This window comes from Gordonia sp. (in: high G+C Gram-positive bacteria), from assembly GCF_047606305.1.
Taxonomy (GTDB): domain Bacteria; phylum Actinomycetota; class Actinomycetes; order Mycobacteriales; family Mycobacteriaceae; genus Gordonia.
This window is the reverse complement of sequence record NZ_JASGER010000025.1, coordinates 1-46,615: the sequence shown is the minus strand read 5'-3', so window position 1 is coordinate 46,615 and position 46,615 is coordinate 1. Positions and strand designations below refer to the sequence as shown.

Below are 46,615 nucleotides of genomic sequence, written 5' to 3'. Positions count from 1 at the left end.
GTTCGCCGACGGGTGTGCGTGGTGCGGCGCGGGCGTCGTTGGCCAATCCGCATATCGCCCAGCCGTGGGACAACAAGCCGAAGAAGGATCCCGACCGCCTCGACCTCAACCCGCTCGCGTGGCAGCTCGCGTGGCTGCTCGGCGTGCACCCGCGCTGAGCGCGGATCGTCAGTCGGCGGCGAGGAACGGCCGGACGAATTCGGGCGTCGACTCGACCATCACCGCCGCAGCTGCGTCGTCGGCCAGGTCCACCATCGGATAGGCCTCGGCACCGGCCGCGGTCGCCAGGATCAGCGTGGCGACCCGTTGCCGACGCTGGAACGGCGTCGCCCGCAGCTGCCAGCCGACGATGCCGTCCCGCTCGACGAGGAACCGGTGTCGGGCGATGCGCGGGGGCCCGATGATCAGCAGTCGGTCGGTGACGCGGGTGCCCAGGTGGCGATAGCGGACCGTGGCCACCGCGGTCATCGCCACGACGGCGACACCGGCCAGTGCGATCGAGGCCGCCGGCCCGATCCACCCGGCGACGCCGGCGGCGAGGGGCACGACGGCCAGGACCAGGCCGGCCAGCGCGGCCCGGGTGAACCGGCGACGGCGAGCGGGCCGACCGTGTCCGACCAGGGGTACCGAGAGCTCGTCGGCGCCACTGGCGACGGCACCCGCCACCGCCGCCGCTTCATCGCGCGGGGCCGGCGGAAGCAGGAGTGGGCTCTTCGACGACCCCGTGGCGATGGCCGACAGGCGCGCCCCGCCCAACGGTCGCATCAGCACCGGTTCGTGCAGGTGGACGCCGCGCACCCGAACCTCGTCCAGGCTGGTCGCAGAGGTGGTGAGCAGCCCCCGCGACACGCGCAGCGTCGCATCCGGGTGACGTGCGAGGGTGAACCCCCAGTAGTTGAGGACGTATCCGCCGACCGACAGCACCGCACCGCTCACCAGCACCGCCGCGGCGGCGATACCCGCCACCAGGCCGAGCGGAGCGTCGGCGAGCCGGGACAGCGCGGCGGTGCCGGTCCGCTCGAAGCGGTCGAGGAGATTGGCCTGCATGGCGAATTGCACGGCGAAACCGACGATGGCCGCCGCGGCCGCGAACCCGCCCAGCGAGAATGGCGCGAAGCGCAGCCAGTCGGTGCGGAACCGGGCCAGGACCTGCGGCGGGTCGGCGACCGCGACCGTCGTGGTCGGATCGGTCGATGCGGGTGAGCCGGTCGGCATCAGGTAGTCGTGCAGGGCGCGGGCGTACGGCGCGGGCACACAGTCGAGCTCGACCTTCCCCTCGTCGCTCCCGGTGCCGACGACGACCTTCTCCAGCCCCAGCACCCGGTGCAACGCGGGCGCGGTCAGGTCGACGCTGCGGATGCGGTCGCGGCGAGCGGTTGCGACCTTGCGGTTCAGCAACCCGGTCCGCAGCCGGACGTGCTCGTCGGTGACCTGGTACTCGGTGGTGAGCCACGGCAGCACCGACAGCACCACCAGCGCGAGCATCGTCGCGCCCAGCGTCATCAGCGGAGCCGCGCTGCCCGCGACGAACACGGCGATGGCCACCGGAATCAGCTGCGGCAGCTGCTTGATCGGGCGCAGCACCATCATCCAGGGGGACTGGTGGTGCCACTCGTCGGCGCGGTCGGCGCGCGGCGCGGGCTCAGGTCGCGTCACCGGCATGTGCCTGAGTCGCGGTGGTCAGGTCGGCGGCGATCTGTCGGGCCCCCTCGGCGTCGAGGCCGACGATGTGGATGGTCCCCGCCGACGACGCCGTCGTGACGGTCAGCGTCGCGAGTCGGAGGAGCTGCTCGAGCGGTCCGGCCTCGGTGTCGACGACCTGGATGCGGGCCACCGGGATGATCACCGACGTGCGGGTGAACCAGCCGGACTGGGTGTAGATCGCCTCGGGCGCAACTTCCCAGCGGTGGAACCGATAGCGCCACTCGGGCACCACGACGGCGAAGAACACCGTGACCAGCACCGCGACGACTGCGACGGCGGCCGCCTGCCAGCGGATGTCGGGGACGGCCAGCGCCACGACGGCCGCGACGATCGTGACCGGAACGCCGACCAGCAGCGGAGGGATCCGCCACAGCGTCTTGGCGCGCGCCTCGACGCGATTGACCGGCTCGCGCAGCGTCAGATTTCGGGTTTCGTGAGTCATCCCCGCCAGTATGGCAGTGGGCGGTTTGCGCGGTTCCCCTCGGACGGCGGGGCGCCGCCGCTGCCCATAGACTGAGCGCCATGGCGACAGAGAGCACCGACAACGTCCAACACTCCGAGGCGTTCGACGAGGACTACCAGATGGCCGACCCGGGCCAGATCGATGTGACGCCCGAGATCGACGAACTGGCCGAACTGCAGCGGGCCGCCAAGAAGCAGCCCGCCGACGACGGTCCCGACGCCCCCTGGCGCCAGGGCTACCCCTACGACAAGAAGATGTCGCGGCGCACCTACGAGCGGGAGAAGCGCCGCCTCCAGATCGAGCTGCTCAAGCTTCAGGCCTGGGTGAAGGAGTCGGGGGAGAAGATCGTCATCGTCTTCGAGGGTCGTGACGCGGCTGGGAAGGGCGGGTCGATCAAGCGCTTCACCGAACACCTCAACCCTCGTGGCGCGCGGGTCGTCGCGCTGGAGAAGCCGACCGACCGCGAGCAGACCCAGTGGTACTTCCAGCGCTACGTCCAGCACCTGCCCGCCGCCGGGGAGATCGTGCTGTTCGACCGGTCCTGGTACAACCGCGCCGGCGTCGAGCGCGTGATGGGCTATTGCACCCCGCAGCAGTACCTCGAGTTCACCCGGTCGGCGCCCGAGTTCGAGCAGATGCTGGTGAATTCCGGCATCCACCTGATCAAGTTCTGGTTCTCGGTTGGCCGCGCCGAGCAGCACGCCCGCTTCGTGTCGCGTTCCACCGACCGGGTCAAGCAGTGGAAGCTGTCGCCGACCGACCTCGCGTCGCTGGACAAGTGGGAGGCCTACACCGAGGCGAAGGAGGCGATGTTCTTCTACACGGACACGCCACACGCGCCGTGGACCGTCGTGAAGTCCAACGACAAGAAGCGCGCCCGTCTGGAGGCCATGCGTTGGGTGTTGTCGCAGTTCGACTACCCCAACAAGGACTTCAAGGTCGTCGGCAAGCCCGATCCGAAGATCATCGGCTCGCCGAAGGACGTCTACGACGAGGGGGAAACGCCGTCGGGCACCTTCCCGGTCGTCGATCCGGGCTAGGGTGCTCCCCATGAGCGAGCAGCCCGAAACCATCGTGCGCATCGAGCGCCGCGAGCACGTCACCGTCCTGACCCTCGACCGCCCGAAGGCCCGTAACGCCGTCAACCGCGACGTCACGGTCCAGCTCGGCAACGCCCTTGCCGAGTTCGCCGGCGACACCGATCAGTGGGTCTGCGTGATCACCGGGACCGGCGACGCGTTCTGCGCCGGCGCCGACCTCAAGGCGATCGCCACGGGACAGGGCATCGACGACCCGGATCATCCCGAGCGCGGCTTCGCCGGCGTCGTGCAGCACGTCATCGACAAGCCGATCATCGCGGCGGTCAACGGCTTCGCCCTCGGGGGCGGCACCGAGATCGTCCTGTCCTGCGACCTTGTCGTGGCCGCGGAGAGTGCGACCCTCGGACTGCCCGAGGTCAAGCGCGGCCTCATCGCGGGCGCCGGCGGTCTGCTGCGCCTGCACAAGCAGGTGCCGCCGAAGATTGCCGCCGAGATCGTCCTGACCGGTCGGCCGATCACGTCGGCACAGGCGCTGCAGTGGGGGATCGCCAACCGCGTCGTCCCCGACGACAAGGTCCTCGACGCGGCGATCGAACTCGCCGACGAGATCGCCAAGAACGCACCGCTGGCCGTGCAGGCCAGCAAGCGCCTGATGCGCGAGAGTGCGTCGGAATCGGACTGGGCCGACCCGATCTGGCAGCGCAACGCCGAGGAGTTCATCGGACTCGCCGGCACGGCCGACTTCCTCGAGGGCCCGATGGCCTTCGCTCAGAAGCGTGATCCGGTCTGGACCGGGCGCTGACCGCCGTAGTCTTGAGCCATGACCACCTCTGATCGTGTCGCCGAGGCGGGCGCCTGGCTGCTGGAGACCGGCCACCGGACACTGCTCACCGTCACCGGCGGCCGGTTCCCGAAGTCGGTGATGGGCATGCTGCCCGTCGAGCTGCACACCGTGGGCCGCAAATCGGGCAAGCCCTACGCCAACCTGCTCAGCAGTCCGATCCAGGAGGACGGGACGATCATCGTCGTCGCCTCCAAGGGCGGGCACAGCGATCACCCCGACTGGTACAAGAACGCGTTGGCGACCCCCGACGTGAGTGTCACCGTCGACGGGGAGACCAAGCCGTTCCACGCGCGGACCGCGACCGCCGACGAGCGGGCGACGCTGTGGCCGCGCGTGGTCAAGGTTTACCGCGGCTATGCCGGCTACCAGCGCAACACCGACCGACAGATCCCGCTGTTGATCTTGGAGCCGCGTTAGTCCGACGCGCCGAGGGCGTTGATCTCGGCGGCCAGTTTCGGCAGCAGGGTCCTGTCCCACGACCGCTCGATGCCGTTGCGGGCGAAGCGTTGGTATTTGTCCTCGATGTCGAAACCGCTCATATGCCACATCAACCGCGTACCGCGGCCGTGCGGGTGGAGCTGGTAGTCGATCAGCCACCGTCGGGGCGGGTCGCCGCGCAGGTCGGTCCAACTGTAGGTGAGCTGATTGGGCTCGTCCGCCGCGAGGATCTGGCAGGCCATCTCGGCGGCCGGTTTGTCCGGCACCTCGACCTGCACGATGAACGTGGTCCCGACGACGGGCTCGAAACCGATGGTCGGCGAGAGCCACCGCGCGAGCGACTCCGGCTGCGTCAGGGCCCGCCAGGCGACCTCCGGCGGCTGCTCGACGAAGATCCCCAGATCGATCACCGACGGGTCGTGCTCGGGCTCAAGCATGGCCCCACCGTAGCGAAAAAGGCCCCTCACCGGGCGTGTGCCTGGTGAGGGGCCTTTCCTCGTAGCGGGGACAGGATTTGAACCTGCGACCTCTGGGTTATGAGCCCAGCGAGCTACCGAGCTGCTCCACCCCGCGTCGGTGAACACCACGTTACCGGCGAGTCGCACGGGCGTGCAAATCGGTTACCGGTGAAGGAAGTCACAAGCCCTCGGCGCGCGCCGTCAACCGCTCGAGCGTCGCGCGCATGTGCTCGGCATTGGCGGTCTCCCGGTCGCGGATCCCGGTGAGCAGGTGGGCGGTGTGCGTCAGGAATCCCGGTCGTCGGTCCCACATGCTCTCCACGACCGTGCAGCCGCCGGAGGTGGGGGTGATGTCGTAGCGCCAGCGGGCGATCGGCAGCCCCAGGCTGGTGACGTCCCAGGCGAACACGCTGGTCGGAGCCGCGTCGGTGACGGTGCACGTCGTGCTCCACCGGTGTCGGCCGTTGCGGTTGCGGCCGCGGAACACGTTGCCCACCGCCGCCGAGTCGCCGCGGATCCAGCGCATCTCGTCGATCTCCTCACCGAGTTCGGCGAGCGTGGGCAAATCGGTCAGGAGGGCGTACACGGTGTCGGCGGACGCGTCGATCGACGTCTCCACGGATACGGTGGGTGCAGTGCTCGACATGGCCGCAGGTTATCAATCCTGAAGATTCCTTGAGGGATTAGTGCACTTCGCCGGATTTGCGGGCATTGTGGAAATTGCACTTCAGTGAGAGGAAGCGTCTATGACCGACAAGCCCACCAAGAAGACGGCCAAGAAGGCCGCCGACAAGGCTGCCGCAGCTGCGGACACCGCCGCCACCGAGGCCACGCAGGCGGCCACCACGGCCACCACGACCCCGCCCGCCGCGGCCGCGCCGACCGCGGAGATCCCGCAGCCGGTCACGGCCCCGCTCGCCGGGCACCAGGTGCCGCCGGTCGCTGGAGCGGCTGAGCCCAAGGGCAACTGGTGGAAAGAGCACCTCGCGTCGACGGTGATCGCGGCCTCGCTCCTCAGCCTCGTGATCGGTCTGGGCGGGGGCTTCGCGCTCGGCTACTTCGGCACGTCCGGATCGGACGACGGCGGCTACCGCCCCGGCCACCACAAGCGGTGGGACGACGGAGACCGCAAGTGGAACCGCGACCGGTACGGCGATCGCTATGGCGACCGGTACGACCGTGACGACCAGTGGTGGGGCCCGCGACGCGGTCCCGGCGGCGACGACGGCGACTGGGGTCGCGGCTACTGGAACGACCGTGGTCCGCGCAGTGGCGGTGGCAGTGGCAACGACGGCGTCGTGCCGCCGTGGCTGCGCACCCCGCGCCCGACCACGCCGGGCCTGCAGACCCCGGGTGTTCCGACGCCCGGTCAGCAGGCACCGGGACAGCAGGCGCCCGGTCAGCCGACCGGCGGCGACCTGCCCGCCTGACGCACCGACCACGACGAGGGGCCGGGAGATTGTTCTCCCGGCCCCTCGTCGTTTGTCGCTAGCTCACTTGAGTTCGGCGCTGCTCTTGTCGAGCAGGCGGCGCGAGATGATCAGCTGCTGGATCTGCTGGGTGCCCTCGAAGATGTCCAGGATCTTCGAGTCGCGGGCCCACTTCTCCAGCAGGGTCCGCTCGGAGTAGCCGAACGTGCCGGCCAGCTCGACCGCCTTGTTGGTGATGTCGTTGACGCTGCGGCCGGCCTTGGCCTTCGACATCGACGCCTCCATCGAGTTCGGCTGCTTGTTGTCGGCCATCCAGCCGGCCCGCAGGGTGAGCAGGTACGACGACTCGTACTCGGCCTCGAGCCGGATGAACTCGGCGGCCGCGGCGGGCTGGTCGATCGCGGGACGGTCGTAGTCGATCTCGATCCCGTTCTCCTCCAGGATCTTGCGCAGCTCCTCCAACGCGGCGCGGGCGACGCCGACGGCCATGCCGGCGACCAGCGGACGGGTGTTGTCGAAGGTCTGCATGACCCCGCCGAAGCCCTTCTTGACGTCGACCTCGGGGGAGCCCAGCAGGTTGTCCTTGGGGATGCGGCAGTTCTCGAAACGGATCACCGCGGTGTCCGACGCACGGATGCCGAGCTTCTCCTCCAGGCGCTCGATGGTGACGCCGGGGTGCTCGCGCGGCACGACGAACGACTTGATCGCGGCGCGGCCGAGGCTCTTGTCGACGCTCGCCCACACGACGATGTGGGTGGCGCGCGAGCCCGCGGTCACGAAGATCTTCTCGCCGTTGATCACGTACTCGTCACCGTCGAGGGTGGCGGTCGTGGTGACGGCGGAGGAGTCCGAGCCGAAGCTGGGCTCGGTGATGGCCATGGCGGCCCACACCTTGCCGAAGCGCTCGAGCTGTTCGTCGGTGGCGACCGCGGCGATCGCCGAATTGCCCAGACCCTGGTACGGGATGGACAGCATCAGGCCGACGTCGCCGTACGAGGCCCAGATCGAGTTGAGGACCGCCGACATGTTGCCGCCGTTGACGACGGCGCCCTCGGGCACCTGCTTCTTCTCGTCACCGCGACCGCCCGCGGCACCGGCACCGGCCTGGCCGGCGGCGGCGAGGCCGTCGTACAGGGCCGCGATGGTGTCGAGTTCGACCGGGTAGGAGTGCTCTGCGCGGTCGTACTTGCGCGAGATCGGTCGGAAGACCTCCAACGACGCCTGCTTGGCCTGGTCGATGTTGGCGGCGAACTTCTTGGGGAGTTCGAGACTGATAGCCATGGGTTGTTCCCTCTGTCCTGATCGTCGTCCTTAGAGGACGACGATCCCCTCGCCGAGGCCGGCGCCGCGCAGGTCGCGGTACCAGCGCTCCACCGGGTGCTCCTTGGTGAAGCCGTGGCCGCCGAGCAGCTGGATCCCGTCGAGGCCGATCTGCAGGCCCTTGTCGATGGTCAGCTTGCGGGCCAGGGCGGATTCGCGCGCGAAGGACAGGCCCTGCTCGGCGCGGGAGGCGCCGCGCAGGGTGACCAGGCGCAGACCGTCGAGCTCGGTGGCGATGGTGGCGACCATGAAGGCGACCGCCTGGCGGTTGGAGATCGGCTCGCCGAACGCCTCGCGCTCGTTCACGTAGGGGATCACGTAGTCGAGGACCGCGCGGCCGGTGCCGGCGGCCAGTGCGGCCCAGCCCAGGCGCGAGAGGCGCACGACGTCGCGGTAGGCGGCGAAGGCCTCGTCGCCCTCGGTGCCGCCGATGATGGCGCTCGACGGGACGGCGACGTCCTTGAGCAGCAGGCGGCCCATGCCGGCGGCACGCAGGCCCATGCCCGGGTCGGCCTCGACGGAGAGGCCCTTGGTGTCGGACTCGACGACGAACAGGGCCGGACGACCGTCGAGCTCGGCGCCGACGATGAACAGCTCGGAGGAACCGGCGGCCGGCACGAAGGACTTCACGCCGTTGAGCTGGTAGCCGCTGGGCACCCGGGTGGCCTTGGTCGAGAGGCTGAACGCGTCGAAGAGCGGCTTGGGCTCGGCGATGACCACGGCCGACTGCGGCACGTTGTCGCCGGCGAAGTCGGGCAGATAGGTGGCCTGCTGCTCGTCGGAGCCGAAGTTGGTCAGCGTGGTGGCGACGCCGCTGGGGGCCAGCAGTGGCACGGCCAGACCCATGTCGCCGTAGGCCATCGCCTCGGCGACGAGCGCGTTGGTCACGACGCCGCGCTCGGCGGCCGCACCGTCGTACTCCTCGGGGACGTTGATCATCGTGATGCCGAGCTCGGCCGAGCGCTCGAGGATCTCGGCGGGTGCCTCGGCCTTCGCGTCGGCCTCGTAGGCGGCCGGCCGCACGACCGAGGAGGCGAAGTCCTTCACCGTGTCCGCGATCATCTGCTGCTCGTCGTCGGGGGTCAGGTTGAACAGGCCCTTGCCGGCGACCGCGGGGCGCTTCGCCTTGCCGTCGCCGGTGGCCTTGGTGAACGCGCGGTTGGCGGCGCCGAGGGTGCGGAATCCGGTCTTGGTGCCCTCGTAGGCGACGCGGTTGAGCGGTTCACGGAGGCCGAACTTCTCGGCGATCTCAGATCCGGTGACCTTGGTGAGCGCACCCATGGCCACGCCGATGGGGGTGCGCTTGTGCTTGCCCTTGCCGACGGAGGAGGTGTCGCGGGGTTCAGTGTTCGTCATGAATCGCTGCTACCTGTTCTGGAGGAACTGTGAACGACCCCCGTCGGACGTACCGGGGCGGCGGCCGCTTAGCGGGCTTCTTACTCGCTAGTAAGAACAGACCTTACTCCAGGGTAAGGAGTGTTGTCGACAGGGGGCGGTACCCTGGTCGCATGACCGCTCCCAGTGCCCCGGCGCACGTGCACGCGCATGCCGTGCCGGCACCGTCCGGCCTGCGCCGACGGCTCCCGGCGATCGGCGTCGCGGTCGGTGGATCGGCCGTCTTGGGCCTCGCCGCGGCGTGGTCGACGACGGGCGTCACCAGCGGTTCGGGCACGTGTCTCTTCCGCCATCTGACCGGCCTGCCGTGCCCCGGCTGCGGCCTGACGCGCAGCTTCGTGATGCTGGCGCACGGCGACGTGTCGCAGGCCTTCGGCTACAACCTGGTCGGACCCGTGCTCTTCACGGCGCTGGTCGCGACGGTCGCGATCGCCCTGTGGGTCATCGCGACCGGTCGAAGTCAGGCGTTGAGTAGATGGTCCGACATGCTCACCAGCAAGCCGGTGCTCGTCTTCGTCTTCGCCTGGGTGGCCTACGGCATCGCGCGGATGATCTCCGCCGGCGCCGACCTGGGCTGGTTCCCGACCATCACCTGACCCATGAAGATCACCTCCTTCGGGCACTCCTGCTTCCTCGCCGACCTCGACGGGACGCGCATCCTGTTCGACCCGGGCAACCTCTCGTCCGGTTTCGAATCACTCACCGGACTCGACGCCGTCTTGATCACCCACCAGCACCCCGACCACGCAGATGTCGCCCGGTTGCCCGACCTCGTCGCGGCCAACCCCGACGCCCAGCGCTGGTGCGATCCACAGACGGCCGCGCAGCTGGGCGCCGACCCGCGGTTCGGGAGCTGGCAGGACGCGCACGCCGGGCAGCGCTTCACGGTCGGTCCGCTGACCGTGCGGGCCACCGGCGGGCGACACGCGGTCATCCACCCGGAGCTGCCGGTGATCGACAACATCGCCTACCTGGTGGGGACGCAGGACCGGCCGGGGATGCTGCTGCACCCGGGTGACTCCTTCTACCTCCCGTTCACGAAGGTCGAGGTGCTGGCGCTGCCCGCGGCCGCGCCCTGGATGAAGCTGTCCGAGTCCGTCGACTACCTGCGCGGCGTCGAACCAGCCGCGGCGTTCCCGATCCACCAGGGCGTGCTGTCGCCGGCGGGGGCCGGGATCCACAACGCGCGACTGGCCGAGATGCGCAAACCCGGCACCGAGTTCACCGTCGTCGAGCCGGGGGCGACGGTCGAGTTCTAGAACCAGGCGGCTAGAGGGCGTCGGCGATCGCGGGCAGGGCGACGGCCGCGGTCGACCGGATCGAGTGTGACGCCAGGGCGCTCAGCCCGGACGGCTCCGGATTGACCTCGATGATCGGCACGCCGCGCCGGGCGGCCTCCTCGGGCAATCCGGCCGCCGGATAGACGATCCCGCTGGTCCCCACGACCAGCACCAGGTCGCACCGGTCGAAGGAGTCGAGCGCCGTACGCCACTGGTCCTGCGGGAGCATCTCGCCGAACCACACGACGCCCGGTCGCACCGCACCCCCGCAGACGGCACAGGTCGGGGGCGACAGGCGCAGCGAGTCCGGGGAGTCGTCGAACGGCTCGCCCTGCGGGCGCGCGACGGCCCCGTCGTAGGGCGCCCGGCACACCGAACAACGCAGCGCGTCGATCCGTCCGTGCAGGTGGCTGACGACCGTGGATCCGGCGCGTTCGTGCAGGTCGTCGACGTTCTGCGTCACGACTTCGACGGTGCGCTCGGCGGTGGCGAGGTCGGCCAGTGCACGGTGACCGTCATTCGGCTCGACGTCGCCGAGCTGCCCGATCCGCCAGGCGTACCAGCCCCACACCAGGTCGCGGTCGGCCTCCCAGCCGTCGATCGAGGCCAGCATCATCGGGTCGAAGCGCCCCCACAGGCTGTCGTCGGAACCGCGGAAGGTCGCGATCCCACTCTCGGCGGAGACGCCGGCGCCGGTGAACACGGTGATGTGCGCGGCGTCGCGGATGAGCTCGGCGACGTCGGCGGGGATCTCCGGCCGGTCGGTCATGGTGCCGAGTCTGCCCGACGCGCACGCTACGGTGGGCGCGTGACCGAGAACGACGTGACCACCGCCCAACCGCTGACCGTGCCGATGTGGCGCTATCTCTGGTGGTTCCTGGGCGCGTCGATCGTCATGAACATCGTCGTCGGAATCCTCGGTGCGGTGATCGGCGGCAGCGGTCTGGGCAGCGTCAGCATGTTGGTGCCCTACTTTGCCGCGATGCTCACCGCCGACCGCTTCATCGGTGACCACCTGCGGGTGCCGACGCGCGACGAGAAGTGGTGGCTGATCTGGTGGTCGTTCGGGGTCACGGTGGCCTGGGCGGTCGTCGCCGGCGGCATCCTGCTGCTCGCATCCGGCGGGGACCCGGGAGGGTTCCTCGACGAGATCGGAGTGGGTGCGCTCGCCGCCATCGCGGCCGTCACGCTGATCGTGTCCTTCGTGCTGCTCCTGGCCGCCTACTCGTTCTGGCCGAAGCGCTCACTGCGCAACCGCCTTCGTCAGCAGGAACGTCTCGCGGCCAAAGAAGCCGAGAAGGCCCGCCGACAGGACTAGTCGAGGTCGAGCTCCTCGGCGTCGATCGGCTCGATCAGGTCGGCGACCTCCACCGGGTCGAAGGTCTCCGGTGAGGCCGTCACCCAATCCCGGTGCCATGCCGCCGGCGGGTGGGTGATCAACTCGCGGTGCTCGAGCCACTCGTACAGATCCTCGTAGCGCATGGTGACCTGCGGGTCGACGCGGCGGAACAGGCGGCGCGGGGTGAGCTGGTCGAAGGAGTCCAGGCCCATCGACGCCACGAGTTGCATCGCGGAGTTCACCGTCCGGTCCTGGTACTGGTAGACGCGCTGGATCTTGTCCTCGACGACGAGCGCGCGGGCCCGCGCCGGGTCCTGCGTCGCGACGCCGACCGGGCACGTGTTGGTGTGGCACTTCTGGGCCTGGATGCAGCCGATCGCGAACATCATCGCCCGCGCCGACATGGTGAAGTCTGCGCCCTGGCAGATGCGCTTGACGATGTCGATGCCGGTGGCGACCTTGCCGCTCGCGCCGATCCGGATCTGCTCGCGCAGGCCGACTCCGACCAGCGAGTTGTGCACGAACATCAGCGCCTCGGTCAGCGGCATGCCCACGTGGTCCTCGAACTCGACCGGTCCGGCGCCGGTGCCGCCCTCGGAACCGTCGACGATGATGAAGTCCGGTGTGATGTCCGTGGCGAGCATGCCCTTGCAGAGCGCCAGGAACTCGCGCTTGGAGCCGATGCACAGCTTGAAGCCGACGGGCTTGCCGCCCGACAGTCCGCGGAGCTGCTCGATGAACTCCATCAACTCGATCGGGGTGTGAAACGCGTTGTGTGCCGGCGGGGACACGACCGTCGTCCCCACCTCGACGCCGCGGGCGGCGGCGACCTCGGCATTGACCTTGGAGCCGGGGAGGAGCCCGCCCAGCCCCGGCTTCGCGCCCTGCGAGAGCTTGATGTTGATCGCCTTGACCTGGTCCAGTCGCGCGCGCTCGGCGAACTTCTCGGGATCGAAATGCCCGTCGGGGGTGCGGCAGCCGAAGTAGCCCGAGGCGACCTCCATGATCAGGTCGCCGCCGTGTTTGCGGTGGTAGACGCTGATCGACCCCTCGCCGGTGTCGTGGGCGAACCCGCCGAGCGCCGCGCCGCCGTTCAGGGCCTCGATCGCGTTGCCCGACAACGAGCCGAAACTCATCGCCGACACGTTCATCAGCGCGATGTCGTAGGGCTTGGTGCAGCGCGGCCCGCCGAGCCGGACCCGCGGCTGTGGTCCGTCCGGCTTGGGCTTGGCGCGCAGCGAGTGGACGACGAATTCGTAGCCGACGGCGTTGACGTCGCGCTGCGTCCCGAAGGGCTCCTCGCCGTGGTTGCCCTTGGCGCGGTCGTAGACCAGGTCGCGCAGCTCGCGGTCGAAGGGCCGGCCCTCGATGTTGGACTCGATGAAGTACTGCCGGACCTCCGGACGGATCTCCTCCAGGAGGAACCGCATGTGTCCCAGGATCGGGTAGTTGCGGGTCACCGAGTGGGCCGTCTGGAGCAGGTCGTAGACCCCGAGCCCGCCGAGTGCGGCCACCCCGCCGGATACCACCCACCACGGCCATCCGTGGGTCAGCCAGCCGAGCACGGCCAGCCCGACGGCGACGACGAAAACAGCGAAGACGGCGAGCCACCTCATGAAGCCCAATCGTGGCACCGCCGATGGGCCGCGTCAGCCGAACACGCAGATCAGCGCAGTTTGTTCAGCACCTCGTCGTGCAGAATTCCATTGCTCGCCACGGCACTGCCGCCGCGCGGGCCGGGCGTGCCGTCGAGGTTGGTGAACCGCCCACCGGCCTCGCGCACCAGCACGTCGACGGCGGCCAGGTCCCACAGGGAGACCTCGGGCTCGGCGGCGATGTCCACCGCGCCCTCGGCGACGAGGCAGTAGTTCCAGAAGTCGCCGTAGCCGCGCACGCGCCAGACGTCGTCGGTGAGGCCGACGAACTGCTCGCGCAGGCCGCGGTCGGCCCAGCCGGAGAGGCTGGAGAACGCCAGGCTCGCATCGGTCAGCGAGGCCACCGACGACACCGTGATGCGGCGCGGCTCGTCGTCGCCGGGACCCTGGGTGAAGGCCCCCGCCCCGGCCGAAGCCCACCACCGGCGACCCAGGGCGGGTGCCGAGACGACGCCGACGATCGGGACGCCGTCGTCGAGCAGCGCGATGAGTGTCGCCCACACGGGCACGCCGCGGACAAAGTTCTTGGTGCCGTCGATCGGGTCGATCACCCACTGGCGGCCGACGGCCATCGCGTCGCCGCCGAACTCCTCGCCCATGATCCGGTCGTCGGGAAGGGCGGTGCTGATCCGCTCGCGCAGCATCGTCTCGCAGGCGAGGTCGGCGTCGGAGACGGGTGTGAGGTCGGGTTTGGTGCTCACCGACAGGTCGACGGCGCCGAAGCGGGGGAGCGTGAGGGCATCGGCGGCGTCGGCGAGTTCCAAGGCGGTGGCTAGGTCGGCCATGAGGACCTAGGGTATCGGTCATGGTGTTCGCCTTGCTCGCTGCGGCCGTGATGGCGGCGACTGTTGTCGCCCTGGTGATCGGAATGCGGGGGCGCGGACCCTCTGCGGCCAAGCTGGCCGAGATGAGCAGCGGCACGATCACCGTGACCGGGGTGAGCGAGCGCCCCGCCCAGGCCGACGGCGCCGGAAACGTGTTCATGACGCTCTCGGGCACCATCATGGGCGCCGATATCGCGCCGACCGAGGTGTACGGCCAGTTCACCCAGCAGTTCAGCGCGCCCTGGCCGCAGATCGGCCAGGACCTGCCGGTGCGGTACAACCCGCGCAAGCCCGCCGAATCCTGGGTCCTGCTCGCCGAGGGCCGATAAACCCGGGGCGGTAGGCTGGTTTCCCGTGCAGCCCGATGTAACCGCCGACCTGGAATCCCTCGACGCGACGTTGACGACGGTCGAGAAGGTCCTCGACCTCGACGAGCTGCGCAGCCGGATCGACGAGCTGGAGCAGAAGGCCTCCGATCCCGAGCTGTGGAACGACCAGGACCACGCCCAACAGGTCACCAGCGCCCTCTCGCACGCCCAGGCAGAGCTGCGCCGGGTCAGTGAGCTGCGCCAGCGCCTGGACGACCTGCCCGTCCACTACGAGCTGGCCGACGCCGAAGAGGGTGACGACAAGACCGCCGCCCTGGCCGACGCGGACGCCGAGCGCGCGTCGCTGCGGGCCGACATCGAGGCGATGGAAGTCAAGACGATGCTCGCCGGGGAGTACGACCAGCGCGACGCCCTGGTGAACATCCGCTCGGGCGCCGGTGGTGTCGACGCGGCCGACTGGGCGCAGATGCTGATGCGCATGTACACCCGCTGGGCCGACGCGCACGGCTACGGCGTCGAGGTCTACGACACGTCCTACGCCGAAGAGGCGGGCATCAAGAGCGCGACCTTCGCGGTCAAGGCGCCCTACATGTACGGCACGCTGTCGGTCGAGCAGGGCACCCACCGCCTGGTGCGCATCAGCCCCTTCGACAACCAGGGCCGCCGTCAGACCTCCTTTGCCGAGGTCGAGGTGCTGCCGGTGGTGGAGACGACCGACCACATCGACATCGACGAGAACGACCTGAAGGTCGACGTCTACCGTTCGTCGGGTCCGGGCGGCCAGTCGGTGAACACCACCGACTCGGCGGTCCGCCTGACCCACCTGCCGACCGGGATCGTCGTCACCTGTCAGAACGAGAAGAGCCAGCTGCAGAACAAGGCGTCGGCGATGCGCGTCCTGCAGGCCAAGCTGCTCGAGCGCAAGCGCGCCGAGGAGCGCGCCGAGATGGACGCGCTCAAGGGCGACGGTGGGTCGAGCTGGGGCAATCAGATGCGGTCGTATGTCCTGCACCCGTACCAAATGGTGAAGGACCTGCGCACCAACGTCGAGAACAACAACCCCGCCGCCGTCCTCGACGGCGACCTCGACTCGTTCATCGAGGCCGGGATCCGCTGGCGCATGGCCGGCGGGGACAACGCCGATGAGCAGTGATCGGCTCTCCCACACCGCGTCGCGGTCGCTCGAGCGCGTCTGGCACTGGCTGACCGACAGCGGCGTGCCGATCGCACTCTGGGTGATCGGCGGAATCCTCGTCGCGCAAGCCGTGAACTGGGTCCTCGGCCGGATCGAGCACCGGGTCGCGACCAAGGCCAAGGGCGGCGACGCCATCGTGCTGGCCGAAGAGGCCAAGCACCTGCGTGCGGTGCTGCAGGTCGTCCGGTGGGCCGTGATCTCGGCCATCGCCTTCATCGTCGGCCTGCGGATCCTCGCCCTGCTCGGCGTTCCCGTGGCCGGGCTCGTGGGGCCCGGCGCCGTGATCGGCGCGGCCGTCGGCTTCGGTGCACAGCGCGTCGTGCAGGACCTGCTGGCCGGCTTCTTCGTCGTCACCGAGAAGCAGTACGGCTACGGGGACCTGGTCCGTCTCACCCTGACCGGGGGAGTCGTCGCCGAGGGGCACGTCGAGGACATCACGCTGCGCGCCACGCGCCTGCGCACCACCGACGGCGAGCTCGTCACCGTGCCCAACGGGCAGGTGATCTCCGCCACCAACCAGTCGCGCGACTGGGCGCGCGCCGTCGTCGACATCGCCTTCGCACAGAACGCCGACCTGACCGTCGTCAACGAGAAGCTCGCCGCGGCGGGCGAGGCCTTCCGTGCGGACAAGCGCTACGGGAAGCTGCTGTTGGACGCGCCCACGCCCCTCGGGGTGACCGCGATGGCCGACGACACCTACACGGTCCGCGTCGTGGCGCGCACGCTGCCGGGCAAACAGTTCGAAGTGACCCGCGATCTGCGGGTTTACCTCATCGAGGCGTTGCGCAAGGATGACATCGGGGTGCGGGCCGGTTACCGCCCGGACGCCCCGGAAGGGGAGGACGCCTGATGTCGCCGCGCTACGCCAAACGGCTGACGACCGTTCTGCTGGTCGTCGCGTTCGTGGTCCTGCTCTTCGTCTACCTCTCCGGCGGCGTCGACGACGAGAGCGACGCCCCGCCGAACCCCACGGTCACCGTCGAACCGGCGCCTTCCGCACCCGCCCGATAGGGCGGCGCGCCTGAGAGGCGCACTCAGTTCCGCTGGCTACACTGGCATCCCGTGATCAAGCTGGAGAACGTCACCAAGCAGTACAAGGCCTCGACCAGGCCTGCGCTGTCCAATGTGAGCCTGGAAGTCGAGAAGGGCGAGTTCGCCTTTCTGATCGGCCCCTCCGGCTCGGGCAAGTCGACTTTCTTCCGGATGCTCCTCAAAGAGGACAAGCCGACCTCCGGCGACATCTGGGTCGGTGACTTCCACGTCAACTCCCTGCGCGCCCGCCAGGTGCCCAAGCTGCGCCAGTCGATCGGCTGCGTGTTCCAGGACTTCCGGCTGCTGCAGCAGAAGTCGGTGGCCGAGAACGTGGCGTTCGCGCTCGAGGTGATCGGCAAGTCGCAGGAGACCATCAACCAGGTCGTGCCCGACGTGCTCGAGTACGTGGGTCTCGGCGGCAAGGCCGACCGCATGCCCGACGAGCTGTCCGGCGGCGAGATGCAGCGCGTGGCGATCGCTCGCGCCATCGTGAACCGGCCGCTGGTGCTGCTGGCCGACGAGCCCACCGGCAACCTCGACCCGATCACCAGCCAGGAGATCGTCGAGGTGCTCGACCGCGTGAACCGTCGCGGGACCACCGTCGTCATGGCCACCCACGACCGGCAGATCGTCGACGCCATGCGCCGACGGGTCCTCGAGTTCGACAACGGTCACCTGGTCCGCGACGACAAGCACGGCGTGTACGGCATCGGCTGACGCACCGCATTCGAGGGAGAGCAGCAAAACTATGCGCGCCAATTTCATCATCACCGAGGTCCTCAACGGGCTGCGGCGCAACGTGACCATGACGGTCGCGATGATCATCACCACCGCGATCACGCTCGGCATGCTCGGCGCCGGCCTGCTGGTCATGCAGATGGCCAACAAGAGCCAGGAGATCTTCTTCAACCGCGTCGAGATGCAGATCTTCGTCAACCACGCCGTCGCCAGCGCCGACCCGAACTGCGAGCGGGTGCCGTGCACGCAGCTGCGCGACGACCTCAAGAACGAGCCGGGCGTCACGAACGTCACCTGGGTGAACCTCGACGACGCGTACAAGCGCGCCAAGGAGGTCTTCAAGAACACCCCGGAGATGGCCGAGGCCGTCAACCCCGACACCATGCCCGCGTCCTTCCGCGTCAAGGTGAACGACCCGGAGAAGTACGGCACGGTGATCGACAAGTTCAAGGGCCGCCAGGACCTCGGCGTCGACGGCGTGCAGGACCAGCGACAGCTGGTCAGCCGCCTGTTCAGCGTTCTCGACGGCGCGCGCAACGCCGCCTTCGTGTTGTCGCTGATCCTGGGTGTCGCGGCGGTGCTGCTGATCGCGAACACCGTCCAGGTCGCCGCGTACACGCGGCGCACCGAGGTGTCGATCATGCGACTGGTCGGCGCCACCCGCTGGTACACCCAATTGCCCTTCCTGATCGAGGCGGTGGTCGCGGCGGTGATCGGCACGGTGCTCGCCGTCGGCGGCCTGATGATCGGGCGCAAGTACTTCTTCGACGAGGCGCTCAACGACCTGTACCGGGTGAACATCCTGGCCCGCGTCTCCAGCGCGGACGTCCTGTTCATCTCGCCGTGGCTGCTGCTCACCGGAATTGTGTTGGCGGGAGCGACGGCATATGTCACCCTGCGGTGGTACGTGCGCGAATAACCGCGCACCCCGCGGGAAGGACAGGCAGTGAAGGAAAAGGGTCGCAAGGTGATCGCGACCAACCGCAAGGCGCGACACAACTACGCGATCCTCGACACCTACGAGGCCGGCGTCGCGTTGCTCGGCACCGAGGTGAAGAGCCTGCGCGACGGCAAGGCCTCGCTGGTCGACGCGTTCGCGACGATCGACGACGGCGAGGTCTGGCTGCGCGGGCTGCACATCGCCGAATACGGGTCGGGGTCGTGGACCAATCACGCGCCGCTGCGCAACCGCAAGCTGCTGCTGCACCGCCGGGAGATCGACAACCTCGTCGGGAAGGTCCGCGACGGGAACCTGACCCTCGTGCCCCTCTCGCTCTACTTCAACGACGGCCGCGTGAAGGTCGAGTTGGCGCTCGCCCGCGGCAAGCAGGCGCACGACAAGCGCCACGACATCGCCAAGCGCACCGCCCAGCGGGAGGTCGAGCGCGAGCTCGGCCGTCGCGTCAAGGGCATGTAGCGCCGGTGGCGCACGTGCGGGTCGCCGCGGCGTCGACCGTCCTTCTCGGCGTCGCGCTGACCGCGTGCGCGGTCAATCCGCCCACCCCGCCGATACCCCAACCCCATTGGCTCGGCCGCGTCGGCTGCTCGATCGGCGACGTGCTGCCGGTCGTGGACGGCCTGGTCCGCAGCGGACTCCGCGACGCCGGCTACCGGCACCTGATCGTCGAGGCCTGCGCCGACGCGCCGTCACGCGACGCGGTGGCGACGGCGGCCGCTGATCGGGGAGTGGTCGTCGTGACCGCCCGTCCCGATCGCGGGCTCGACATCCCCGCGACACCCGATCCGGCGCGGTTGCGCTCCGACCTGACCGCCGCGGTGATGGCGGCGCGGCCCATCGTCGTCGACGGGGATCCACGGTCGTCGGCGCCGGGCGTTGGCGAGGTCCTCGCCAACCGTGACGTGCTGGAGCTGGCCGCCGACGAACGCGTCGGGGTGGGTGGCCCGGTCCCGCGCGGAGCGATCCGCGTCGACCCCGACGGCGAGGTGCCCGAGGTGTCGTCGAGGGCCATCGGCCGGAAGGGGCTGATCGTCGCACTGCACAATCCGCGGTCGACGACGGCGACGATCGACGTCGCCACCGCGGCACTGGGACTGGCCGGGACGATCCACGGCGTCGACGCCTGGACCGGACGCGAATACACCTCGAGCGGCGGTCGGCTCGGTGGCCCGATCGGCCCCGGCGACACGCTGCTGATCCGAATCGTCTGAGCTCCACGGCATCTGGTTTGATCTAGGAATGCTCAAACGCCTCTCCGGGATCCTCCTCGCGGCCGTGGCCGCGGTGACCGTGGCCCAGGCACCGGCGGCCAACGCCGCGCCCTACGTGCAGAAGATCAACCGCGTCGACGGCCAGCTCGTGTTGGTCAGCGTCTACTCGCCGTCGATGCGCAAGGTCATCGTCAACGAGGTCCTCAACTCCGGCGGCGGCGCCAAGCCGGTGTTCTACCTGCTCAACGGCGGCACCGGCGGTGCCACCGGTGACAAGTGGCGGACCTACACCAGCTACCGGCAGTTCTTCGCGAACAAGGCCGTGACGGTCGTGTCCCCGGTCGGCGGCGGCTTCGACTACTACGCCGACTGGCGCTACCCGGATCTGGCGCGCGGCATCAGCAAGTGGCAGACCTACCTGCTGCACGAGCTGCCTGCCGCCCTCGCATCGGTGTTCCCGACGACCGGCCGCGCGGCGATCGCCGGCGTCTCACAGAGCGCCGGCCCGGCACTGGACCTGGCCGGACGGTCGCCGGTGTACCGCGCCGCCGCCTCTTACAGCGGCTGCCCGGCGTCGACGAGTCTGCCCGGCTTCATCTCGACGTGGGCGTTCACGCTCTACGGCGGCGGCAACCCGATCAACATGCGCGGGTTCTCCCACGATCCGGCCTGGTACAACCACGACCCGGCCCGCAACCCCGGACGCCTGCGCGGCAAGGCGGTCTACCTGGGCACCTCGACCGGCATGCCCGGCGAGGTCGACAAGGCCACCCCGCTGGCGGCGCTGCTCGTCGGACCGGCCGAGGTGGAGGCCGTGACCCATCTGTGCACGCAGATCATGCACGATTCGCTCAACCGGGCCGGTGTGCCCAACACCTATCGGGTGATGCGGTACGGCGCGCACACATGGAAGCTGTTCGAGAAGCAGATGATGGATTCCTGGGCGCAGATCGGGCCGGCCATCGGGGCCTGACCGGCAGCGTGCGGCACCCCGGAGGTTTATCGGGATGATTTGTCCGACTGTCACGGTTACACTTGACTGTCCACCGTGAAAGCGGTGGAACCCACTCGGGGCTGATCGGTTTCGACTCTGTGCGTCGAGTTGGGGGAAGCGTGTCGGTGCAGGCTAGAGACCACCGTTAAGCGTCGCAGCAACCAATTAAGCGCCGATTCCAATCAGCGCGACTACGCTCTCGCTGCCTAAGTAGCGAAGCTAGTCTGTCGGCCCGGGTGGCGTTCCCACACCCGGATGCCGGCATCAGCTTAGGGAACTCACCGACTCCGCCGGTCGCGGACGGGGTCGGGAAATCAAACAGCGACTGGGATCGTCATCTCGGCTTGTTCGCGTGACCGGGAGATCCGAGTAGAGACACAGCGGACTGCACACGGAGAAGCCCCAGTGAAGCGGCGGAGGACCCGGGTTCAATTCCCGGCAGCTCCACTCAACGACAAGGGCCCCCTGATTGAGCTGGTCAGGGGGCCCTTGTCGTGCTTGGGCACCCCTACATCGGCCGCTGTGGAAGCGGCGGACTGCTAATATGTTTTTATGCGCACAACGGTGGACGTACCGGCCGACCTTATGCGGGCCGCGAAGATGGCGGCCGCCGACCGGGGGATCAGCCTCAAGGAGCTGTTCATTCGCGCCTTGTCGCAGGAGGTCGGGGGTTCGACCGGCACTCCTGGCGGCCGGGTTGTGTTTCCGCTGGTCGGTGCCCGCGGAGCAACGCCGCGGGTGGACGTCACCTACCCGGAGATCGAAGCGGCCTTCGACGCCGAAGAGGCAGCGCGGTACACGTCGTGATCCTGGTCGACGTCGGCGTCTGGTTGGCCGCGGTGTGGGCGCGGCACATCCACCACGAGGTCGCCGCGGGATGGGTCGATCGGCAATCCGACGACCTTGCCTTCTGCCGTGTCACGCAGACGGGATTACTTCGGCTTCTCTCCAATCGCGCCGTGATGGGTGCGGATGTGCTCGAGCGAGCAGCGGCCTGGGACGTCCTTGACGCGCTGACCGCCGACGAGCGAGTCGTATGGCGGGAGGAGCCGGCGGGGCTCGACACCTTGTTCCGCGCGTTCTCCGCGCGTTCAGATGACAGCCACAAGCTCTGGACGGACGATTACCTCGCGGCGTTCGCGCAGTCGAGCGTGGCGCGTCTGGCAACACTCGACCGACGCATGGTCGAGCGATACCCCTCGGTTCGGGTCATCTCCGTGCAGTGACAACAGATCAACTGTCGCTCCGTATCCTCACACCACTCTTCCAAGGAGATCGCCATGCACCGTAAGACCGTGTCGGTCGCTTCCGCCCTCTTTGTCGTTGCACTCGGCGCGGGTGCGTGCGGCGAGCAGCAGCCGCAGGCATCGACGCCGCCCTGCGCGGGCGAGGCAACCGCCGAGTACGGGCTCGGTAACGCGATCCACGCGGCAGCCGGTGGCCTCGCGTCGCTGTCGCCGCGGTTCAGCACGGGATCCGCGACTGTCGTCCCCGCGCCGGGTACGGGTCGACTCGTGGTCGAGGTTCACCTGTGTTCGCTGGGCGCCGGCCTTGACGCGACGAAAGACGCCGCGACGGTGATCGCGCATCAGATCGCCGACGCGGCGTCTCTCGGCAGTCGGGTGGCAAGGGTGGTCGTGGTGAATCCGCCGACCGGCGGACGGATCGTCGCCGACCCCTTCGACGCGGCCGCCTTCGCTGCTGTCGGCGCCCCGGCGTCCATGCGCAGCACCTGGCGCTAGCGCCTGACGGCGGCCACTTCGCCGTTACCCGATTGTGACCTTTGGCGGTTTTATGCGTACAGTCTTTTCGTCCGCCGTCGCAAAGACGGACTTTCGTACGAGGAGATTCACCTGATGAGCATCACCAAGCTCGCCATCCGCGCCGCTGTCGCCGGCGCCCTGACCGTCGCCCCGCTGGTCGCCATCACCGGCACCGCCAACGCGGCCGGCCACAACTGGGACGCCGTCGCGCAGTGCGAGAGCGGTGGCAATTGGGCCATCAACACCGGCAACGGCTACTACGGCGGCCTCCAGTTCAGCCAGAGCACCTGGCAGGCCAACGGTGGCAGCGGCATGCCGCACCAGAACTCGCGCGAGGCGCAGATCGCCGTCGCCGAGCGCGTCCTGGCCCGTCAGGGCATCGGCGCCTGGCCGTCGTGCGGTGGCCGGCTCTACAGCTAGTCGACCGGTTCGACCGACACAGTCCCCCGCCCGAATGGGTGGGGGACTGTTCGCGTTCTAGCGCAGGTCGCGCAGCAGTTCACCGACGAAGTCGATCGCCGATCGCTGCCAGGTGCCGACGTGGTCGAGCATCGGGTGCTTGCCGCCGGGGATCTCGACGTAGGTGGCGTCGACGCCGCGATCGCGCAGCTCGGCGATGCCCTTGGCGGTTCGTCGGGCGAGGGTGACGGTGTCGGCGGTGCCGTGCAGTGCCAGGACGCGGGCGCCGCCGTGGATCTGACGCCAGTCGGCGAACTGCCACCACGGCGCCAGGCCAACTACCCCGAGGACGCGACGGTCGCCGCCCAGTTGCGCAGCAACGCGGCCGCCCATCGAGTGGCCGATCACGACGATGGGGATACCGGGGTGCTTGCGCGCCATCCGCTCGAGGGCGGCGCGGGCGTGCCACATCGGGCTGGCCTGTCCGCCGTTCCACCCGTACACGCGGTAGCGGACCTGCTCGACCACGACGTCGCCGGGGAAGCGCGCACGCAGCGACCAGGTGAACGGGTACATGCGCAGCGCGGAGTCCTGCCACGGGGAGAACGGTCGGTAGGAGAAGTCGGTGCCGCCGGGCAGCACGAGAACCCCGAGTCGAGGTGCCATGGGGCGAGAGCCTCCCGAGGGTTGGGCGCGGTTTGTCACCGCACAGGATAACTTGGGTTCATGGCCGCCCACCCCCGCGCCGGTACGCCGGCGACCGCCGAGGACCTCATCGACGTCGACGCGGTCGAACGGGCCTACTACGACCTGGCCCCCGACCCGGCAGACCCCGCCCAACGCGTCGTGTTCGGCACCTCCGGGCACCGCGGATCGAGCCTGGACGGGGCGTTCAACGAACCGCACATCCTGGCGACGACCCAGGCCATCGTCGAGTACCGCGCCGGTGCGGGGATCGACGGTCCGCTGTTCATCGGTTTCGACACCCACGCGCTGTCGGTTCCCGCGTGGCGCACCGCACTCGAGGTGCTCGTCGCCGGTGGCGTCGACGTCCGCACGGCAGTCGGCGATGCGGTCACCCCGACCCCCGCGGTCAGCCGCGCGATCCTCGCGCACAACTCGGGTGGGGGAGCGCGGGCCGACGGCATCGTGGTCACGCCCAGCCACAACCCGCCGCGCGACGGCGGCTTCAAGTACAACCCACCGTCGGGTGGACCGGCCGACTCGACCATGACGACTGCGATCGCCGATCGGGCGAACGAGATCCTCGCCGGTGGGCTGCGCGACGTCCGCCGCATCCCCTTCGAGCAGGCCCGCTCCCGGGCGACCGACTACTCGTTCCTCGACACCTACGTCGACGTCCTCGACACGGTGGTCGACCTGGCTGCCATCGCCGACGCGGGCATCCGGATCGGTGCCGATCCACTGGGCGGGGCGTCGGTGGACTACTGGGCGGCGATCGGGGAGCGGTACCTGCCGTCGCTGACGGTGGTCAACGCGACCACCGACCCGCGGTTCGCCTTCATGACGCTGGACACCGACGGCAAGATCCGGATGGACTGCAGCTCGCCGAATGCGATGGCCTCGCTGATCGCCGCGCGCGACCGCTACGACATCGCCACCGGCAACGATGCCGACTCCGACCGGCACGGCATCGTCACCCCCGACGCCGGGCTGATGAACCCGAACCACTACCTTGCCGTGGTCATCGACTACCTGTTCACCCATCGCAGCGGGTGGGGCGCGGACGCGGCGGTGGGCAAGACGCTGGTCAGCTCGTCGCTGATCGACCGGGTCGTCGCAGGTATCGGTCGACGACTGATCGAGGTTCCGGTCGGCTTCAAGTGGTTCGTCGACGGACTGCTCGACGGAACGATCGCCTTCGGTGGGGAGGAGAGCGCCGGCGCCTCCTTCCTGCGCTTCGACGGCAGTCCCTGGTCCACCGACAAGGACGGCATCATCCTGGCCCTGCTCGCCTCGGAGATCCTCGCCGTCACCGGACAGACCCCCAGCCAGCGCTTCGCCGAGCTCTCCGATCGGTACGGCACGTCGGCGTACGCGAGGATCGACGCCCCGGCCGACCGGGAGCAGAAGGCGGTCCTGGCCGCCCTGACCCCGGACAAGGTGAGCGCGAGCGAGCTGGCCGGCGAGGAGATCACCGCCGTGCTGACCCGGGCACCCGGCAACGGCGCCCCCATCGGCGGCCTCAAGGTCACCACTGCCAACGCGTGGTTCGCGGCCCGACCGTCGGGCACCGAGGACGTGTACAAGATCTACGCCGAGTCCTTCCGCGGCGAGGACCACCTGCACCGCGTGCAGCAGGAGGCGCAGTCCGTCGTCGACGCCGCGCTGGCGCAGGGGTGAAGTCTTAGCGGCATCTCAGCGCCGCTCGGGTAGCGTTCTACCCAATCCAGACACAGTCACGACACAAGGAGCCACCACGTGAGTGCCAAACAGGGCCCCGCGATCCCCAACGTCAAGGGCGGTTACAAGCCCCAGTCCTCGTCGAAAGCCCTCACCTACGTCCTGGTGTCGCTGTCGGTGATCCTGGTCGCCGCGCTGGTCATCGCCGGCGTGGTGTGGGCCGCCAACCACGAGAAGGCGGCCAAGGCCGACAGCGACTTCAAGATCGACCTCAATGGGCCGGTCACCCCGGGTGTCACCGACATGACGTTCGGTGCCGCCGACGCCCCCGTGTCGATCGAGATCTACGAGGACCCGCTCTGCCCGGCGTGCGGCGCCTTCGAGCAGACCGACGGCGGCAAGGTTGCCGACGCCATCCGCGGCAACAAGCTCCGCGTGCGGTTCCGCACCCTGAACTTCCTCAACGAGTCGTCGCCGTCGGGCGACTACTCCACGCGTGGCGGTGCCGCCCTCGAGTGCGTTGCCGGCGAGAAGAACCAGGACCTGTTCCTGAAGTTCCACAGCACCCTGTTCGCCGATCAGCCGATGGAGCACGGCAAGACCGACCACAGCAACCTCGCCCTGGCCGAGATGGCTTCGAAGGTCGGCGCCAAGGTCGAGACCCAGCGCTGCATCGCCAAGGGGGCGCAGGTTCCCGCGGCCACCGCGTCGGCGAAGGAGTCGCTGGATCTGCTGACCAAGATCTCGAACGGTCAGGTCAGCACGCCGTCGATCACCCGCGACGGGAAGCTCGTCGAGCGCACCAACGCCAACTGGCTGCAGCAGCTGCTCGGCGCGTAGAAGACCCGCTGCGACCGCCGCCGATCGGATTTGTAGGCGGTTGCGGCGATGGTGTAGTTTCGCTAATGCGCTTGCGGCGGATTCCGCCGATGAGCACAACCGCAAAACTGCACACGGGGCTATGGCGCAGCTGGTAGCGCACCACACTGGCAGTGTGGGGGTCAGGGGTTCGAGTCCCCTTAGCTCCACCGTTTATGGGGGTCAGCGCCTCGTCAGGATCACCCTGGCGGGGCGCTGACTCCATTTCACCCACGAGAAGGTCGACGGAACCATTCGCGCCTGCTCAATCGGTTGCTCGTCGGTGGGCAAATGCTGCGAGGCCCAATACGACGTACCAGGCAAAGATTTCCATGACGAGGATGCGCTCCCAGCGCCCGAGTGTCCCGCCGCCTGCAACGGTGCGGATGTCCTCAAGCGGTGCGCTGGTGAGATAGGCCGCTAGCGCGAGTGCGGTGAGGATGCTTGCAAACACGAGCGCGACGCCGAGACGGCGGTGGTCCGGCGTCTTCCAAAGCAGGATGCCTGAGACTGCGAAACCGATGACCGGGAACGAGCAGGCGATGTTTGCGCCGATGATGTGCATGAACGACGCGGAACTATCGAACGGGAAAGCGCCGCAGATCACCATGCCGAGTAGCGGGATTGACAGCAGTACCGTCACGGCCACGCGGATGCCGGGTGAGAGGTCGGCCAGGAGTGTCCGGCTCAGCCCGAGTAGTCCGACGAACATCAGTGTGGCCGCGACGACGAAGGCGATATCGAGCGCGATCCCACCGGGTGCGGCGGCGAGCACGCTGATCTGTTGACGGACCGGTGAATAGCCCGGCCAACTGGCAGCGAGTACGAAGAAGGTGCCGGTGAACACAAGCGGACCGATCACCGCGCCAAGCGGTGTCCAGGCCAGGGGTCGGGAAGTGGTCGGCAGTTGTGGTGTCTTGCTCGCCATGCGTCATATTATGACTTTATGGTCGAGAAGCGGCAACACGATGGGGGCCTGCCCGTGCCTGGGCGCCGGAGCCCATTGGCCCTGGTGCTCCTCGCTACTCTTGTACGCGGGCCGCTGAATGCCTACCAGATGCAGCAGACGCTGATTGCGCAGGACAAGGGCAGTGTGGTGAACGTCGGTTCCCGCAACAGTCTCTACCAAGTCCTAGAACGGCTGGAGCGCGATGGCTTGGTCACCCCACTGTCCTCTGACAGTCGAGACAGGCCGTACCGACTCACCGACGCGGGCTGGACCGCCCTGCACACATGGCTCGCAGATACCTTGAGCGCGCCGCGCAACGAGTACCCGACGTTCCCAGCGGCACTAGCCACCGCGTCTCTACTCACGCCCGCGCAACTTGCCGCACAGCTTGAACGTCGCCAGGAGTGGATCGAGGCGACACTCGCGGAACAAGAACGCCAGACCATCGCTATCGGGTGTGGCTTAGACCGAATCTTCCTGATCGAGGAGGAGTACCGCCGCGCAATGCTCACCGCCGAGCACGAATGGCTCAGGGAGACCATCGCGGAACTACGCGACGGCACCTTCACCTGGCAGCCTGAACCTTACGTGAGGCGGCCAACCGAGTAGTCGATCCCGCCTCCGAGCCTGAGTCATGGCGAGGCGGGGCGGGTTCGGTGTTCGATTCTGGCGAGCACAATCGTCGGGACCATGGCGATGATCGTGATGACGAGTACCCATGCGAACGTGGCCCCGAATCCGCTGGCCTGCCCCGCAAGGGTTGTCGTGTGGCTGAGCTGGCCAGTCAGGGCGACGGTGAGCATCGCGGTGCCTATCGCGCCGCCGACGCGCTGGAGGGCATTGAGCTGGGGGGTGGCGTCGGGAATCTGGTCCGGTCGCAGAGCCTGGTAGGCGGCGGTCATCGTCGGCAGGATCGACAGGCCGAAGCCGATGCCGCGCACGACCATCACCGCGCACAGCAGCCAGTACGACGTGGTGGTGGTCAGGAACAAGAACGGGACGGTCGCGACGGCGAGGATCGTGGCACCGACGAACGAGGTAATCCCGGCACCCCACCTGTCGGTGAACGGTGCGGACAGCAGGGCCCCGATGGCAGTGGGTGCGACCAGCAGTCCGGCCATGATGACACCCTCGCCGCGGACACTTTGGAGGTAGAGGGGCATGAGGATCATGCCTCCGTAGTTCGCGGCTCCCAACGCGAACGTGGCGATCGAAGCCGCGGTGAACTCTCGGCTGGCGTACAGTCGCACGTCCAGCAGTGGCCTCTTGGTCTGGAGCGCGTGTACAACGAACCCGGCCAGGGCGAGCGCTCCAACCAGCAGCCCGATGACCGCAGCGGAGTCCAGTCGACCGGCGACGCCTATCTCGGCCAGGCCGTAGGTGATCCCGACTATGCCGGCCGAGGCGAGGATCAGGCCGAGCACGTCGAACCGTCCCGCGTCGCCGCCGCGTTCTTTCGGCAGTAGCCGCAGGGCGAGGATGATGCCGGCGAGGCCGATGGGGAGGTTGAGCCAGAAAATCGCCTGCCAGTTGATGACCTGGATGAGTAGACCGCCGAGGACGGGGCCGAGTGCGGGGGCGAGGATGACCGGGATCGCCATCAGCGCGATCACCTTGCCCATCTGCGCCTTGGTGGATTGCGCGGTCCAGATGATCGTCCCTACCGGCATGAGCAGCCCGCCCCCGATGCCCTGCAGCGCCCGGGCGGCGACCAGGATCCCCAGGTTTGGGGAGCACGCGCACAGCACCGACCCGATCGTGAACACCGTCAGCGCGACCACATACACCCGCGCGGCGCCGAACCTGCGGGCAGCCCACCCGCTGAGGGGGATGACCGCGGCCAGGGCGAGCAGGTAGGCGGTGACCACCCACTGCACCGCGTTCAGACCCTCGTGCAGATCGTCGGAGAGGCTATGCACCGCAACGTTGACGATCGTCGTATCCAGGAACGACAAGGTCGCGCCGATCATCACCACGCTAACCGCCCGGCGCAGGGCGGGGGAGAACGGCTCCGCCCCGGACTCGGTCACCACATCATTCATCAGGCATGCACTTCTCTCAGCCGGGACAACATTAGGCATACCTAAGCTAGGCTGTCCGTTGTGCGCGCGCAGGACAACCAATACCCCGGACCGGCCAACCCGGGCGAGCCGCCCTCGCGGGTCCTGAGCATCGACCGAGACACCGCCCAAGACCATGAGCGGCTGCATCTGCATGCGCACCCCGAGCCAATGCTCACCTGGAGTTCGACCGCAACCCTGGTGGGCACCGTCGCCGGCCGGGACTGGCTGATTCCGCCCGGCTACGGACTGTGGGTGCCCGGCGGAGTCGAGCACTCCGGCGCCGTGCTGCACGCCGGGGAGATCACAACGATCGCCTTCCCCGCCGGCCGCTTCCCCCTCGCCTGGACCGAGCCCACCAGCTTCGCCGTCGGCCGACTACTGGGAGAGATCATCACGCACCTGCATCGGATCGTTCCCGACGATCCCACCCGCCCAGCGGCCGAGGAGCTGATGTTCCAGCTACTCACCCCGCTACCGGCGTATCACATCCAGATCACTATGCCGGCCGACAGCCGGGCCCGCGCGATCGCCGAACGGCTCATCGCCCACCCGGACGACCGGCGCGAGCTCACTGCGTGGGCCGATCACGTCCATGCCAGCGTGCGTACTCTGTCCCGGCTGTTCCGCACCGAAACCGGACTCACCTTCGCCACCTGGCGCACCCACGTCCGCATCCGTGCCGCCATCCCGATGCTTACCAGTGGCACCTCGGTGAGCACCACCGCCCGGAAAGTCGGCTACCACAAGTCCAGCTCGTTCATCGCAGCCTTCCACCGCGTCACCGGCCACACGCCCGGCACCTATCTACCCCAACAGGAGTAGGCCCTGACATCTGCGATGGTGTTGACCCGCGTCAGGTCAGTGGGGACAGGAAGGACCACAATCGTCCTTCGGGGTCGCGTGCGCCGTACTCGCGGGACCCGTAGGGCTGATCGGTGGGCGGATAGACGATCTCGGCCCCGTGCTCTTCGGCTCGCCGGTAGTGCGCGTCGACATCCTCGACCACGATCGACATCTGTTCAGTGGATGCGCCGAGGGCGAGGGGCGATTGCAGTCTGAACCGTTCTGACACGGCGTGCAGCCATATCACGCCATCGCCCGCGGTGACCTCGGCGTGGTAGACCGTGCCGTCCGGTGCCTGCGCCACCCGGCCCGGTTCGAAACCGAACACGGTGGTCAGGAACTCGTGCGCTGCGGCGATGTCGCGGTAGACGATCGTGGGGATCCGGCGCTGGATCGTTGTGCTGAGCATGGACATGTCCTCCAAGATGTGCAGGTATTCGTGGATGTCGATATCGTGGCGATCTCGTGTGAGTGTGTCGGAAATCGCGGCCAGCCGGTTGCGTAGCCGATGCTCGACGCCGAGTCGGTGATCTATCCGGCCGATGTGCCGGTTGATCGTTGCCAGAAGATCCCAGCGGGGGTCATCGAGCGTCGCGCTGATCTCGTCCAGGGCGAATCCGAGCTGCCGTAGCGTCACGATCCGGTACAGCCGCTGCACATCGTCGGCCGCGTACAGCCGGTGCCCCGCGGCCGTACGCGCTGAGGGGGACAACAGGCCGATCTCGTCGTAGTAGTGCAACGTACGCACGGTCAGGCCGGTCGCCGCGGCCAACGAGCCAACCTTGGCCACGTCGCTCGTCTCACCGCCGGCGCCGTGTCTCTTCATGCAACCGACCCTATGACCTCACGCCACGTCAGGTGCAAGCCCAAGGCCGGCGACTCACCTTTCAGCCCGGAGCGATCAAAGAGGCGGGAACTGCGCCCGTGTCTTGAGGTGATTCCACCAGGTGTTGCCGCTGCCGACTTGTGTAAAGCCGCGCGCCTGGTAGAGGCGTTTTCCGTCCGGGGTTGCGTTCAGCACGGCGTCTGTTGCACCTGCCGCTGCGGCCGCTTGGCAGACGCTGGAGAGCAGTGCGGTGCCGATGCCTTGTCGTTGGAAGGGTTCGAGCACTTCCATGTCGAAGATTCCGGCGAGATTGTTCTCGCGGAACGCCCATGCACGCCCGATCGGTGTTCCGTCGCTCTGGTCTCGTGCCCCAGCGCACCACGCTGTCGGTGGGCGCAGTGTGGTCAGGGCGAGGGAGTCACCGAATGGCGAGCGCGCGTCAGGGTTTCCCGGCGTGGCGTGTTCAAGGCGGACTCGCGGATCGACTTTCACGGGTACACGGTTCAGGGGTGCGGTCATCCAGCACGGCTTCCACCCTCGGGTGAACCCGGCCTGTTCGAGCACTCCAGGGTCGACATCATTCTCCTCGCCGAGCCAGACGCCGATGATGTCGTGACCGTTGTCACGGGCGTAGCTGATGCTGCGGTTGAGCACTGGCGGAGTTAGGACAGTCGGAAACATTGCGTTCAAGCCGTCAGGTCCATCGACCCACACGGTGTCTTCGTCAGTCCAGGCCCCCCCGCCAAGAACCTCAGCCCGCGTCCGAAACCACCCGGTCTGCACTCGCTCGCAATCTGCGCTGGTCACCACACCACAACGATAGTAAGAACCAGCTCGGCGTACCGCGGTGGAGTTATCCACAGGTCGCACGCTGTAGATCGTTGAATTTATGCGGTAGACGCTCGGTCGAGACTCACGGTGCGAGGGGGTCGAGGTCAGTTTCCCCCCACGCCTTCGGCAGCGAGCGTGTCTCGAAGAGGAAGCCCACTGCGACCTCGGTCGGAGCGGGCTTCCTCATGTCTGCTCTATTGGGTTGACAGGCGCGAGTCCTCGAATGAGGGCGGCGAGCCCGGTCTCGAACTCGTGGTCCGGGCCCATGGCGACGACGTCCCGGATGCTCTCAAGGAAGTGGCTTGCTTCGTCATCGGATCGGCTGGTTGCAATGACGATATTGCCGCCGTCGCGGGCGGTTTGCTGCTCGATCGCGGATCCGATCGTGTACCGCGAGACCGCGATGAGGGCGAGGACGGCCTCCGCTGCGGTGAAGCCGGCGTCCTCTAGGAGGCTCACCTGGGCGATCGCTGTGTCGAGGCGCGGGCTTCGCGAGCCGGAGGATGCGATCAGTCGGGCGCCGTCGCGGATGCTGAGCATCGCCTGGCGCATGCTCCGCGCGTTCCGCGTTACGAAGGCGTCCCACTGCTCGCCGTCATGGGGGAGACGGTCCGCGTGCCGCTGGGAGAGGATCTCGTCGGCGACGGAATCCAGTAAGTCGGCCTTGCTGGCGAAGTGGTGATACAGCGCCGGTTGGCGGATGCCCAGATGCGTCGCGATCGCGCGAAGCGACACGCCATCGAGTCCACGTTCGTCCAGCACCACGATGGCTGCGGCAATGATCGCGGCTCGGTCGGTGCGCGGCGGGTACGGCATGACTTCAGAATATCGCGGCTGGCCGCTGAAGCCTATCGCTGATAAGCTTCGTGCATCCGACTAGCGAAAGAGGATCACGTGAGCGACAAACAGGCCTGGGCTGGCACGGTGGTCAAGAAGTCGCGGGGATTGCTGGACGGATCGAATCTGTATCGGCGGCTCACTGTTCAGACCGACGCTGGCGCTACAGAGAAGATCCGCGTTAGCCGGGCACTTTGGAAAGAGCTGAAGGTCGGAGACCGCCTGGCCAAGGACGCAGGGCAAGAGCCTCGCCTCGCGTGAAAGGCAGAACGCCAGATGCACCGCCGGATTGAGCACACCCACAGCACGACAAGGAGACCATCTTGGGAGCACTTACCATCGCGATGTTCATGACCCTCGATGGCTACACGCAGACCCTCGAACGGAGCCTGATTCCACCGGCTTGGTCCGGAGACATGCAGGAGTACTGGTCGGGTGCGAACGCTCACGAAGGGCAACTCCTCCTTTACGGGCGCACCGCATTCCTGGAGAACGCCACGATCTGGCCCGCCGCGGCAAAGGACTCTCGCAACCCGGAGGAGCATCGCGCGTTCGCGGTGACCATGAACGCACTGCCGAAAGTCGTGGTCTCCGCGACTCTTACAGACCCGGGCTGGAACGCCACAGTGGAGTCCGGCCCGCTGCCCGAGGTGATCGAGCGAGTCAAGGGCGGCTTCGACGGCGAGATCGTCGCCGTTGGTGGCATCAGCCTGGTCCGCTCGCTCGCCGCCAGCGGCCTCGTTGACCGTTATCGACTCCTGGTCATGCCTCGCATCGCGGGTTCTGGAATCTCGATCTTCGACGGTGAGCACAGCCCACGAGACCTCGAACTCGTATCGCAGCGGACCATGAGCACCGGCTCCGTCGTACTCGAATACCAGCCGAAGAGCACGAGCTGACCGGCTTGCGGCGATCCATCGCGTCCACCCGTAGACGGCAGGTCAGAGCCATTCTCTGGCCTGCCGCTTGTTAGTCGGGCCCGAGCGCATCACATCACGGCGTGAACAGATCATCCAGATGTCGGTCGACCGCGGCCAACGCCGCCTCCGGGGTGATCACGTCGAGTTCGATGAGCGGTGCGAGCCCGGTCAGTGCGATCACCCGATCAGTCTCGACGTCGGGGTCGCGGTCCGAGGAGATCAACCCTGCTGATATCGACGCACGGATGAGTTCCGCCACTTGCGCGCGCCCGTCACGGAGGCCTTGGCCGGCTTGCTGCCGGAGTGCGCTGTCGTGAAGCGCTTCAAGCACGAAAGCCGCGTTTAGCCGACTGGTGGCCCGTGATTCGGGCTGGAGCGGAAGCAGTTCGGTGACCGCGGTTCGCAGGATGTCGTGAGGCGAATCGGCGCGCGCGTCCAAGCGACGCGCAACACGGTCGGCGGTCTGCTCGGCGGCGTACGACATCGCGAACGTCAGCATCTCCTGTCGGGTGCGGAAGTAGTGCTGCAACTGCCCCAGTGAGACGTTCGCCTCTTGTGCCACCGTCCGCATCGTTGCCGCCGACCAACCTTGACGATCGACGACTCGCCACAGTGCGAGCGCGATCATCGCACGACGCTCGGGATGGTCGACCTGCTTGGGCACCTCGACTCCCTTCGACTCGTAGTACAGGTTACAATACAATTGACTTAAAACGATGGAAGCGTGGTGTTTCGCAATGACTGAATCGCAACCACGCAATCCGTTTCACAACACCAGCGCTGTCGTCCTCGACGCGGAAGTCGTCATCGCGCTCATGGCCGAGCGGCAGATCCGAAAGGCCGTCGAGCGAGGAGACCTCGACGATCTGCCGGGAAGCGGGAAGCCCCTCGATCTGACCGACCACGACGATCCCGACTGGTGGCTGAAGCGCTACCTGAAACGAGAAGGCCTCGTGGTGCTTCCGCCGGCCATTCAACTCCGCAAGGACGACGCCGAACTGGACGCCAGGCTCGATGAGCTGAGAACCGAGCGTGCTGTGCGACAGGAGTTGGCAGATTTCAACCGACGCGTGGTGGAGGCTCGCTATCAGGTGGTCGGTGGGCCGCCGCTGATCACGGCCCAGCGCGATATCGATGCAACCGTTGCCGCGTGGACTGCGCGACGAGCCTCGCGACGGCCATCCGAACCGACGACTGCTGCGAAGCCGGCCCGCCGATGGCGCTGGCCAGGTCGAAGGCGCTGAGCTTCTTCAACCGACGCGCTCCGGAGTAGCGTCGGCACGATGACCGAGGACAGTGCCGGGCTCGACAACGGGGGACCCAGTCGCACGGCACTCGTGACCGCGCAGGCGCGGGCGCAGCACCAAATCGTCGACCGTCCGCTGATCCTCGACGACCCGCTCGCGATCAAACTCGTCGGCACGCCCGCCGACGAACTTGCCGCCGGAGCTCCCGAGCCCGGCACCGTGGAGGATCCGGCGATCCGGCCTCGTCGCCTGTTCTTCGCGGCGCGATCGCGCTTCGCCGAAGACGTGATCGCCGACGGGTATGCGTCTGGCACCCGGCAGGCGGTGGTGTTGGGCGCCGGGCTGGACACCTTCGCCTACCGGAACCCGCACGCCGGCCTGCGGGTCTTCGAGGTCGATCACCCCGCGTCGCAAGCCTGGAAGCGCGAGCGCTTGGCCGCCGCGGGAATCGACATCCCGGCCACCGCTGCGTTGGTGCCGGTCGACTTCGAGACCGACGACCTGGCCGACCGTCTCCGCGCGGCGGGCTTCAGCCGAACGGAACCGGCGGTGTTCGTCTGGCTCGGCGTCGTCTACTACCTCACTGCGGAGGCGGCCGACGTGACGCTCGGCTTCATCGCGGAACAGGCCCGGCCCGCCGACGTGGTCTTCGACTATCTGACCCCGCCGACCACCGGCGCAGAACGCGAGCGGCTCGCGCAGCGGGCGACGCGCGTGGCGGCGGCCGGCGAGCCCTGGTTCAGCCTCTTCACCCCCGACGAGATCGCCGGGCGATTGCACGCACTCGGCTTCACACAGATCGACGACCGATCTGCGGCCGACCTCGTCGACGGCTATCTCGGCACGACCGAGTTCGCCACGACCACGCCCGATGCGATCGCCCCGAGCCGCATCCTGCGGGCACGTACCTAGGTGTCCCTACCAACACCGTCTCCAACATGCGCAACGCTCGCCGGGGGTCTAGAAGTCGCTGCTTCAGGACTACTTCAGTGGAGGTTTCTCAGGAGCTCGGCGGTGGTGGTTGTTTCGCCGAGCTTGGGGAAGATGTGGCCGATGCTGTGTTCGTGGCTTGCCTGGTCGGGGTCGAGCATTAGGTCGGTGGGCAGGACGACGTGGTAGCCGTGCTCGTGCGCGGCTCGTGCGGTCGACTCGACCCCCATGCTGGTCGCGACACCGCCGATGACGAGTTGGGTGACACCGCGTGCGCGGAGTCTCTCGTCGAGGCCGGTGTCGTGGAACGCGCCCCAGGTGCGCTTGGTGATGAGGATGTCGTCGGGGTGTGTGCCGAGGTCCGGGGCGAGTTCGGCCCAGTCGTGGGGGCGCTCTCGTGCGGCCCGCCGGGCGTGTGCAGCGTCCGTACGTCCCGGCGCGCCGCCGGTGACGTTGACGAGGGCGACCGGTAGGGCGTGTTCGCGGAATGCGTGCGCGAGGGTCACGGCCTTGTCCAGGAGGGTGGGGACACCGGGGTGCCCGGACGCGAGGATCCCCTTCTGAAGATCGACGAGGACGAGCGCAGGAACGGTGTCGAGTGTGGTCAGTGGCATGTGTTCTCCCTGAGAGTGGGGTCGGGAAGGCCGAGACCATCCCTAACCTGACGCACCCTGCGATGGCTGGCCTGCATCAAGCTGCTTCACCATCTTCCTTCTTGCCACCTCGATAGGCGCCGTGGGTCCAGACTCGGGAATCAACCAAAAGCAGAACTCCGTGGCGGGGGTTCGGATTCAATATTGACGTGAGTTCGACGATGCGCCGCCTGAACGTGTGGGCGGCCGGGCGGCTGACCGACGACCAGCGCGCCGACCGTCGAGCGGCGATCCTTCCGACGCCGCTGCCGGGACCTGGCTTCTACGACGATCCCGGTGACCTGTCCGGGCGTGCGAACGGCGAAGTCGTGCGCGTCGAGACGGTGTCTCCGCGGATCCCACGACCGAGTGCCACCGTGCGGCGGTTCATGGTGCGCTCGACCGACACCGCGGGCGACGCGGTACCGGTGACCGCCACGCTCCTCGAACCGAAGCGCCCGTGGTCCGGCGGCGGGCCGCGCCCGGTGGTGGTGCGCAACCAGCCGATCAATTCGCTCGGCCTCAAGGCGGCGCCCAGCTATCGGCTCCGCCGCGGCACGTACGTCGACGCCCCGCCGCTGCTGCCGCTGTTACTGCGCCGCGGCTACGCGGTCCTGATCCCCGATCACGAGGGGCCGCGGATGTCGTACTCGGCCGGGGACCATGGCCGCCCACGCGGTCCTCGACTCGGTGCGCGGCATGCAATCCGTCGCGCCGGAGCTGGATGATTCGCCGATGGTGATGGACGGCTACAGCGGCGGCGCCATCGCGACGGTGTGGGCCGCGCAGGAACAACCGTCCTATGCGCCGGAACTGCGCTTCAACGGTGCCGCAGCCGGCGGGACGCCGACTGACTACTCACTGCTGCAGAACACCATGAACAAGGCGCTGGGATCGGGGCTGCTCGCCGCGGCGACGATCGGCCAGGCGCGCGAGTACCCGGAGATGACCGAGTTGTTCGGCGACTTCGCCTTCTACATGGTCACCCGCATCAAGGATCTCCCGCAGATCCCGCTGGCCGCGTCGGGGGTCGCGCGGCTGGACCTGAATGCGTTCGCCGCCATCGCCGAGCCGTTCGAGTCGGACACGGCCCGAGCGGTGATCGCAGCCAACAAGCCGGGCGGTGTCGCGCCGACGATGCCGGTCCTGCTCTACCACGGCTCACGGTCGCGGCTGGTCGGCGACCAGTTCATTCCCGAGGCCGGCGTCCTCGAACTCGCCGACACCTGGCGCGCCAAGGGGGCCGACGTGGACTACCTGCCGCTCCCCGGCGACCACATGATCGCCGCCGGCTACGCCATGCCCGCCGTGTTGCGGTGGATGCGCGAAGCTCTGGAGCGCTGAGCCGCTGCGCCGACGGGGGAGCGATCGAGGCTCCGACCCGCCCACGGTGGGGCGCTCGAGCCCTACTGCGCCCACGGAGGGGCGACGTGTTGCCCGTCGCCCATGACCGCGTTCATGCCCAGCGGCGTCGCGACCCACGCCCGCGCCGGCTGGTCGGAGTTGTTGCTGACGCGGAACCTGGCCCCCGTCGGAACGAGGACGGCGTCGCCCGGTTCGACGGTGAAGCGCTCGTCGTCGACTTCGACGTCGAGGCGACCGTCGAGGACGTGCAAGACCTCTTCGTCGGTCATCGAGTGGGCGGTGCCCGGGGTGTGCGGCGGGAAGTCGGCGCGCCAAGCGGCCATGCGGGTCGCGCCGCTGTGGGAGGCGGCGAAGGAGTGGAAGGTGACGCCGTGCAGGTCGAAGCTGCGGGCGTTCGCGGTGGTCAGGTGGGTCATCGGATCTCCTCGGATAATTGGTCAACATGATTGACTATATATGGTCAACTAGATTGACCGCAACGGGATAGGATCGCCCCATGCCAGTGACCGACGACGCCGTGATGCCGTTCCTGCTGATCTCCGCCTTCCGGCGGCTCGTCGACGCTGTGCACGCGGACCTGGCGAACGAGGGCTTCCCGGGTGTCCGCGCGACGCACGGATTCGCCATGCAGGCCGTCGGGGAGGGCTGTAGCGGCGTCGAGCTCGCGGCGCGGTTGGGCGTGTCCAAGCAGGCCGCGGCCAAGCAGGCGGCGGCGCTCGAAGACCTGGGCTTCATCACCCGTGGGCCGAGTCCGACCGATCGGCGCGAGCGCCTCCTCACTCCGACGCCGCGCGGCCGCGAGATGCTCCGGCTGTCGGCCGACGGGTTCCGCCGCGAGGTCGCCGCGTGGCGGGGGAGGGTCGGCGACGGCGCGGTCGACGCGACGCTGCGGGCACTCGCCGGCGTGGCCGACGGTCGCAGCGCGGTCGACCTGTCCTTCTGGTCGTAGGGCTCAGCCCGAGAAGGTGGTGCCGTCGAGCGACTCGCGGATGAGATCGGCATGGCCGGCGTGCTGGGCGGTCTCGGTGGCGATGTGGAGGAACGCGCGTCGAGCCGACCACGCGACCTCAGGGCCTCCCCGCCGACTGGGGAAGGGGTGGCTCGCCTCGAGGGAATCGAGCGTGGCCACCAGCCGGTCGGTGTGCGCGGCGGCTGTCGCGTAGCCGTCGAGCAGGCTTGCCAGCGTCTCCTCGGAGGCGAGCCGGAAATCATCGCCGTCGGCCATGCCACGGGCCACCGTGCGTGAGGCGTCGATGCCGCCGACGGCGAAGGCCGCCCAGGATCGCTCGACGAAGGCGACGTGCTTGATCAGACCCGCCAGGGTCAAGTCGCTCACGGTCGTGCGACGGGTCGCCTCCTCGGTCGAGAGGCCGTCGGTCGTCTGACGCAGGTGTGCTCGGGCGCGGCGCAGGGAGGCGAGCACATCGGCGCGCTCCGCGTCGTCACGCACCGGCTCGTCCGGCCTGCAGGCGCAGACCCTCCAGGATCAACTTGAGGCCGGCCTTGAACTGCTCGGTGTCGTCGTGGCCGTCGAATTCGTCGACGATGAAATGCATGAACGGGTACTGCGCGGGGTCGAGGGCGCGCCAACCGTCGGCGGCCTCGCTGAGGAACTCGTTGCGATTGGTCCGCCCCTCGATGAGCTCGGCCGGGGGTGTCTGGCCAAGGTCGGTGGCCGTGCCGATGACGAAGCTGGTCACGGCGGACACGGCGCCGAATGCCTCGCGGGGAGTGAGGTCCAGGCGCATGATCTGTTGGCCGATGAGTTCGTAGATCTGCATACCCGACGTGTGCGCATCGGTGTCGCGCATGAGCAGGGTGCCGAGCCACGGGCGGTCGACGACGGCGTCGAACAATGCTTGGGCGATCGAGCGGATGTCGTCGATCGGGTCGTCCGCGCCGTTGAACCCACGGGCCTTGTCCACCACGCCCTGCAGGACGTGGTCGGTGGCCTTGTCCAGGAGTTCTTCCTTGCTGGAGACGTACCAGTAGATGGAGGCGACACCCCCGCCGAGCCGCGCGGCCAAGGCGCGGAAGGTGAGTCCTTGTTCGCCCTGCTCGTCGAGGAGGGCGACGGCCTCGGACAGCACCGCGTCCATCGAGTGCGAAGCGCGCCGTCGACCCTTGCGCGGCGCCTGGTCCCGTGTGGTCACGATCGCTCCTTGTCGTCGTCGCCTTGCATTGTATCGAACGCCGTTCTATTCTAGCGAACGTCGTTCGATAACCGAACACTGTTCGATACTTGGAGGTGTCCCATGACGACCCCGGATACGACGTCGCCGGCGCGTGGCTACCCGTCGCTGCGCGCGGCCTGGATCCCGTTGTTCGCGCTGTGCCTGGCGTTCTTCGTCGAGATGGTCGACAACACGCTGCTCACCATTGCGCTCCCGACGATCGGCCGCGACCTGGGTGCGGGCACCACCGACCTGCAGTGGGTCACCGGCGCCTACTCGCTGACCTTCGGCGGCCTGTTGCTCACCGCCGGATCGGCGGCCGACCGCCTCGGGCGGCGCCGCGTGCTGCTCTGGGGGCTGGCGGCGTTCGGCCTGATCAGCATCGGTGTGCTGGCCGTCCACTCACCCGGCGAGCTGATCGCACTGCGCGCGGTCCTCGGCGTCGCCGCCGCGATGATGGCCCCGATCACCAACTCGCTGGTCTTCCGCCTGTTCGACGACGATGCCCTGCGGATGCGTGCGATGACGCTGATGATTGTCGTCGGCATGAGCGGCTTCATCCTCGGCCCCGTGCTCGGCGGTACCGCCCTGGCACACGTCGGATGGGAGTGGCTCGTCCTGGTCAACGCCCCGATCGCCCTCATCGCGTGGATCGGCGTGCGACTCGGCGTTCCCGCCGACGACCCCGACGGGCTCACCGACGACAAGCTGGACCTGCCCGGCGCCGCGTTGAGCGTCCTCGCGATCGGCCTGGCGTGCTACACGCTGACCTCCGGCGTGGAGAACGGCTGGGGCTCGATGGTCACCATCGGTTCGATCCTCGGCGCCCTCGTCGCCGCCACCGCCTTCGTCTGGCACGAGCGGCGCACTCCGGAGCCGATGCTGGATCTCGGCGTGTTCGGCAACGGCACGGTGCGCGGCGCCGCAATCGCGCAGGTCGGCACGTCGATTGCGATGGCCGGCGTCATGTTCGGACTGATCCTGCACTTCCAGTACGCCTACGGCTGGAGTCCGATGAAGGCTGGCCTGGCGAACCTCCCGATGATCCTGACCATGATCGTCGGCACCCCGATCTCGGAGATGCTCGCCAAACGACTCGGCCACCGCATCGCGACGCTGATCGGCGCCGGGCTGCTCGCCGGCGCGCTGGCCGGGCTGGCGTGGGGCGTCGAGCACGGCTACGTGTGGATCGCGGTGTTCCTGGTGATGCTCACCCTGGGGCTGCGCACCGTGATGACCATCTGCGCCGTCGCCCTCGTGGGCGCGATGCCCGAGAACCGCACGTCGGTCGGCGCGGCGCTCAACGACACCGCGCAGGAGGTCGGCAGCAGCGTCGGCACAGCGGTGGTCGGCACCTTCATCGCGGCGCTCGTCACCGCCGTCCTGCCGACGGGCAAGTGGAGCACCCAGCTCGTCGACCAGTACTTCCACGGCGAACGGATCACCTACGCGATCCTCGCGGTGATCGTCGGCCTGATCGCCTGCTGGGGCGCCCTCACCCTCACCGACTCGCGGGAGACGGACGAGCACGCCTAGCGCTACGGGACGAGGATCGCGCGCCCGACCAGTTTGCCGCCGGTGAGATCGTCGATGGCCTTCTGGAAGTCCTCGAGCGGGTAGGTCGTGTACTCGACGTGGATCTTGCCCTGGTTGGCCATCGCCAACACCTCGAGCAGGTCAGCGCGCGTGCCGCCGTACGGACGCTGGACGTCGACGCCCCAGGGGATGCGCGGGTCGATGGCCGCGGCCTCGGGGAACTGTCCACCACCGAGTCCGACGAGCCGCACGAGGCCCTCGGGGGCGATGACGGCCGCGGCGAGGTCGACGGTCGGCTGGACGCCGACCATATCCAGGAAGACGTCGACGCCGTAGCCGTTGGTCTCGGCGAGGATCTTCTCGGCCGTGTCCGGACCCGACGTCAGAACGACGTCGGCGCCGAGCTTGGTCGCGAGCTCGAGCTTGGCCGGATCGGTGTCGACGGCGATGATGCGCGACCCACAGATGTGCTTGAGGATCTGCAGTGCCGAGTGTCCGAGGCCGCCGATCCCGGTCAGCACCACGGTGGCGTTCGGCGTCAGGCGGTGGCGCGTGGTGTTGATCGCGTGCATCGGCGTCAGCGCAGCGTCGGTGAGCGGACCGGCGCCGACCGGGTCGATGTCGCCGAGCGGCAGGGCGTGGCGGGCGGGGACGATCATGTACTCGGCCATCGCGCCGTCGGTGGTCAGACCCGGCGCTGCCGGGAAGCTGTCGCGGCCACCGGTGACCTCGCAGGCGTTGTCGCGGCCCTCGACGCAGGCGCGACAGTTGCCGCAGCTCCACACCAGGTTCACCAGGACCGGATCGCCGACCTTGTGCTCGCTCACCGCAGGGCCGAGGGCGTCGACCACGCCCGCTCCCTCATGGCCGAGGGTGAGGTCGAACTTCGGCCAGTCCTCGCCCATCTCGATGACGTGCAGATCCGAGTGGCACAGACCCGCACCGGCGACCTTGACCCGGATCTCGCCGGGCCCGGGTTCGGGGACAGGCACCTCCTCGAGGGTGACCGTTCCCGGGCTGCTGAGCTTGACGGCGCGCATGGCGACTCCTTCGATGGCGCGGATGTATGCACCTTCGACGATAGGTCCGCTCCCGCCGTCGCGAGGATCGGCGAGGTGTCCGTCCGCGCGATGTTCCCCGGTTGGGGTGCCGGAGTTCACCCCCTCGACAACAGCGCGCGCGGCAACGGGAAATCGGCGGTCAGTACGGTGAGTGCGTGGACATCCGCCTCGTCGTCTCGGACATGGACGGGACACTGCTGCTCGACGACGGGAGCGTGCCCGACGACTTCTGGCCGCTGTTGGCGGAGATGAACCGGCGCGGCATCGCCTTCGTGCCCGCGTCGGGGCGCCAACTCGCGACGCTGCAGCGGCTTTTCGCCGAACGCGGCGGCCCAGACCTGTCTTACATCGCCGAGAACGGCACGCTGGTGTGGCGGGCCGGCAAGGTCCTCTCCACGACGACGCTGCCCGACGAGGCCGCGCTCGGCGTCGTCGAGGCGGTCCGCACAGCGACCGCCGACGGCGCGAACCTGGGGGTGGTCGTGTGCCGCGCCGGGGGAGCGGTCGTCGAGCGCACCGACGACCCGTTCGTCGCCGAATGCGCGCGGTACTACGTGCAGCTGGATTGCGTTGAGGATCTGGCCGAGCACTGCCGCGACGTGCTGAAGTTGGCGATCTTCGACTTCGACGATGCCGCGACGGCCGCCGAGCGCTATTTCGCCGACGTCGATCAGCAGGTGGTCGTGTCCGGCGCCCACTGGATCGACGTCATGGACCGCAGCGCGAACAAGGGCCACGGCGTACGGGCGCTCCAGGCCGCACTCGGTGTCAGTGCTGAGCAGACCGCGGCCTTCGGCGACTACCTCAACGACGTCGAGATGCTGGCCGCGGCCGGGCACTCGTTCGCGGTCGCGAACGCGCACCCGGCAATCGCGGCACAGGCGGGGCGACGCATCCCCAGCAATGCTGAACAGGGCGTCATCGTCGCCCTGCGAGAGATCCTCGACGCCTAGTTGGCGGCGTCGTACGCCTCGACGATGTGGCCGGGGATCCGGCCCCGGTCGCTCACCTGGTAGCCATTGCTGTTGGCCCAATCGCGGATCTTCTGCGTCTCGAGCTTCCCGCGGCCACCGCCGTGGCGGCGACCCGAGCGCACCGGACGGGCGGCGTCGATGTACTTGGCCAGCGACTCGCGGAACGCCGCGGCGTTGCGGGGGGAGGTGTCGAATTCATACGACCGGCCGTCGACGCTGAACCGCACGGTTTCATGCTCGTCCAATTGCGCACCGTCGAGGTCGTCGAAAACCTGGATAACCGCTTTGCGTGCCATTTTCTCCCCTTATTACCTATTTAAGCCGCACGTATTCTCGTGCCGCTTCACTACGGGGACGATAACAGCATTTCCTTAACGCGGGCTGTTAAGGAAACTACGACGTCGGCGTGATGGACGGCTCGACGGCGCCGCTTTGCGTCGGTGCCGGTGCATTGCTGCTCGAGTCATCGTCAGGCGCCGGGCCGCGCATTGTCCGCGGCGCGCGCTGGTCGGCGCGGATCTCCCGATAGCCGTCTTTGGTGATCGCGAATCCGGAATCGGTCGACTGTAGGCAGAAGAGGCCGTCGACGGAATTGAGGCATTTGAACCGGCCGGCCGCGAGCGTGCGGTTGAACGGCAGGATCGTCGAGCGGGTCATCACGGGGTAGAGGTTGGCGCAGGCGCCGGAGGCCGCGCCGGCGGCGCCCAGCGTCGCCATGTGCGCGTCCCACTGACAACTTGCCGGGGTTCCCCGCGGCGGAGCGGGTGCGCCCTCGACCTTGTCCGAGACGCACGAGAGGGTGCCGGTTCCGTTCGCGCCCGTCGAGCACTGGACGGTGCGGTCGGGGGTGCTGAAGTGGAAGCCGCTGGAATCGGTGAGTGGATCGCGCTGCGTCTTGGCGCCCCGGTGGAATCGCTCGGCATCGGCGCGCGGGGCGACGTTGACGATGTGACCGTAGGACCAGTCGTCCCAGTCGCCGGGCGCCGAATCGCGTTCCTCCTGCGCCGACGGGTCGACCGAGGTGCTGTCCACCGACGATTCCGTGGTCAGCGCGTTGGTGCCGGGGATGACGATCGTGCGCGACGATTCGGGCGTCGCCAGATCGGACACGATCGAACAACCGCCCAGGCAGGCGACGGCGGTGGTGGCGATCAGCGTGAACGCCGCGGCGCCGGCGAGGCGCACCCGTCGCCGCGCCATCGGCGATCGTCCGTACCCTTGCATGCTGTGGCGACTCCCAAGATCGTGCTGTTCTACGTGTTCGCGCCGCTGGCCGACCCCGAGGCGATCCGGCTCTGGCAACAGGCCATCGCGTCGGCGTCGAATCTGCGGGGAAGGATCATCGTCTCGCCCCACGGTATCAACGTCACGGTCGGTGGGGAGCTGACCGACGTGAAACGGTATGTCCGGGCCACCCGCGAGTACCCGGCTTTCAAGGAGGCCGACGTGAAATGGTCCGCGGGGACGGGGTCGGACTTCCCTAAGCTGTCGGTCAAGGTTCGCCCGGAGATCGTGACCTTCGGCGACCCGTCTCGGGTGCGCGTCGACGAGCACGGCGTCGTCGGCGGTGGCACGCGATTGGAACCGGCCGCGGTCAACCGGTTGGTCGCCGAACGCGGTGACGACGTCGTATTCCTGGACGGGCGCAATGCGATTGAAGGGCGAATCGGACGATTTCGCAGCGCCGTCGTCCCCGCTGCGGAGACGACGCGCGACCTGTTGACGCTCGTCGACGACGGCGAGTTCGACGCCTATCGGAATCGGCCGGTCGTCACCTATTGCACCGGCGGAGTGCGTTGCGAGGTACTCAGCGCACTGCTCGTCGATCGGGGATTCTCCGAGGTCTATCAGATCGACGGCGGAATCGTCCGCTACGGCGAACAGTTCGGCGACGACGGCCTGTGGGAGGGATCGCTCTACGTTTTCGACAGTCGGATGAGTGTGGACTTCTCCGACCATGCAGCCGTCATCGGCGAATGCGGCAAATGCGGTGCGCCGACCAACAACGTCGCCAATTTCCCCGACGCCGATGGACGCGACCTGATGGTCGTTTGCGGCGATTGTCTGCCATGAGGAGCGGCGAACGCGGCGTTCCGGTCATCGTGTTGGCCGGGTTCCTAGGTGCTGGGAAGACGACGCTGCTCAATCATCTGCTGCGCCGCGCGGACGGCGTGCGCTTCGGCGTCATCGTGAACGACTTCGGGGCCGTCAACGTCGACGCGCTTCTGGTGGCCGGACAGGTCGACGGCGTGGTGGGCTTCGGGAACGGCTGCCTGTGCTGCGCCACCGACTCGGACGGCTTCGAGGATTCGGTGGCGACGCTGGTGCACTCCGGGGTCGACGCGGTGCTGGTCGAGGCCTCCGGCATCGCCGAGCCGCGCAGTCTGATCCGGCGCGTCGTCGCACTGACGGACCCCGCGGCGGCGTACGGCGGAATGGTCTACGTGCTCGATGCCGCCGCTTTCGCCGAGGGCGCACTGCCCGGCGGTGCTCTGCGACAGGCGCGCGATGCCGACCTGGTCGTCGTCAACAAGGCCGACCTCGTCGATGCCGAGGGATTGCGGGAGTTGACGTCGGCGCTCGACGAGATCAACGACAGCGCGCCGCGCGTGGTCACGACCGAGGCGGTGGTGGATCCCGCGCTGCTGGTCGATCCTCGCGAACGGTCGGCGGTCGTCGGACCGCGCCAACTCACACTCGACGAGTTACTCCGGGCCGAGGAGGAGCCCGACGACCACGATCACACCGGCCACCTGCACGAGCAGTACGCGCAGCGCACCTGGGAATCGGACGACGCGGTCAACCCCCGCGCCCTCGCCCGACTGCTGGAACGACCGCCGGCCGGTTGCTACCGCCTCAAGGGGTGGGCGCACGTGGATTCGGACTTCTACACCGGATCGCTGGAGTTCTCCGCGGTCGGGGGACGCGTCCGCGCGCAGCGGGCACCTCGTCGCAGCGGCGGACCGCGCAACGTCGTCGTGCTGATCGGCGTCGACATGGACGATGCGCAGGTCGACGCAGCGTGTGCCGGGCTGACCGGGCCCGTCGTCGACGACGAATACGGCGCACTGAGCCTGCTGCGCTATGACCCGGCTTCCACAGCCGGGGTGGTGGATTCGGACGATTCGGACTGATCGCCCGCCGGTGAAGGTCACGGCTCAGATCACATCCTGCTAACAGATGCGCTCCCGGCTTGCCGCTGCTGTCAGCCGATGGTTCGCTTGTTACTGAAGTTACTAGTGTGACTAGTGGTGTTTACACCGGAGGAAGACCCATCATGCGCAAGTCCCTGACCGCCGTGGCGATGTTCGCCGCCGTTTCGGCATCCATCGCCGTGGCGCCGAGTGCCCAGGCCGCACCCCGGCCCGCCGCTCCGCGTCCGGCCGCGCCCGCGGC

At 68.3% G+C, this 46,615-nt stretch carries 56 protein-coding genes, 2 tRNA genes, 1 other RNA gene and 2 pseudogenes; 37 read left to right on the top strand and 24 right to left on the bottom strand.

From position 1 onward, the window contains the following. Nucleotides 1-158: pseudogene (locus QM634_RS04270) on the top strand (mammalian cell entry protein); the annotation flags it as partial. A gap of 10 nt (nt 159-168) precedes the next feature. Here the strand turns inward: QM634_RS04270 and QM634_RS04265 are convergent. Both QM634_RS04265 and QM634_RS04260 read right to left on the bottom strand, forming a co-directional pair. Continuing rightward, nucleotides 169-1,662 carry a PH domain-containing protein gene (locus QM634_RS04265; RefSeq protein ID WP_415041531.1) on the bottom strand — a complete coding sequence of 498 codons (1,494 nt, stop codon included), beginning with the start codon at nt 1,660-1,662 and terminating at the stop codon, nt 169-171. Beyond that, nucleotides 1,643-2,146, bottom strand: coding sequence for a PH domain-containing protein (locus QM634_RS04260; RefSeq protein WP_415041530.1), 504 nt, complete (start codon nt 2,144-2,146; stop codon nt 1,643-1,645). The genes QM634_RS04265 and QM634_RS04260 overlap by 20 nt, the downstream gene beginning before the upstream one ends. Before the next feature lie 140 nt (nt 2,147-2,286). On the opposite strand from QM634_RS04260, the gene ppk2 reads away from it, so the two are divergent. Genes ppk2 through QM634_RS04245 form a run of 3 tightly spaced genes read left to right on the top strand, consistent with a single transcriptional unit; the run spans nt 2,287 to nt 4,468 of the window. Beyond that, a complete protein-coding gene (gene ppk2 / locus QM634_RS04255) occupies nt 2,287-3,207 on the top strand; it encodes a polyphosphate kinase 2 (RefSeq protein WP_415041532.1) in 921 nt (306 codons plus the stop codon). Nucleotides 3,208-3,217: 10 nt separating this feature from the next. Beyond that, a complete protein-coding gene (locus tag QM634_RS04250) occupies nt 3,218-4,009 on the top strand; it encodes a crotonase/enoyl-CoA hydratase family protein (RefSeq protein WP_415041529.1) in 792 nt (263 codons plus the stop codon). Nucleotides 4,010-4,027: 18 nt separating this feature from the next. After that, entirely contained in the window at nt 4,028-4,468 is a 441-nt protein-coding gene (locus tag QM634_RS04245; protein ID WP_415041528.1) for a nitroreductase/quinone reductase family protein, read from the top strand. Here QM634_RS04245 and QM634_RS04240 read toward each other — a convergent pair. The 3 genes from QM634_RS04240 to QM634_RS04230 form a co-directional block, all read right to left on the bottom strand. After that, nucleotides 4,465-4,926: an SRPBCC family protein gene (locus QM634_RS04240; protein WP_415041527.1), complete on the bottom strand. Its 462-nt coding sequence runs from the start codon at nt 4,924-4,926 to the stop codon at nt 4,465-4,467. The two genes, QM634_RS04245 and QM634_RS04240, sit on opposite strands and share 4 nt — an antisense overlap. 62 nt (nt 4,927-4,988) lie before the next feature. After that, a tRNA-Met gene (locus tag QM634_RS04235) sits at nt 4,989-5,062 on the bottom strand. 63 nt (nt 5,063-5,125) lie between these two features. Beyond that, nucleotides 5,126-5,593, bottom strand: coding sequence for an SRPBCC family protein (locus QM634_RS04230; protein WP_415041526.1), 468 nt, complete (start codon nt 5,591-5,593; stop codon nt 5,126-5,128). 100 nt (nt 5,594-5,693) lie between these two features. Here QM634_RS04230 and QM634_RS04225 point away from each other — a divergent pair, with 100 nt between their 5' ends. After that, nucleotides 5,694-6,377, top strand: coding sequence for a hypothetical protein (locus QM634_RS04225; protein WP_415041525.1), 684 nt, complete (start codon nt 5,694-5,696; stop codon nt 6,375-6,377). 63 nt (nt 6,378-6,440) lie between these two features. Here the strand turns inward: QM634_RS04225 and QM634_RS04220 are convergent, their stop codons facing one another. Both QM634_RS04220 and QM634_RS04215 read right to left on the bottom strand, forming a co-directional pair. Further along, complete coding sequence (locus QM634_RS04220) at nt 6,441-7,658, bottom strand: acyl-CoA dehydrogenase family protein (RefSeq protein ID WP_415041524.1); 1,218 nt, start codon at nt 7,656-7,658, stop codon at nt 6,441-6,443. Between the two features lie 30 nt (nt 7,659-7,688). Then, nucleotides 7,689-9,053 carry an acyl-CoA dehydrogenase family protein gene (locus tag QM634_RS04215; RefSeq protein WP_415041523.1) on the bottom strand — a complete coding sequence of 455 codons (1,365 nt, stop codon included), beginning with the start codon at nt 9,051-9,053 and terminating at the stop codon, nt 7,689-7,691. A gap of 152 nt (nt 9,054-9,205) precedes the next feature. Between QM634_RS04215 and QM634_RS04210 the strand changes: the two genes are divergently transcribed. Together QM634_RS04210 and QM634_RS04205 are read left to right on the top strand one after the other, a co-directional pair. Continuing rightward, nucleotides 9,206-9,688: a DUF2752 domain-containing protein gene (locus QM634_RS04210; RefSeq protein WP_415041522.1), complete on the top strand. Its 483-nt coding sequence runs from the start codon at nt 9,206-9,208 to the stop codon at nt 9,686-9,688. A 3-nt stretch (nt 9,689-9,691) separates the two neighbouring features. Further along, complete coding sequence (locus tag QM634_RS04205) at nt 9,692-10,351, top strand: MBL fold metallo-hydrolase (protein WP_415041521.1); 660 nt, start codon at nt 9,692-9,694, stop codon at nt 10,349-10,351. Between the two features lie 10 nt (nt 10,352-10,361). Here QM634_RS04205 and QM634_RS04200 read toward each other — a convergent pair whose 3' ends face one another. Continuing rightward, nucleotides 10,362-11,141, bottom strand: a complete 780-nt coding sequence (locus tag QM634_RS04200) for an SIR2 family NAD-dependent protein deacylase (RefSeq protein ID WP_415041520.1) — start codon at nt 11,139-11,141, stop codon at nt 10,362-10,364. Nucleotides 11,142-11,180: 39 nt separating this feature from the next. On the opposite strand from QM634_RS04200, the gene QM634_RS04195 reads away from it, so the two are divergent. Further along, on the top strand, nt 11,181-11,690 hold the full coding sequence (locus tag QM634_RS04195; RefSeq protein ID WP_415041519.1) for an ABZJ_00895 family protein: 510 nt from the start codon (nt 11,181-11,183) through the stop codon (nt 11,688-11,690). On the opposite strand, the gene QM634_RS04190 is transcribed toward QM634_RS04195, so the two are convergent. Together QM634_RS04190 and hisN are read right to left on the bottom strand one after the other, a co-directional pair. Beyond that, nucleotides 11,687-13,327, bottom strand: coding sequence for an FMN-binding glutamate synthase family protein (locus QM634_RS04190; protein WP_415041518.1), 1,641 nt, complete (start codon nt 13,325-13,327; stop codon nt 11,687-11,689). The two genes, QM634_RS04195 and QM634_RS04190, sit on opposite strands and share 4 nt — an antisense overlap. A 50-nt stretch (nt 13,328-13,377) precedes the next feature. Further along, nucleotides 13,378-14,151, bottom strand: coding sequence for a histidinol-phosphatase (hisN, locus tag QM634_RS04185; protein ID WP_415041517.1), 774 nt, complete (start codon nt 14,149-14,151; stop codon nt 13,378-13,380). 20 nt (nt 14,152-14,171) lie between these two features. Here hisN and QM634_RS04180 point away from each other — a divergent pair, with 20 nt between their 5' ends. From QM634_RS04180 to QM634_RS04115, 14 genes are all read left to right on the top strand, one after another. Continuing rightward, a complete protein-coding gene (locus tag QM634_RS04180) occupies nt 14,172-14,519 on the top strand; it encodes a hypothetical protein (RefSeq protein ID WP_415041516.1) in 348 nt (115 codons plus the stop codon). Nucleotides 14,520-14,544: 25 nt separating this feature from the next. Further along, the gene (gene prfB / locus QM634_RS04175; RefSeq protein WP_415041515.1) at nt 14,545-15,672 is read left to right on the top strand and encodes a peptide chain release factor 2; all 1,128 of its coding nucleotides are present in this window, start codon (nt 14,545-14,547) and stop codon (nt 15,670-15,672) included. Further along, on the top strand, nt 15,662-16,564 hold the full coding sequence (locus tag QM634_RS04170) for a mechanosensitive ion channel family protein (protein WP_415041514.1): 903 nt from the start codon (nt 15,662-15,664) through the stop codon (nt 16,562-16,564). Before prfB ends, QM634_RS04170 begins: the two co-directional genes overlap by 11 nt. Further along, nucleotides 16,564-16,725 (top strand): hypothetical protein, encoded by a 162-nt coding sequence (locus QM634_RS04165; protein ID WP_415041513.1) that lies wholly within the window; start codon nt 16,564-16,566, stop codon nt 16,723-16,725. Before QM634_RS04170 ends, QM634_RS04165 begins: the two co-directional genes overlap by 1 nt. Nucleotides 16,726-16,776: 51 nt before the next feature. Then, nucleotides 16,777-17,463, top strand: coding sequence for a cell division ATP-binding protein FtsE (gene ftsE / locus QM634_RS04160; protein WP_415041512.1), 687 nt, complete (start codon nt 16,777-16,779; stop codon nt 17,461-17,463). 31 nt (nt 17,464-17,494) lie between these two features. Further along, nucleotides 17,495-18,403 carry a permease-like cell division protein FtsX gene (gene ftsX, locus QM634_RS04155; protein WP_415041511.1) on the top strand — a complete coding sequence of 303 codons (909 nt, stop codon included), beginning with the start codon at nt 17,495-17,497 and terminating at the stop codon, nt 18,401-18,403. A gap of 27 nt (nt 18,404-18,430) precedes the next feature. Continuing rightward, nucleotides 18,431-18,901 carry an SsrA-binding protein SmpB gene (smpB, locus tag QM634_RS04150; RefSeq protein WP_415041510.1) on the top strand — a complete coding sequence of 157 codons (471 nt, stop codon included), beginning with the start codon at nt 18,431-18,433 and terminating at the stop codon, nt 18,899-18,901. A gap of 5 nt (nt 18,902-18,906) precedes the next feature. Next, nucleotides 18,907-19,653, top strand: a complete 747-nt coding sequence (locus QM634_RS04145; protein ID WP_415041509.1) for a hypothetical protein — start codon at nt 18,907-18,909, stop codon at nt 19,651-19,653. Between the two features lie 28 nt (nt 19,654-19,681). Next, entirely contained in the window at nt 19,682-20,626 is a 945-nt protein-coding gene (locus QM634_RS04140) for an alpha/beta hydrolase (RefSeq protein WP_415041508.1), read from the top strand. 97 nt (nt 20,627-20,723) lie between these two features. Further along, nucleotides 20,724-21,097: a transfer-messenger RNA gene (ssrA, locus tag QM634_RS04135) on the top strand. 102 nt (nt 21,098-21,199) lie between these two features. Then, entirely contained in the window at nt 21,200-21,454 is a 255-nt protein-coding gene (locus QM634_RS04130; protein ID WP_415041507.1) for a hypothetical protein, read from the top strand. Next, entirely contained in the window at nt 21,451-21,873 is a 423-nt protein-coding gene (locus tag QM634_RS04125) for a TA system VapC family ribonuclease toxin (protein ID WP_415041506.1), read from the top strand. Before QM634_RS04130 ends, QM634_RS04125 begins: the two co-directional genes overlap by 4 nt. Before the next feature lie 54 nt (nt 21,874-21,927). Continuing rightward, on the top strand, nt 21,928-22,389 hold the full coding sequence (locus tag QM634_RS04120; RefSeq protein WP_415041505.1) for a hypothetical protein: 462 nt from the start codon (nt 21,928-21,930) through the stop codon (nt 22,387-22,389). A 114-nt stretch (nt 22,390-22,503) separates the two neighbouring features. Further along, nucleotides 22,504-22,830 (top strand): transglycosylase family protein, encoded by a 327-nt coding sequence (locus QM634_RS04115; protein WP_415041504.1) that lies wholly within the window; start codon nt 22,504-22,506, stop codon nt 22,828-22,830. 57 nt (nt 22,831-22,887) lie between these two features. Here the strand turns inward: QM634_RS04115 and QM634_RS04110 are convergent, their stop codons facing one another. Then, entirely contained in the window at nt 22,888-23,475 is a 588-nt protein-coding gene (locus QM634_RS04110; protein ID WP_415041503.1) for a serine aminopeptidase domain-containing protein, read from the bottom strand. A 60-nt stretch (nt 23,476-23,535) separates the two neighbouring features. Here QM634_RS04110 and pgm point away from each other — a divergent pair, with 60 nt between their 5' ends. The 3 genes from pgm (at nt 23,536) to QM634_RS04095 (ending at nt 26,201) form a co-directional block, all read left to right on the top strand. After that, a complete protein-coding gene (gene pgm, locus QM634_RS04105; protein WP_415041502.1) occupies nt 23,536-25,173 on the top strand; it encodes a phosphoglucomutase (alpha-D-glucose-1,6-bisphosphate-dependent) in 1,638 nt (545 codons plus the stop codon). 78 nt (nt 25,174-25,251) lie between these two features. Continuing rightward, the gene (locus QM634_RS04100; protein ID WP_415041501.1) at nt 25,252-26,013 is read left to right on the top strand and encodes a DsbA family protein; all 762 of its coding nucleotides are present in this window, start codon (nt 25,252-25,254) and stop codon (nt 26,011-26,013) included. Nucleotides 26,014-26,128: 115 nt separating this feature from the next. Then, nucleotides 26,129-26,201, top strand: a tRNA-Ala gene (locus tag QM634_RS04095). Between the two features lie 95 nt (nt 26,202-26,296). On the opposite strand, the gene QM634_RS04090 is transcribed toward QM634_RS04095, so the two are convergent. Further along, a complete protein-coding gene (locus QM634_RS04090; protein WP_415041500.1) occupies nt 26,297-26,959 on the bottom strand; it encodes a DUF998 domain-containing protein in 663 nt (220 codons plus the stop codon). A gap of 18 nt (nt 26,960-26,977) precedes the next feature. Here QM634_RS04090 and QM634_RS04085 point away from each other — a divergent pair, with 18 nt between their 5' ends. Further along, nucleotides 26,978-27,589, top strand: a complete 612-nt coding sequence (locus QM634_RS04085) for a PadR family transcriptional regulator (RefSeq protein ID WP_415041499.1) — start codon at nt 26,978-26,980, stop codon at nt 27,587-27,589. 23 nt (nt 27,590-27,612) lie between these two features. Here QM634_RS04085 and QM634_RS04080 read toward each other — a convergent pair whose 3' ends face one another. Beyond that, nucleotides 27,613-29,022 (bottom strand): MDR family MFS transporter, encoded by a 1,410-nt coding sequence (locus QM634_RS04080; RefSeq protein WP_415041498.1) that lies wholly within the window; start codon nt 29,020-29,022, stop codon nt 27,613-27,615. 60 nt (nt 29,023-29,082) lie between these two features. On the opposite strand from QM634_RS04080, the gene QM634_RS04075 reads away from it, so the two are divergent. Next, a complete protein-coding gene (locus QM634_RS04075) occupies nt 29,083-29,865 on the top strand; it encodes an AraC family transcriptional regulator (RefSeq protein WP_415041497.1) in 783 nt (260 codons plus the stop codon). Between the two features lie 31 nt (nt 29,866-29,896). Here QM634_RS04075 and QM634_RS04070 read toward each other — a convergent pair whose 3' ends face one another. From QM634_RS04070 to QM634_RS04060, 3 genes are all read right to left on the bottom strand, one after another. Then, nucleotides 29,897-30,712: a MerR family transcriptional regulator gene (locus QM634_RS04070; protein WP_415041496.1), complete on the bottom strand. Its 816-nt coding sequence runs from the start codon at nt 30,710-30,712 to the stop codon at nt 29,897-29,899. 75 nt (nt 30,713-30,787) lie between these two features. Continuing rightward, nucleotides 30,788-31,366 (bottom strand): GNAT family N-acetyltransferase, encoded by a 579-nt coding sequence (locus QM634_RS04065; RefSeq protein ID WP_415041495.1) that lies wholly within the window; start codon nt 31,364-31,366, stop codon nt 30,788-30,790. Between the two features lie 360 nt (nt 31,367-31,726). Further along, nucleotides 31,727-32,359 carry a TetR/AcrR family transcriptional regulator C-terminal domain-containing protein gene (locus QM634_RS04060; protein WP_415041494.1) on the bottom strand — a complete coding sequence of 211 codons (633 nt, stop codon included), beginning with the start codon at nt 32,357-32,359 and terminating at the stop codon, nt 31,727-31,729. Nucleotides 32,360-32,437: 78 nt separating this feature from the next. Between QM634_RS04060 and QM634_RS04055 the strand changes: the two genes are divergently transcribed. Beyond that, nucleotides 32,438-32,641: a hypothetical protein gene (locus tag QM634_RS04055; protein ID WP_415041493.1), complete on the top strand. Its 204-nt coding sequence runs from the start codon at nt 32,438-32,440 to the stop codon at nt 32,639-32,641. Nucleotides 32,642-32,703: 62 nt separating this feature from the next. Beyond that, nucleotides 32,704-33,279, top strand: coding sequence for a dihydrofolate reductase family protein (locus QM634_RS04050; RefSeq protein WP_415041492.1), 576 nt, complete (start codon nt 32,704-32,706; stop codon nt 33,277-33,279). Nucleotides 33,280-33,373: 94 nt separating this feature from the next. Here QM634_RS04050 and QM634_RS04045 read toward each other — a convergent pair whose 3' ends face one another. Beyond that, nucleotides 33,374-33,964 (bottom strand): TetR/AcrR family transcriptional regulator, encoded by a 591-nt coding sequence (locus QM634_RS04045; RefSeq protein ID WP_415041491.1) that lies wholly within the window; start codon nt 33,962-33,964, stop codon nt 33,374-33,376. 73 nt (nt 33,965-34,037) lie between these two features. Between QM634_RS04045 and QM634_RS04040 the strand changes: the two genes are divergently transcribed. Together QM634_RS04040 and QM634_RS04035 are read left to right on the top strand one after the other, a co-directional pair. Then, nucleotides 34,038-34,544, top strand: coding sequence for a DUF1992 domain-containing protein (locus QM634_RS04040; RefSeq protein ID WP_415041490.1), 507 nt, complete (start codon nt 34,038-34,040; stop codon nt 34,542-34,544). 39 nt (nt 34,545-34,583) lie between these two features. Continuing rightward, nucleotides 34,584-35,459, top strand: coding sequence for a class I SAM-dependent methyltransferase (locus QM634_RS04035; RefSeq protein ID WP_415041489.1), 876 nt, complete (start codon nt 34,584-34,586; stop codon nt 35,457-35,459). Nucleotides 35,460-35,533: 74 nt separating this feature from the next. Here the strand turns inward: QM634_RS04035 and QM634_RS04030 are convergent, their stop codons facing one another. Next, nucleotides 35,534-36,091 (bottom strand): isochorismatase family protein, encoded by a 558-nt coding sequence (locus tag QM634_RS04030; RefSeq protein WP_415041488.1) that lies wholly within the window; start codon nt 36,089-36,091, stop codon nt 35,534-35,536. 200 nt (nt 36,092-36,291) lie between these two features. On the opposite strand from QM634_RS04030, the pseudogene QM634_RS04025 reads away from it, so the two are divergent. After that, nucleotides 36,292-37,453, top strand: a pseudogene (locus QM634_RS04025) (lipase family protein). Between the two features lie 62 nt (nt 37,454-37,515). Here the strand turns inward: QM634_RS04025 and QM634_RS04020 are convergent. Then, nucleotides 37,516-37,890, bottom strand: a complete 375-nt coding sequence (locus tag QM634_RS04020; RefSeq protein ID WP_415041487.1) for a cupin domain-containing protein — start codon at nt 37,888-37,890, stop codon at nt 37,516-37,518. 80 nt (nt 37,891-37,970) lie between these two features. Between QM634_RS04020 and QM634_RS04015 the strand changes: the two genes are divergently transcribed. Next, nucleotides 37,971-38,423 (top strand): MarR family winged helix-turn-helix transcriptional regulator, encoded by a 453-nt coding sequence (locus tag QM634_RS04015; RefSeq protein ID WP_415041486.1) that lies wholly within the window; start codon nt 37,971-37,973, stop codon nt 38,421-38,423. Nucleotides 38,424-38,426: 3 nt separating this feature from the next. On the opposite strand, the gene QM634_RS04010 is transcribed toward QM634_RS04015, so the two are convergent. Both QM634_RS04010 and QM634_RS04005 read right to left on the bottom strand, forming a co-directional pair. Then, nucleotides 38,427-38,924: a DinB family protein gene (locus QM634_RS04010; protein ID WP_415041485.1), complete on the bottom strand. Its 498-nt coding sequence runs from the start codon at nt 38,922-38,924 to the stop codon at nt 38,427-38,429. Beyond that, on the bottom strand, nt 38,917-39,627 hold the full coding sequence (locus tag QM634_RS04005) for a TetR/AcrR family transcriptional regulator (protein ID WP_415041484.1): 711 nt from the start codon (nt 39,625-39,627) through the stop codon (nt 38,917-38,919). The genes QM634_RS04010 and QM634_RS04005 overlap by 8 nt, the downstream gene beginning before the upstream one ends. A 102-nt stretch (nt 39,628-39,729) precedes the next feature. Between QM634_RS04005 and QM634_RS04000 the strand changes: the two genes are divergently transcribed. Then, on the top strand, nt 39,730-41,184 hold the full coding sequence (locus tag QM634_RS04000) for an MFS transporter (protein WP_415041483.1): 1,455 nt from the start codon (nt 39,730-39,732) through the stop codon (nt 41,182-41,184). Nucleotides 41,185-41,186: 2 nt separating this feature from the next. Here QM634_RS04000 and QM634_RS03995 read toward each other — a convergent pair whose 3' ends face one another. Then, a complete protein-coding gene (locus QM634_RS03995) occupies nt 41,187-42,224 on the bottom strand; it encodes an NAD(P)-dependent alcohol dehydrogenase (protein WP_415041482.1) in 1,038 nt (345 codons plus the stop codon). Nucleotides 42,225-42,400: 176 nt separating this feature from the next. On the opposite strand from QM634_RS03995, the gene QM634_RS03990 reads away from it, so the two are divergent. Then, nucleotides 42,401-43,198: a Cof-type HAD-IIB family hydrolase gene (locus QM634_RS03990; RefSeq protein ID WP_415041481.1), complete on the top strand. Its 798-nt coding sequence runs from the start codon at nt 42,401-42,403 to the stop codon at nt 43,196-43,198. Here the strand turns inward: QM634_RS03990 and QM634_RS03985 are convergent. Then, the gene (locus tag QM634_RS03985; protein WP_415041480.1) at nt 43,195-43,515 is read right to left on the bottom strand and encodes a histone-like nucleoid-structuring protein Lsr2; all 321 of its coding nucleotides are present in this window, start codon (nt 43,513-43,515) and stop codon (nt 43,195-43,197) included. The genes QM634_RS03990 and QM634_RS03985 overlap by 4 nt on opposite strands. 97 nt (nt 43,516-43,612) lie before the next feature. Continuing rightward, a complete protein-coding gene (locus QM634_RS03980) occupies nt 43,613-44,419 on the bottom strand; it encodes a hypothetical protein (protein ID WP_415041479.1) in 807 nt (268 codons plus the stop codon). Between the two features lie 27 nt (nt 44,420-44,446). Between QM634_RS03980 and QM634_RS03975 the strand changes: the two genes are divergently transcribed. Further along, a complete protein-coding gene (locus QM634_RS03975) occupies nt 44,447-45,292 on the top strand; it encodes a rhodanese-related sulfurtransferase (protein WP_415041478.1) in 846 nt (281 codons plus the stop codon). Then, the gene (locus QM634_RS03970) at nt 45,289-46,353 is read left to right on the top strand and encodes a CobW family GTP-binding protein (protein WP_415041477.1); all 1,065 of its coding nucleotides are present in this window, start codon (nt 45,289-45,291) and stop codon (nt 46,351-46,353) included. The genes QM634_RS03975 and QM634_RS03970 overlap by 4 nt, the downstream gene beginning before the upstream one ends. Nucleotides 46,354-46,615 lie beyond the last annotated feature (262 nt).

Bases quoted from the DNA above. Each gene is read 5' to 3' on its own strand.
- QM634_RS04020 (WP_415041487.1), bottom strand. From the start codon at position 37,890: ATGACCCACCTGACCACCGCGAACGCCCGCAGCTTCGACCTGCACGGC.
- QM634_RS04120 (WP_415041505.1), top strand. From the start codon at position 21,928: ATGCACCGTAAGACCGTGTCGGTCGCTTCCGCCCTCTTTGTCGTTGCA.
- QM634_RS04070 (WP_415041496.1), bottom strand. From the start codon at position 30,712: ATGAAGAGACACGGCGCCGGCGGTGAGACGAGCGACGTGGCCAAGGTT.
- QM634_RS04240 (WP_415041527.1), bottom strand. From the start codon at position 4,926: ATGCTTGAGCCCGAGCACGACCCGTCGGTGATCGATCTGGGGATCTTC.
- ftsX (WP_415041511.1), top strand. From the start codon at position 17,495: ATGCGCGCCAATTTCATCATCACCGAGGTCCTCAACGGGCTGCGGCGC.
- QM634_RS04015 (WP_415041486.1), top strand. From the start codon at position 37,971: ATGCCAGTGACCGACGACGCCGTGATGCCGTTCCTGCTGATCTCCGCC.
- QM634_RS04190 (WP_415041518.1), bottom strand. From the start codon at position 13,327: ATGAGGTGGCTCGCCGTCTTCGCTGTTTTCGTCGTCGCCGTCGGGCTG.
- QM634_RS04210 (WP_415041522.1), top strand. From the start codon at position 9,206: ATGACCGCTCCCAGTGCCCCGGCGCACGTGCACGCGCATGCCGTGCCG.
- QM634_RS04180 (WP_415041516.1), top strand. From the start codon at position 14,172: ATGGTGTTCGCCTTGCTCGCTGCGGCCGTGATGGCGGCGACTGTTGTC.
- QM634_RS04260 (WP_415041530.1), bottom strand. From the start codon at position 2,146: ATGACTCACGAAACCCGAAATCTGACGCTGCGCGAGCCGGTCAATCGC.
- QM634_RS04205 (WP_415041521.1), top strand. From the start codon at position 9,692: ATGAAGATCACCTCCTTCGGGCACTCCTGCTTCCTCGCCGACCTCGAC.
- hisN (WP_415041517.1), bottom strand. From the start codon at position 14,151: ATGGCCGACCTAGCCACCGCCTTGGAACTCGCCGACGCCGCCGATGCC.
- QM634_RS04115 (WP_415041504.1), top strand. From the start codon at position 22,504: ATGAGCATCACCAAGCTCGCCATCCGCGCCGCTGTCGCCGGCGCCCTG.
- QM634_RS04040 (WP_415041490.1), top strand. From the start codon at position 34,038: ATGACTGAATCGCAACCACGCAATCCGTTTCACAACACCAGCGCTGTC.
- QM634_RS03985 (WP_415041480.1), bottom strand. From the start codon at position 43,515: ATGGCACGCAAAGCGGTTATCCAGGTTTTCGACGACCTCGACGGTGCG.
- pgm (WP_415041502.1), top strand. From the start codon at position 23,536: ATGGCCGCCCACCCCCGCGCCGGTACGCCGGCGACCGCCGAGGACCTC.
- QM634_RS04085 (WP_415041499.1), top strand. From the start codon at position 26,978: ATGGTCGAGAAGCGGCAACACGATGGGGGCCTGCCCGTGCCTGGGCGC.
- QM634_RS04110 (WP_415041503.1), bottom strand. From the start codon at position 23,475: ATGGCACCTCGACTCGGGGTTCTCGTGCTGCCCGGCGGCACCGACTTC.
- ppk2 (WP_415041532.1), top strand. From the start codon at position 2,287: ATGGCCGACCCGGGCCAGATCGATGTGACGCCCGAGATCGACGAACTG.
- QM634_RS04170 (WP_415041514.1), top strand. From the start codon at position 15,662: ATGAGCAGTGATCGGCTCTCCCACACCGCGTCGCGGTCGCTCGAGCGC.
- QM634_RS04130 (WP_415041507.1), top strand. From the start codon at position 21,200: ATGCGCACAACGGTGGACGTACCGGCCGACCTTATGCGGGCCGCGAAG.
- QM634_RS04140 (WP_415041508.1), top strand. From the start codon at position 19,682: ATGCTCAAACGCCTCTCCGGGATCCTCCTCGCGGCCGTGGCCGCGGTG.
- QM634_RS04245 (WP_415041528.1), top strand. From the start codon at position 4,028: ATGACCACCTCTGATCGTGTCGCCGAGGCGGGCGCCTGGCTGCTGGAG.
- QM634_RS04250 (WP_415041529.1), top strand. From the start codon at position 3,218: ATGAGCGAGCAGCCCGAAACCATCGTGCGCATCGAGCGCCGCGAGCAC.
- QM634_RS04230 (WP_415041526.1), bottom strand. From the start codon at position 5,593: ATGTCGAGCACTGCACCCACCGTATCCGTGGAGACGTCGATCGACGCG.
- QM634_RS04225 (WP_415041525.1), top strand. From the start codon at position 5,694: ATGACCGACAAGCCCACCAAGAAGACGGCCAAGAAGGCCGCCGACAAG.
- QM634_RS04080 (WP_415041498.1), bottom strand. From the start codon at position 29,022: ATGAATGATGTGGTGACCGAGTCCGGGGCGGAGCCGTTCTCCCCCGCC.
- QM634_RS03970 (WP_415041477.1), top strand. From the start codon at position 45,289: ATGAGGAGCGGCGAACGCGGCGTTCCGGTCATCGTGTTGGCCGGGTTC.
- QM634_RS04090 (WP_415041500.1), bottom strand. From the start codon at position 26,959: ATGGCGAGCAAGACACCACAACTGCCGACCACTTCCCGACCCCTGGCC.
- QM634_RS04035 (WP_415041489.1), top strand. From the start codon at position 34,584: ATGACCGAGGACAGTGCCGGGCTCGACAACGGGGGACCCAGTCGCACG.
- QM634_RS04215 (WP_415041523.1), bottom strand. From the start codon at position 9,053: ATGACGAACACTGAACCCCGCGACACCTCCTCCGTCGGCAAGGGCAAG.
- QM634_RS04060 (WP_415041494.1), bottom strand. From the start codon at position 32,359: ATGCCGTACCCGCCGCGCACCGACCGAGCCGCGATCATTGCCGCAGCC.
- QM634_RS04265 (WP_415041531.1), bottom strand. From the start codon at position 1,662: ATGCCGGTGACGCGACCTGAGCCCGCGCCGCGCGCCGACCGCGCCGAC.
- QM634_RS04200 (WP_415041520.1), bottom strand. From the start codon at position 11,141: ATGACCGACCGGCCGGAGATCCCCGCCGACGTCGCCGAGCTCATCCGC.
- QM634_RS03995 (WP_415041482.1), bottom strand. From the start codon at position 42,224: ATGCGCGCCGTCAAGCTCAGCAGCCCGGGAACGGTCACCCTCGAGGAG.
- QM634_RS04000 (WP_415041483.1), top strand. From the start codon at position 39,730: ATGACGACCCCGGATACGACGTCGCCGGCGCGTGGCTACCCGTCGCTG.
- QM634_RS04220 (WP_415041524.1), bottom strand. From the start codon at position 7,658: ATGGCTATCAGTCTCGAACTCCCCAAGAAGTTCGCCGCCAACATCGAC.
- QM634_RS03980 (WP_415041479.1), bottom strand. From the start codon at position 44,419: ATGGCGCGGCGACGGGTGCGCCTCGCCGGCGCCGCGGCGTTCACGCTG.
- QM634_RS04165 (WP_415041513.1), top strand. From the start codon at position 16,564: ATGTCGCCGCGCTACGCCAAACGGCTGACGACCGTTCTGCTGGTCGTC.
- QM634_RS04030 (WP_415041488.1), bottom strand. From the start codon at position 36,091: ATGCCACTGACCACACTCGACACCGTTCCTGCGCTCGTCCTCGTCGAT.